This is a genomic window from Chryseobacterium sp. C3 (assembly GCF_014218905.1).
In the GTDB taxonomy this organism is placed as follows: Bacteria; Bacteroidota; Bacteroidia; order Flavobacteriales; family Weeksellaceae; genus Chryseobacterium; species Chryseobacterium mucoviscidosis.
This window is the reverse complement of sequence record NZ_JACLCU010000004.1, coordinates 57,672-115,342: the sequence shown is the minus strand read 5'-3', so window position 1 is coordinate 115,342 and position 57,671 is coordinate 57,672. Positions and strand designations below refer to the sequence as shown.

Sequence of the window (57,671 nt, the reverse complement as noted above, 5' to 3'; positions counted from 1 at the left end):
GTTGTTAATGATTTCGATTAGTTTTTGATACATCGCATTTTGTTTTTAGTGTTTAGCAACATCCCGAATTTGGTGTACAGCAAGCATTATTCAGCTCTGATAATTTTACCTTTTGCTTTTCGGCAGGAATACCGCAAGCATCACTTGCCAGGCAAGCGGTTTGCTTGTTTTTCAGTACAAAATGGTTTCCGTTAAAATTCAAATCGTATTTACCAACCGTTTCGCTTTGGTATTCTACTTCTATTTCGGCATCTTCAATACCCAACTTTTCTTCGGATAGCTTAATGATGTTTAATAGCTTTGTTGGCTTTAATCGGTGTTCAAAATCGTTGGCATTCCATAATTGGAAATTGACAACTTTTTCGTTTCTAATTGTTCCGCCACAATCAATGAAGTGTTTTGTAATAACACCTATCTCGGTAACGTGAAAGTGTTCGGGTACAAATGTTCCGTTCTCTAATTGAAATTCAACATTATCCAATGCTGGTAAGATTTCTTTGATGTTTGATAGTTTCATTATTTTTTTATTTAATTGTTATATTGCTTTATTGCGATTAATGTGCTTAAAAAAAATGCTTAACAGCATTTATCAACCTCTACATTATCTATAAAGAAAGCATTGAGTTCCTTTTTAATCTGCTGCCAAACATTTTCATCAATACAGTAGCACACACTTGTCCCTTCTATATTGCCTTTGATGATACCAATGTTTTTAAGCTCTTTTAAATGTTGTGAAATCGTAGCCTGCGCCAATCCTAATTCTTCCACTAAGTCATTACAAATGCAAGCATTCTGCTTGATGATGTATTGCAGGATAGCTATACGGGCAGGATGAGCCAGTGCCTTTAAAGTGGTTGCCAAGCTGTTTTGCTGTTCTGTAAATATTTCTGTTTTTGTTACGCCCATCTTATTTGTAATAATATATCGCAATATTACGATAAATATTTAAACCACAAAAGTAGTTTGTGAAAAAACATATAGCCAAGCACCAATTCTGTATAAATAATCAGTTCAATTTTCTATTGTAAATCGCCAAATCCTGCCTTTCAAAGCCAAACGCTGCAACATTATCAAAGGCATTTGCTCCTGCTTATAATTTTAGGATTTAAGTAAAATTCTAATCAAAATAAGTATGGATGTACAGCAAAAAGACCTGTCGTATTTCAGATTACGACTGCAAGAATTATTAAACAGCAGCTTTCCCGAAAAGGCACACGACCAAAAATTTATTGACCAACGGTCTTCGTGGGCTGCCAATGCTTATGAGGGTGCTTTCCGTTCGGGAAACGCCGTTGAGCAATGCGACGAAATAGCCAACTACATACTTTTTGAGGGCTTGCACTTCTCCAAGTTCAACACGGTTTTCAAAGTGGTATGCAATGAGTTTGATGCCATAATGGCAGACGAGGAGCTGCGACCGTTCGCCCTTAAAATGTTCCCCGTTTGTGAGCCTGTTTTCGCAGGATATGAATTAACCGATGATTTCGCCAACGGAAATGAGTTTGATGTACTCTATACCGAACTGACCGGAACCATCTCAATATGGATTGAGGAAAATGGGCTTCAGTAAGCGGTTCCATCTCCAACAGAATATTGATGCCCTGCGAATTGTTTTTAAACTGGAAAAGGAGAAACGGCAAGCCACCGTAGGCGAAAGACTGCTAATGATGCGATACAGCGGATTTGGCGGTCTTAAATTCGTTCTGAACCCCGTAGAAAACGAAATAGACATCAATCATTGGAGAAAAACAGAACACGACCTTTTTCCACTCACGCAGGAACTCCACCAACTACTCAAAGAAAATTCCGAAGACGATAAGCAATACCGCAAGTATGTGGATAGTATGAAAAGTTCCGTACTGACGGCTTTTTATACCCCACCAAAAGTTATAGATGCCATTTCATCTGCCTTGCGGGATAATGGTCTGCACATTGATAAATTCCTCGAACCCTCCGCAGGTATCGGTTCATTCATCCAATCCTTTTCGGAAAATCAGAAAGCCAGTGTTACCGCTTATGAAAAGGACTTGCTTACAGGCAAGATTTTAAAGCAGCTTTACCCCGAAAGCAATATCCGTATAAACGGCTTTGAGGAAATCCCCGAAAGGGAACAAAACACCTATGATGTAATCGCCAGTAATATCCCTTTTGGCGATACTTCCGTATTTGACCTTTCTTATTCACGCAGTAGAAACAGCGCAAAGGAACAAGCTGCCCGAAGCATACACAATTACTTTTTTCTGAAAGGTGCTGATATGCTCCGTGAGGGCGGTTTGTTGGCTTACATCACTTCACAGGGCATTCTGAACAGCCCTAAGAACGAACCCATACGCAGGGCGTTGATGCAGGATAATAATTTGGTTTCGGTTGTAAGATTGCCTAACAACCTGTTTACCGAATATGCAGGTACGGAAGTCGGCAGCGACCTGATTATCCTGCAAAAAAATACGGCAAAAGAAAATCTGACCGACAGGGAAGATCTGTTTTGCCAAAGCAAGCCATCTGAATACAATACGCCTGGCAATGCGCTCTTTCAGGACAGTACAAGAATTATCCATACCGACCAAAAATTAGATACCGACCCATACGGGCAACCTGCCTTAATCTATACGCATAAAGACGGTGTTGAGGGCATTGCCAAAGATTTGAAGCAAATGCTTTCCGAAGATTTTGGAAAGCATCTGAATTTGAGTTTATACAAAGGCGAACAGAACGACGAGCCTGTTATACAAATTCCTATTGAACCAAAAGTTACACCTCCGGTCATAGACCCTGTAATCATTCAGCAAAAGCCGCAACCTGTACCTACTTCGGTAGTCCGTCAGGAAAGCCCGCAGGAATTAAAGCAACTAAGCATTTTTGACTTGTTTGAAAGTGCGGGAGAACCTGTAATGGTTCTTGCTCCACCTAAAAGAACTACCCAAGCCAAAAGGCAAAGCACTAAAAAAAGAAGAGGTACAATAGGTCGTCAGCCCGACCTGTTCAGCAGTGCAAGGCAGCAGCCCTATACACCGCTAAAATCCAATGGTGATATTAACGGAACCGACCAGGTTAACGGCAAAAAACAGGAAGCTATCAGCGACCTGTTTTCACAAATAAACGGAAATGGCCAGTCTGATAAGACAGCCATTACCGCTATCAATATTAATGCTATTCCTGAACCTGCCCCGTATAGTGGCGAACTGCAATCATTCCATCGGAATGATTGCCTTGTGGTGGATAACGGTTGGGTCGGCTATTTGCAAGAGGTGGATAAGGAAGACAAAAAAGCTATCTTTCATCCATTGCAATTGCCGTCGGCACAGAAAGCAAGAGCCGAAGCCTACATAGCTGTAAGGGACAGTTATATCAACCTGTACCAAAAAGAAGCTGAAAAGCAGACCGAACACAAGGCAGAACGGGAAACCCTGAACCTCCTGTACGATGGCTTTGTCAAAAAATACGGTAATCTCAATGCTGCCGACAATGCCAAGCTGATAAAGACAGACAGCGCAGGTAAAGAAATTCCTTATCTGGAGCGTATCATTGGCGGCATAATCCATAAAGCGGATATATTCAGCCGTCCTGTTAGTTTCTCTACGACCACGTTAGCAACCGATAATCCCGAAGAGGCATTAGCCGCCTCGCTGAATAAATACGGCAACGTGGATTTGGACTTTATGTCCGAAATCAGCAGCCTGCCTGCCGATACCCTGAAAGAAGCCTTACACGGGCGGTTGTTCTACAATCCGCTACAACAGGAATACGAAATAGCCGAACGGTGGATTGCAGGCAACGTAGTTGAGAAAGCCGATGACGTAAGAGCCTATCTTGAAAACAATCCTGATGATACCGAAGCCAAAGAAAGCCTTACCGCTTTAGAGGAAGCCCGACCAAAACGGATTGAATTTGAGGAGTTGGATTTTAATCTCGGCGAACGGTGGATACCTACCGGAATTTATGCCCGTTTCGCTTCGCACCTGTTCGATGCGGATGTACTGGTTCATTACTCCGAAAGCTCCGACGACTTTTCTGTGAAATGTCATCGGGGCAATATGCACATTTGGGAAAAATATGCTGTCAAAGCGGAAAGCCGAACATTTGACGGTATTGCCCTGCTCAAACACGCCCTTGTCAATACTACGCCTGATATAACCAAAAAAGTGATGGTTGGCGACCAAGAGGTCAAAGTACGGGATATGGAAGCCATACAAATGGCGAACACCAAGATTGATGAAATCCGTACCGCTTTTACCGACTGGCTACACGCACAGAACGATGAGTTTAAAAACAGGCTGACCGACCAGTACAACGACACCTTTAACTGTTTCGTTCGCCCGAACTATGACGGAAGCCATCAGGAATTTCCGGGATTAGACCGCAAGGGTGCAGGCATTGAAGACCTGTATTCAAGCCAAAAGGACACGGTTTGGATGATAAAACTGAACAACGGTGCTATCTGCGACCACGAAGTAGGCGCAGGAAAAACGCTAATAATGTGTACCGCAGCGCAGGAAATGAAGCGTTTGGGATTAGCCCATAAACCGATGATAATCGGACTGAAAGCCAATATACCTGCTATTGCTGAAGACTACCGAAAAGCCTATCCACACGCAAAAATCCTTTATCCAGGTATTGATGATTTTACGCCTAAAAAACGCCTGCGGATTTTCGGGGATATTAAAAACAACGATTGGGATTGTGTGATACTCACGCACGACCAGTTCGGAATGATACCTCAATCGCCCGAAATACAAAAGGAAATCCTCGAAATAGAATTAGACAGCGTAGAGCGCAACCTCGATGCCCTGAAATCGCAAGGCAAGGAAGTGACAAGGGGAATGCTCGCCGGGGTAATCAAACGAAAAGAAAATCTTGAAGTAAAGCTGAAAACGCTGCAACACGATATTGAAAACCGCAAAGATGATATTGTGGACTTTAAGATGATGGGCATAGACCATTTGTTTGTGGACGAAAGCCACCAATTCAAAAACCTGATGTTCAACACCCGTCATACACGGGTTGCCGGATTGGGTAACGTGGACGGCAGCCAAAAGGCACTGAACCTGCTTTTTGCAATCCGCACCATTCAGGAGCGTACCAATGCGGATATGGGCGCAACCTTTCTTTCGGGTACGACCATCAGCAATTCATTAACGGAGCTGTACCTACTGTTCAAATATCTGCGTCCCCGTGCATTGGAAAAACAGGGCATTCATTCTTTTGATGCGTGGGCAGCTATCTATGCAAGGAAAACGACCGATTATGAATTTTCGGTAGCTAACAATATTGTAGCAAAAGAGCGTTTCCGCTACTTTATCAAAGTGCCGGAACTTGCGCAGTTCTATTCTGAAATCACGGATTACAGAACGGCAAAGGATATTGGTATTGACCGACCCAACAAGAACGAGGTATTATACAATATACCGCCAACGCCCGACCAAGAAGCCTTTATCCAAAGCCTGATGGCTTTTGCCAAAACGGGCGATGCTACTTTGCTCGGAAGAGAACCATTATCGCAAAGGGAAGAAAAAGCAAAGATGCTCATTGCGACGGACTATGCCCGTAAGATGTCGCTCGATATGCGTATGGTAAGTGGTATATACGACGACCATCCCGACAACAAGGCTTCGCATTGTGCGGTAAATATCGCCAAGTATTACAACCAGTTCAACGCACAGAAAGGAACGCAGTTCGTTTTCTCCGATTTGGGAACCTACAAGCCCGGCGAATGGAACGTGTACTCCGAAATAAAACGCAAACTCGTGGAGGACCACGGCATACCTGCGCACGAAGTAAGGTTTATTCAGGAAGCGAAAAATGATAAGCAACGTAAGGAACTTATCAACGGAATGAACGAGGGCAAAATCCGTGTACTGTTCGGTTCTACAAGTATGCTCGGAACTGGCGTAAACGCACAGAAAAGAGCTGTTGCCGTTCATCATTTAGATACACCGTGGCGACCGTCTGACCTTGCCCAAAGGGACGGGCGGGCAATCAGAAAAGGCAATGAGATTGCCAAATTCTTTGCCGATAATAAAGTTGCTGTGATTATCTATGCAGTTGAAAAATCGTTGGACAGTTACAAATTCAACCTGCTGTATAATAAGCAGCTTTTCATCGACCAGTTAAAGACTAACAACCTGACCAAAAGAACGATTGACGAGGGAAGTATGGACGAAAAATCGGGAATGAACTTTTCGGAATATGTGGCAATCCTGTCAGGAAATACAGACCTGTTGGATAAAGCCAAACTGGAAAAACAGATTGCCGGACTGGAAAGCGAAAAGCAGGCGTTCAACCGCTCTAAATCCAGTGCCAAATTTAAGGTACAGGATTATATGGAAATGTTGCAAAGCACTCAATCCCGTTTGAGCCGGATGAGTACCGACTGGGAAAACTTACAGCAACGCCTGCAAAAGCGTTCGGACGGTACAATCGAAAACCCTGTGCTGTTAGATGGCTTGCCGCCCAATGCAAATCCGAAACAAATAGGCGCAAAACTGAACGAGATTGCGAACAAAGCCCGCACGGCAGGCGACTATCGTGAAATAGGCAACCTCTACGGGTTTCAATTATTGGTTAAAACAGAACTTCCAAAGGATAATTCAACACTCGAAAGGGTCAATAGATTTTTTATAACTGGCGAGGGCAATATCAAGTACACCTACAATAACGGTCTGATGGCAAAAGACCCCGAAACCGCCGCAATGAATTTTTTAAGGGCTTTGGAAAAACTGCCGGGCTTTGTGAAGCAGGAGCAGGAGAAAATCGCTGAAATACAAAAAGACCTGCCGATACTTCAGGAAGTGGTTAACGGTACTTGGGCTAAGGAAAGTCGATTGAGTGAGCTTAAAACGGAACTGGCTGCCGTAGAAAGAAAGATACAGCTATCTATTACGCCGGAAACCAAACAAGATGCTTCGGAGCAGGCAGAAAAGCAGAATGAAGCCCCAAAGGTGCAGGAAAGCATTATACGGACAAAAGGCGTTCATTCACCTCGTGGCGTATTATAATAGTCGTTACTTTTCGTCCTTTTCGTCCATTTTTTTTATTAGGGCTTCACAGAGGCTGTCAAGGAATTTGGTTCGGTTTATCTTACGGGCTTTCAGTTCCATAAACGTGTGGTAAAAATCGCCTAACTCAATATTAAAGGCTTCTTCAAAAGTTTTAGCTATCAATTTTATGTCTGTATTCCCATTGTTAAATACACCGTGGGAGTACAGTGCATATATGAGTTCCGTCAGTGCCGTTTTACTTGCCGTCCATTTCAATGAATTGCCCGAACCCCTTTTCACATTGATGTTATTGAGCCTGTCTTCCAAATAAACTTGTATCAGGTCATTGGCAATAATCTTGGCAACCTTATAATCGTGTGAAGTAGAAAAACGATGGTCTGCTTCAAAATAAAATGTGTCTAACCACAGCCTTATATCGTGCTTGCCACGCACAAAGAATTTTTCGTCAACGAAAGAATTATTGCTGCGGTAATACTTGTAAAAATCAAGGTTGTTTTCAAAGAACCTTTTTAGCTTTTTCAGTTCTTTGGTAAAATATTTCTTGGTACGCTTGTTCCCGTAGGGTCTTCTTGTTTCGATTTTATAGATGGCATTGTAGTAGATGAGCTTTGAAACAATAACAGGTTTCTGATACTTGAAAAAATGGATTTCTTCTTCCATATTCTTAAAGTCATTTTTCAGTACAAAGTCCTTTAAGTCGGCAAGGCTTTGTATGATATGGTGTATAACGGCTTCAATTCTTTTTATGGGGCAGTCGGTTTCAATCTCCAGTTCCTGGATTGCAGTTTCCAATTTAAGATATGTTTCATTGTAAAATTTATCCATTCGCTTCATTTTGATGTAATATATTATTGGTTAATACAGAAAAGCTAACACTGTTCGTATTAGCTTATGATGCAATTACTGCTTAAAAAAATTCAACCTCTACCGTATTGATGATGGAACGATAGATAGATTTTTGTTGCATACTTTAAAGGGTTGTAGTATGATGCAGGTTAGTCTTTGCGAATTACACCTGCATCACCTCCTTTTTTTTACCGATATTTTTTTACGGTTATGCAGTTTACAACCCTTAGTTATTTAATTTTAATAAGTCAATGCCAGCCCCACACCAAAGCCCATATCGCTATCATAGTGGGTACGTATACCTATATTCTTATTAATGATATACCTAAGTTCTCCCATATACTCTAAGTCGGTATTCACCATAAAACCACCTCTTAGTCTTTTTGAAATTGGTATATCTTCACGCATTAACTGCAATCTCACAATTCCATCATGATATACTTCTGCCTGAAAATTGACCAGCATAGGTAACGTATACATAAACCCTAAACTGAACGCCCTGCGGGTGTCTTTCTTGTTGGTTTGTCCAAATATGTTCTTTTCGTGTTCATCTTCTCCCATTTTACGGTAGCGGTAATCAAAACCTACAAAGGGCATGAACCATTGCATCTTTCCAATGTATCTACCTAAATGGGTTTCTACTTCATAACCGTGCATACTATTATAGCCTAAACGCCATTCTGTTCCTAATTGGTAGCGTGCATTCATTAGCATAGCTTCTCCATCATTACCATTGGTTGCAAAATCGTTTTGTGCCATAAAATGAGGCATATTACTTTCTCTTTGCAATTCTTTATAGGCTTTTGCCTTGTCGGGTAGATAGGGGTTATTGTAGTCTCCAACTTCAAAGACCCTGTTCATTCCCGCCATCATGTGATATAATATATGGCAATGAAAGAACCAATCACCTTCCTCATTTGCTAAAAACTCAATGGTATCTGTTTCCATAGGCATGATATCCAACACATTTTTAAGCGGCGATTTTTCGCCTTTTCCGTTTATCACCCTGAAATCAAATCCGTGAAGATGCATTGGATGCCGCATCATTGAATTATTATAAATGGTAATCCGTAGAATTTCTCCTTTTTTTACAGGTATTTTGTCAGTTTCCGAAAGTATTTTATTATCCATGCTCCATACATAGCGGTTCATGTTGCCAGTAAGTGTGAATTTCAACTCTTTTACAGGCGCATCATTTGGAAGAGAGGTGTTATAAGGTGATTGCAACATAGCATAATTTAATGTTTTGATGTCTCCCAAGGCATTAGCGTTGTAACGGTTAGCGTCGTTATCCATATCCATACCCTCATGCTTACTGTGGTCTGCTTTTTTTGTTGCATCTCCGGTAATTTCGGGATACATCACTACATTCATGTCCATTTGGTTAAGGCTCATCTTCATGCCCATATCGTCCAAATCGCCATTCATTTTCATCATATCGTTCATCATCTTCATCCCCTCGAAATACTTCAATCGTGGGAGTGGAGAAATAAGCTGTTTGACCCCATCACCTATAAAGTAACTCGCAGATTGTGTCCTGTCTTCGGTTGTTGCTAAGAACTCGTAAGCCAAACCATCTTGAGGGATAGTCACTACAATATCGTAAGTTTCAGAAACGGCAATGATTAACCTGTCCACCTCTACAGGCTCAACATCATTCCCATCATTCGCTACTACTGTAATTTTTCCTCCAGCATACCGTAGCCAGAAATATGAAGACGCCCCTCCATTGGAAACACGCAATCTGACTTTGTCGCCTGCTTTTAGCTTTTTACCATCAATTGTTTTCAAATCGGTGCTATGGCTACCATTTATTAGGATTTTATCATAGTAAACGTCACTGACATCCATCGCCAGCATCCGCTTCCACTCGTTTTTTACCTTTACCCCTAATTTTCCCTCCTTAATAGCTTCAACATATGATTGTGTTGCGCCTTTCTTAATGGCCGCCCAATCATTTGCATTGTGTAGCATACGGTTGATATTATCGGGGTTAAGATTTGTCCACTCACTTAATATAATTGGAACGGTCGGCAAATCGTCAATTCCTTTTCTGAATGTCTTATCATCGCTTCTTTTCTTCATGATAAAACTTCCGTACATGCCAATCTGCTCCTGCAATCCTGAGTGGGAATGGTACCAGTGCGTACCATGCTGGATAATCGGAAAACGGTAGGTGTAGGTTGTGCCCGGTGCGATGGGTTTTTGTGTAAGCCAGGGCACACCGTCTTCTTTATTGGGCAGGAACACACCATGCCAGTGAAGTGATGTGCTTTCTTTCAATTGGTTGTGCACCACTATTTCGGCAGTGTCGCCCTCGGTAAAGGTAAGGGTGGGCATGGGGATTTGCCCGTTTACGGCAATTGCCCTTTTTTGCTTACCTGCATAGTTGACAAGCGTATCTTTTACATACAGCTCGTAATGCACCACTCTCTGTGCAAACAGCGTTTGCGTGCAAAGCAGTATCAGCACTGTTTGCAAAATTCTTATAGGTATTTTATTATATCTGTTCATGATTTGAAAAATTTTATTTAATGCTGTCTTCCATTGTGCTAAACCACGCTATCAAAACCTGCTTATCCTCCGGTGACAATACTGCATTGCGATGAATTAGTGTGTATGATGACAACGGCATTTCCCCGTCCTTAACCTGCCCGGCCATAGCCCTGAACTTGTTTCGCTGCCTGCGGACAGAATAGTCGCCAAATTCGCTAAAGTTGAGTTCCTCTTTCCCCTTTTTTATATGCTCTGCCATGTACCATGCGCCGGGCTGGATACGGCTGTACCACGGATAATGGGTATTGTTGCTATGGCAGTCATAACAGGACTGAACAAGGATAGCCTTTACATTTTGGGGTACGGTGTACACCCTTTCGATATGGGTGGCTGGCACTTCAACCGCCTGGTTCCGTAAGGGCTGAAAGAACTGTATGGCAATCAGGACGACAGCCAGCCCCAATATGATTTTCTTCTTTATGGTCATAATTATTTTATTGTGGCTTCATCTTTTTGTGTCTACTGTTTTTTCACATACTTGGCATAATTCCCCTTGTTTTCAAAATAAGAAACTTCACCGTTATTTCCTGTCACAGCAATCACCGCATTAGCTTTGTCTACCTGCTTATGGGAATAGGGGTCTATCGCCATCCGCACGGTCGCATCTTTTGGAATACGTTCCTTACACATTTCGCAACATCCGTAATAGGTTTTACCATCAAATTTTACGTCAAACTGCCTTTTGCCCATATAGGCATCGTTGACCATGCAGACTTCATCCGATGGAACCAATTCACCTATTTGGGTAGTATGTCCGTTGCTTTCCGGAGTTGCCTGCGAATGCTGCTGTTCCGCTTCATCCTTATTTGACCCCGCCTGACCGCAAGCGGTGAATAGCAGGGTTAATAAGGAAATAAAGCCAATTATTATTTTGTTCATGTCCAAACTTGTTTTTTTAAATTTTATTATTTACTTTCTTCAAACTCTTTTAGCTTGCGCTTCATTAGTTCAATTTCTTCCGCTTGGGTTTTAAGTATATTTTTTTGCAGCTCTATCAGTTCCGGGTCGGTCAGGTGTGCCTTTTCGGACATCAATATGGCTGCTGCGTGATGGGGTATCATACCCTTTGCAAACTGCTTGTCCCCGACATTGATTTGTTCCCTGATACCAAACCATAAAAAGATGCCAACAGCAACCGAGATGATGGCTATCGCCCAATTCATCTTCCTGTTGGGGTACATTACTTTCATTATCGCTAATTCGATAAGCAGCATTGCCGAGGTCATCAGCAGGGTCATGTACAAATTGTTGATATTGGGTATCAGGTTCTGCCACCCGTCAATCATGGCGTACATGATAAAATACATCACTGCGAACATGGCTACAGCCATCACCGCAAAGCGTTTGTACATGGCCGAAGCATGTTTTGTATTGTGCGTGCCATGCTCCGAGGAATGACCCGCATGGTGACTGTTTTGCATATTTTCCATAACCCTGAATTTTATTTGCTGTTAATTGTTTTTTCCACCTTACCGCAGGTCAGCATTTTAGAACCGTAGTAAGGGTTTTTGATTTCCTTGTTTTCGCTGAACCAAACAGCACCCTTACCGTCATTGAACATCGGGCAATGGTCCTGATACAATGTTTGCGATGTACCGAACAAATCAATCAGGTCTTTCAAATCTTCGCCAAGCGAGGCCAAATGTTCCCGCTGGTGGTGGATGTTGCCGACATTTTCCCCGATATGTTCTGCGTGTTCTTTAGCATCGTCCGCTATGTCCATGTACTTTTTGTGCTTATCGGCAGGAACGGCTTTCATGTCCACTTTATTCAGGGTAGCTAACAGCTTTTTCCCTGAACTGGCGGCAGCTTTGTCATCGTCCGAAACAAGGGCGTTCTTTAAGGACAGATAATCGGTAACTATGGGCGCAATAGAAAAGTTTTTTGCTTCTTCTTTTCCTGTTGCTTTTGCTTCCTGACCGCTCGGAGTTTCACTCACAACGGGCGCAGCTACCGTATCATCCTCTTTTGGTTGGGAAGCTGGCTGTTCTTGTGATACCACAGCAGTATCACTTGAAGACTGCTCGTTTTTGTTGGATGCCTGATTGCATGATACTGTTACAAATGCCATGATAACAGCAATGATTGATAATGTTAGATTTTTCATTTTTATTTATTTTTTGATTTTTAAAAAACTTGCGTTAATAGCCACTACAATGGTGCTTACACTCATCAGCACAGCACCCATAGCGGGACTTAAAACAAAATTCGGATAGAGTACGCCTGCCGCAAGCGGTATTGCCACCACGTTGTAGCCAACCGCCCATATCAGGTTCTGTACCATCTTTTTGTAGGTAAGTTTGCCGAAGTCAATCAGTTTGACCACATCCCTCGGGTCACTGTCTACCAATATGATATCCGCTGTTTCGGCAGCCACGTCCGTACCGGAACCCACGGCAATTCCAACATCTGCCTGTGCCAGTGCAGGTGCATCATTTACACCATCACCAGTCATTGCTACGATTTCGCCTTTTGCCTGAAACTCCTTTACTTTCTCCTGCTTGTTATGCGGAAGCACATTGGCCAAATACCCGTCCATACCCAATTTTCCGGCTACGGCAGCAGCAATCCTGTCGTTGTCCCCGGTGAGCAGAAAGGACTTGATGCCCATTTTTTTGAGTTCCTCAATCGCCTGTGCCGAACCCTCACGGATGCTGTCTGCCAAAGTAATGAGGCCGATTACCCGGTCATCAATGAGAACAAAGTTTACTGTTTCGGCTTCCTGATTAATTTCGGTTGGAATTTCCGGCAAAGAAAGGTGGTTTTCGGTGAAGTAATTCGGGCCACCAGCTACAACACTCTTTCCGTTTACAACACCTTTTACACCTATACCCTGCATATAGCTAAAGTTTTCAGACTTCCATAACGCAAGCCTCTTTTCTTTCAATGTAGCCATAATGCCTTTTGCGATATGGTGTTCCGAATTTTGCTGTACTGCGGCAGCATACTGGATAACTGCATCGGCATTGTATTCGTCCGTAAAGGGAATAACCTTTTCCACGGCATGGGAACCTTTGGTGAGCGTTCCGGTTTTGTCAAAAATGATGGTAGATAGCTTACGGGTGGTTTCAAATGCTGTGCGGTTGCGGATGAGCAGACCATTGGTCGCCGATAGCGTTGTGGAAATGGCGACCACCAACGGGATAGCCACGCCCAATGCGTGCGGGCAGGCCGTTACCATTACCGTCACCATTCTTTCAAGCGCAAAGGCAATATCTCCACTGCTTGCATACCAATAGGCAAATGTGCCTATGCCCACGGCAATGGCAATAAAGGTGAGCCATTTGGCAACTTTGTCCGCAAGGTTTTGCGTATTGGACTTAGTAGCTTGTGCCTCCTGCACAAGATTGATAACCCTGTTCAGGTAGCTGTCTTTTCCAACGGCTGTTACCTTAACTTTCAGCGCACCATCGCCATTGATAGAGCCTGCGATGACCTTTCCGTCCTTTTCCTTTTTTACGGGAACACTTTCTCCGGTAAGCATACTCTCGTTGATATATGAAAGCCCATCCAGAACCAATCCGTCGGCTGGAATTTTTTCACCCGGTTTTATGATAGCCGTTTCACCGCTTTGCAGGTCTTCGAGCTTTATCTTTACAGCTTCTCCGCCTCGTTCCACGGTAACATCGTTGGGCAGTAACGCTACCAATGACTGTAATGCCCGTGAAGCAGCCATTTGGGAACGCATTTCCAGCCAATGCCCTAACAGCATGATGTCAATTAGGGTTGCCAGTTCCCAAAAGAAATCCATACCCTGCAAGCCAAATACAACGGCTACGGAATAGACATAGGCTACGGATATGGCGATAGCAACAAGTGTCATCATCCCTATGGCTTTGGCTTTCACCTCGCCAATCATTCCCTTTAGGAATGGTAAGCCTCCATAGCAATAAATCACCGTACCCAATGCCAGCAACACATATTTATCGCCATTGAAAGCAAGCGAGAAACCTAACCATTGCTGTATCATGTGCGACAGGAGCAGTATAGGGATTGTAATGACAAGGCTTATCCAAAAACGAGTGAGGAAATCACCTGTATGATGTCCCTCATGTTTATTAAAGTTTTCGTCAGCATGGCCATGTTGAGAATGCCCGGAATGCCCATGTTCTGATGTGTGTTCATGAGAAACTGACGCACCGCCAACGGGAACCAATGCCATGCCACAGAGCGGGCATTTGCCCGGTTCGTCTTTTAGCACCTGTGGGTGCATAGGACAAGTATATTTTTTCATAACAAGGGGTTTTAAAAGTTATGTTGCACTTAATTTTTTTGCCATCTCATGGGTCATTTCTTCGGCATAAGTACCATAGGCATCAACAAGTACGCCTTTATTCTTACTATCATTAGACGATATGGCATAAATTACGGCATTGTTATCAGGACTGCTGTCGAGGCTTTCAAACCTATGAGTTTCCGTAACCGTAAAATCCTCCGGTTTTAGTTTCAGGCTCCTTGACGTACAGTACAGACAGTCCGGCAACAGACTAAAGTCCATACTGTACCCACGTTGTCTTAGGTCTTTAAGCGCCTGCACCATGTCATTGTACTGTACCATAGCTTTCAGACCTGTTATTTAATGGTTTCGACCGTACTTCCGCAGGTGAGCATCTGTGAGCCGTAATATGGATTTTTAACCGCATTCTCTTTACTTAGCCAATTGGCTCCCTTACCTCCGTTGTACATAGGGCAGTGCTGGTAATAAATGGGGGTGTCCTGTTTAGAAACTTTGGCAAGTGTGTAGATGCTTTCCGAAAGTGCCGCAAAAGAACTTCTTTGTTTTGCAACATCTTTTGATTTTGAAATGCTTTCCGCATTGGCCGTCAAATCCTGCATCACTTTCATCCAAGCCGTATGTTCCTCTGCCGATAGCTTGTTCATATCGACTGCTTTAAGGGATGCAGCCAATTCAGCGGCTTTGGCAGATGCGGTCGCCGCATCGGTTTTTATCAAAGCGTCTTTCACTGAAAAGTAGTTGTCAAATACAGCTTTTAGCTGTGATTGGTTTTGAGCTGCATCTTTATTAGCTGCCATTTGGCTATGGTCGTGATTGCCATGTCCGGCATTCATGTCCATGCCAGCCTCTTTGTTTTTGGCAACCGTCTTCACGGGTCTATCATACTGGCAGCAACCAGCCAGTTTAGCATATACGTCATCCGGCGCACGGAACTTCTCACTGTCATAACCAGCCAAAGCAATACGTTTCAGGATTTCATCCTGATTTGTTTTGTCGCCGTCATAGGTGAGCGTAGCCATCTTGGTATCTTTGTTCCAGTCCACGCTGGCTACCTTTTTTACGTTACCTGCTTTTTCGATGGTGGTTTTGCACATACCACAATTGCCGTAAATCTTTACGGTTTCTGTTTTCGCATTCTTGATTTGTGCGAAGCCGTTTATTGATGATAGTAACACGGCGATTACCATCACTATTTTTGATAATGATTTCATAATAATTACATTTTGAGAAACGGGGGATTGATAAACCCGTTTCTGTTTTAAATTTTAAGTAAATGATACAAATAGGGGATTTGCAAAAGCCGGAACAGCTTCTGACAGGACACACCTATGGCTATCAGGCCATAGTTTTAGCTTATTTTAGGCGGTAGCCAAATGGAGAAAAAGCCCGAAGAATAATAGGCTTCTTTGAAACCGAATTTTTGCTTTTTACTTGCTGCAAATTGATTTTTTGCTTTTAATTCGATTATAACTGGTAAACTTAAAGAAGTGATTGAAGCACCGCACCTGCAAGAGCTGTGTGAACAACCGCCCCCGCAATTGTCACTTTTGCATTTTTTACAGGATTTGCCCTTGCAACCTTTTTTATGTTCTGATTTTTTGGATTTTTCTTTTGAGCAGGAAGACTGCTCGGTTTGTGTTGATTTTTTGGAACAAGCATAACTCTGATTGGGCATCAGGAAGAAACCCAAAAAGAAAAGTGTTAAAATGCTTATATGTATTCTCAAATTTTTCAACGCTACAAAGTTACAAATAAGATTGGTTTTTTTTATCGTTTTGCCTTTTTTTTGCTATATAAACAAAAAATACTACATCCGCAATAGCCTTTCAGTCTTTTTTCAGAATTGATAAAATACCCTTTCCTGAAAGCCTACCCTTGTAAAAGTTCGGTCAGAAAAGGGCATTTTAAAAGACTTTGGATTAGACGTTCAAAGGCTCTATTTTGAAGCCTGCCTTTTGCACAGTGGATATTACTTCTTGCTCGGTAATTCCCTCGGACTTCACGGTAAGCACCTTGTCCTTATTGTTGGTGTCCACGTCCCAATGGCAGATGCCCTCTGCCTTGTCCAAGTGTGGTTTTACAGATGCGATACAACCGCCGCAATTAATGTTTGTCTTGAATTGAAATTGTTTATTTTCCATTGCTAATAAATTTAAGAGTTATTGATAATGCAAATTTCAGTGCTATTTGGTTCAGAATTGTTGTGTAATTTCTTATTTGATTTGTGATTTTTACTGTTTTACTTCTTCCACTTCAACCGCAGGCTGTTACTTACCACGCTCACGCTGCTCAACGCCATTGCTGCGCCCGCTATCATCGGGTTTAGCAAGAAGCCGTTAATTGGGTAAAGGATGCCCGCTGCCACCGGAATACCGATTAGGTTGTAAATAAACGCCCAAAACAGGTTTTGCTTAATGGTGGCTACGGTCTGTTTTGACAATCGTATTGCCTGTGGTATCTTGGTAAGGTCTGATGAAATGATGGTCATTTTGGCTACCTCCATTGCGATGTCCGAACCTTTGCCCATTGCGATACTTACATCGGCTGTTGCCAATGCGGTGCTATCGTTGATACCATCACCTACCATTGCCACTATTTTACCTTTGCTTTGTAGCTCTTTCACAAAATCGGCTTTATGCTGTGGTAATACCTCGGCTCTGTAATGTTTAATGCCAGTATGCGCAGCAATGGCTTTGGCGGTTGCTTCATTATCTCCGGTCAGCATATACAGGTCTATACCCATATCCTGCATTTCCCTGATAGCTTGCACCGATGTTTCTTTAATCTTATCGGAAATGGCAATTACAGACAGAGCCTGTTTGCCGTTTGCAAACCAAATAACGGTTTGGGATTGTTTGCCCCATTCTTCGGCTTTGTTTTGTAATTCGTCAGCAATAGCGATGTTGTTTTCTGCCAATAGCTTTTTATTTCCTACATAATAGGTTTCGTTGTTATGGTCTGCTTTTGCGCCTTTACCTGTAATGCTGTCGAACAATGATAAAGTTGCGTTTCCTGCTCCGTTCAAATGTTTTACTACTGCTTCCGCTAATGGATGTTCCGATTGCTTTTCGATGCTTAATAAAATATTTTTGGTCATATCGTCATTGTTCAGCCAGGCAATATCTGTTACTTGTGGTCTTCCCTCGGTAATGGTTCCGGTTTTATCCAATACAATTGCGTTTATCTTTTTAGCCAGTTCAAGGCTTTCCGCATCCTTAATCAAAATACCGTTTTCAGCACCTTTGCCAACGCCTACCATAATGGCGGTCGGGGTCGCTAAGCCTAAAGCACAAGGGCAGGCAATAACCAATACCGTAACGGCTGCCAGCAAGCCTTGCACAACTCCGTTTTCGCCCCCTAACACCAACCATAAGATAAATGTAAGGATAGCAATACCCATTACTACCGGAACAAAGATGCCTGCAATCTTATCTACCAGCTTCTGTACTGGAGCTTTGCTTCCCTGTGCATCCTGTACCATTTTGATGATGTGTGCAAGCATGGTTTCTTTTCCAACTTTCACCGCTTTGAATTGAAAGCTGCCTTTTTGGTTAATCGTTCCGGCAAATACCTTTTCATTTTCCTTTTTCAACACAGGCACAGGCTCACCGCTTAGCATACTTTCGTCCACATAGGAATTACCTGATGTTACCATACCATCCACCGCAATTTTTTCGCCGGGCTTTACGAGTATAATATCACCTGCACTTACATCTTCAATAGCCTTCTGTCTTTCTGTGCCATCAGCTTCTATCACAATAACCGTTTTAGGCTGTAAGCCCATTAGCTTTTTAATGGCTGAAGATGTATTACCTTTGGCTCTTTCCTCTAACAGTTTCCCCAAGAGGATAAATGCGATAATTACGGCAGCGGCTTCAAAATAAACGTGAGAGTGTAGCCCTCTTTGATGCCAAAAGTCTGCAAATAACATATTGAATACACTGAACAGGTAAGCAATACCAGTACTTAATGCAACCAGTGTATCCATATTGGCAGAACGATGTTTTGCCTGCTTCCACGCATTGATAAAAAAGTCTTTTCCTAACCAGACAAGTACCGGAGTTGAGAAAAGCCACATTATCAGGTTTGCATAAGGCATATCCATAAAGAACATACCGATTACCACCACAGGCAAAGAGAGGATGATTGCCCAAATGGTTTTGTTTTTGAGTTTCCTGAATTTCTCGGTGTGAATAGCTTCTAACGTTTCCTGCTGTGTGGTTTCGTCTTCAATCAATAAGTCATAACCAACTCCTTGTACTGCTTTTTGCAGCGTTGAAGCATTGGTCATGTTTGGTAGATATTCTACCGTAAGATTACCCGTTGCAAAATTCACGGAAGCATCAACTACTCCCGATTGGTATTTAACAATGCTTTCGGCACTGCCCGCACAGGATGCGCAGGTCATGCCCAATACCGGAAAAGCACTTTTAACCGTAGGAACTCCGTAACCTAAATCTTTAATTGCCTTAACAGCTTCGCCTACTGTTTCATTGCTATCTACTGTAATAGCTGCCCTGCGGTTATTTAGCTCTACTTTGTGGGTTTCTATGCCTTTTACTTGTGTCAACCCTTTTTCAACGATTAATGCACAATGTTCGCTTTCCACATCCTCCAATGGAATGTATATTGTTTCTTTATTATTAGTTGCCATATTCTGCTTGCTTTAATTAACAATGCAAAATTGGCTATTATATCAACGGGTGCTATTGTGAAATTTTGGAATTGATTTGTAAAATTTATTTACACTTTATCCAATGGCTTTCTTTTATCTTCTTTTATCTGTTTGAAATAGCTCGGTGTCAGTCCTGTTACTTTTTTGAATTGATTGCTTAGGTAGGATACACTCGAATAGTTCAGACGAAAAGCAATTTCACTCAAAGACAACTCATCGTACACCAGCAATTCTTTTACTTTTTCAACCTTTTGGGCAATAAAGTATTTTTCAATAGTAGTACCCTCTACCTCTGAAAACAGATTGGACAGGTAATTATAATCGTGATGCAATTTATCGCTCAATACATCTGAAAGATTGATTTTTACATCATTATCTTGATGGTGTACCAAGTCAATGATAGTGTTCTTTATCTTCTCTATTATCCTACTTTTTTTATCGTCAATTATCTCAAATCCCAATGGCTCTAAAGTTTTTACCAAAGCATCTTTTTTTGTAGGGGTTATCTCTTGTGCTAAGGTTACTTCGCCCAATTTTATATTCTTAATGCCTAAACCGAGTTTTTCCAATTCATTTTGCACCACTATAATGCAGCGGTTACAGACCATATTTTTTATAAAGAGTGTATTCATATTTATTCTCTGCCCACATTTTGTATTTAATATAAAAGCAATAAACAAATTTACGATTTAAGTTTAATTACTTTGACTTCTTGTCACGAGGAATAAAGGCGTTGTACATATATGTTTACTGTTTTTCGTCTTGTTCGTCCATTTTTTTAATCAGTGCTTCACATAGATTGTCAAGGAATTTCGTTCGGTTTATTTTGCGGGCTTTCAGTTCCATAAACGTGTGATAGAAATCACCTAATTCAATATTAAAGGCATCTTCAAATGCTTTAGCAATCAATTTTATGTCTGTATTCCCATTGTTAAATACACTTTGGGAATATAGTGCATAAATAAGTTCCGTCAGTGCTGTTTTGCTTGCCGTCCATTTCAACGAATTTTCTGAAGTCTTTTTTAGATTAAGGTTATTCAACTTGTCTTCCAAATAAACCTGTATCAGATCATTGGCAATTATCTTGGCAACCTTATAATCGTGCGAAGTAGAAAAAGTATGGTCTGCCTCAAAATAAAAGGTATCTAACCATAGCCTTATATCGTGTTTTCCCCGTACAAATATTTTTTCATCCACAAAAGAATTATTGCTTCGGTAATACTTATAAAAATCAAGGTTGTTATCAAAGAACCTTTTTAGCTTTTTCAGTTCTTTGATAAAATATTTCCTGATGCGCTTATTCCCATACGGTCTTCTCGTTTCTATTTTATAAATGGCGTTGTAGTAGATGAGCTTTGAAACAATAACAGGTTTCTGATATTTGAAAAAGCGGATTTCTTCATTAGTATTCTTAAATCCTTTTTTCAAAACGTATTCCTTTAATTCCGAAAGGCATTCGAGAATAAGGTGTATGGCAGCTTCAATACGTTGTAAGGAGCAATCGACTTCAACCTCCAATTCGCTAATTTCTAATTCCAGTTTAGAGAGTGTTTCTTTGTAGAATTTGTCCATTCCTTATCTTAAATCTATTAAAAAAATAATTGAGAAGCCTAAATACTGTAATATTTGAAAAGAATTTACATTTTCAGGCTTCTCTTTTGAAACTTTGGTTTTTGCTTGATAACTTATAATTCCACTTTTAGTGATAGTGATAGATATAATAGTGTCTAATTTTTATGTATATCAAAGCAATAATGCACACAGCTAAAAATATCCCAAAAAGTATCATAAAGAGCGAAGGTTTTTTCGACTTCAACAAATTACCATTTGAGGGTTTAGAAGCTTTGTATCTTTTGTACGGAGGTACTTTTTGATAACTTTTGCCTTTCCTATGCATTGTTAGTTTTATTCATTATTAGAATAAGCTTAATTCTAAAATTTCATCCTCTGTATTCTTACAGCATTCAAAATTGCCAATAATGCTACACCTACATCTGCAAAAACAGCTTCCCACATTGTGGCTAAACCACCTGCTCCTAAAACGAGAACGACAGCTTTTACACCAAATGCTAAAATGATATTCTGCCAAACTATTTTCTTGGTTTGCTTTCCGATATTGATTGCCATTGGGATTTTACTTGGTTTATCATCCTGAATTACAACATCTGCAGTTTCAATAGTGGCATCGCTTCCTAAACCACCCATTGCAATTCCTACATCGCTCAAAGCTACTACAGGCGCATCATTCACGCCATCGCCAACAAATGCTACGGTTTCGTTTTTGGCTTTGATTTCTTTTACTTTATTTACTTTGTCTTCCGGCAATAAATCGCCAAAGGCATTATTAATTCCTAATTTATCGGCAACAAATTTTACCACGGTGCTTTTATCTCCGCTCAACATTGTAGTTTTTACGCCTAATGCTTTTAGTTTGTCAATTGTAATCTGTGCATCTTCTTTAATACTGTCGGCAATGGTAATGTAGCCTGCAAATTTTCCATCGTAAGCAATGGCGATTAAAGTGTAAACAATCGTACTTGGGTCTAAATCATAACTGATATTGAACTTGTCCATCAATTTGAAATTACCTACCAATAATTCTTTTCCGTTTACGTTGGCTTTTAAACCGTGACCTGCTATTTCTTCTGTGTTTTCTAATTTTAGGGAATTGTCAATTTCTCCTACATATTGATGAATGGCTGTGGCAACAGGATGTGTACTTTGACTTTCTAAGGCATTTACCAATTTCAGAATTTCGTCTTTATTTAATTCAGGTTTCAAATTAACTTCCTGTACTTTGAAAACGCCTTCGGTCATTGTTCCGGTTTTATCCATCACAACATTCTGAATACCTGCAATCACATCTAAAAAGTTACTTCCTTTGAATAAAATCCCATTTTTTGAAGCGGCACCAATTCCACCAAAATACCCTAAAGGAATACTGATAACCAAAGCACACGGACAAGAAATAACCAAAAACACTAATGCTCTGTATAACCATTGACTGAACAAATAATTATCAACAAAAAAGTAAGGAACAACAGTAATAAGCACTGCTAATAACACAACAATTGGTGTATAGATTTTTGCGAATTTTCTGATGAATAACTCTGTTGGTGCTTTTTGTGCAGTAGCATTCTGAACCAATTCCAAAATCTTTGAAAGCTTGCTATCGGTATATGCCGTGGTTACTTTTACCTGTGCAACTGTGTTTAAATTTATCATTCCTGCTAAAACAGTTTCGCCTTTGGTTTTGGTGTCGGGTTTGCTTTCGCCAGTTAATGCTGCGGTGTTGAATGCTGCCGTTTCGGATAATAATTCGCCATCTAATCCTAATTTCTCTCCGGGTTTTAATTGAATGATATTGCCGATGCTTACAGTTGCTGCTTTTACAGTTTTAGGTTGGTTATTTTCTAAAATCGTTACTTCATCGGGTCTTTGGTCGAGCAGGGTTTTAATGTTGGCTTTGGCTCTTGTTACGGCTAATGTTTGGAACACTTCGCCAACGGCGTAAAACAGCATAACGGCAACACCTTCGGGATATTCGCCAATGGCGAAAGCTCCGATAGTGGCAATGCTCATCAATAAAAACTCTGAAAATACATCGCTTTTGCGGATGCTCTCAAATGCTTCTTTAATTACAGGAAATCCAACAGGTAAATAGGCTATTGCATACCAAATAATTCTTACCCAACCTGTAAACCAGGATTGCGGTAGCCAATTATCAAAAGCAATAGCAATCATCAGTAAAACAAAACTGATAATGGCAGGTAAAAACATTTGAAAGGTAGATTTGTCGGTACTTCCGTGGTTGTGACCGTCATCATCGCTGTGTTCGTGGTTGTGACCGTCATTGTTGTGATGCTTTTCTAATAATTTTTTAGCATTAGCATCGGTATATATTTTTTCTTCCTGTGGTGTGCAGCAAAGCTGTTTGCCTTGTGCATCGTATTTATGTTTGTGTTCCATTAGAGTAGTCTTTTAGTTGTTTTTTTATAAATTAAATATTGTTCTCCGTGTTGTTTTTCCAAAAACTCTTCTTCCAGTCTTATCTGAATTTGAATAACGATATAGGTAGTAAGCATCAGGAAAAATGTAAGTGTATTGGGTAGTATAAAAAATATTCCTGCAACACTGATTATCATTCCCAAAAAAATCGGGTTCCGGCTGTAAGAGAATAATCCTTTTGTGATTAATTCGGTTTTGTTATTTTCATCAATACCGACACGCCAACTGTTACTCATTTGATATTGCGCTACTGAAATCCATAGTAATGAAAGGTGTATCAGTATTAATGCAATGATTAAAAACACGTCTTTCATTAAATAAGAAATCGGTACTAAATATTGATACATTTTATCGCTGAACGAATAGATGAATACCGCAACGAAAAGCAATGCTATCAATACTTTCATCACAAAACCGATATAGTCGTGTGCAATATCTGTTTTGCCAAAAGTTATGGGATTGATGCCCGTTTGCTTGTAGGTTCGGTATTATGGTAGCACAAAAGCTACCATAATATACAACACCAAATACACCGGCAAATAAAATTTTAACCAAACCATAGCGTTCAATTTTTAATGTTCGTGACCACCTGCATTGCTTAGTTTTGCATTGACGAAAAACGCACCTTTAACTACAATTTTAGCATTGGCAGGAATTTCATTTACAAAAGTTACAGCGGTGTAACCCATATCAGATACGCCTTTCAGCACTTCTACCTTTTCAAAATTCTTAGCAGTTTTATCTTCTTTATGGTCTTTTTCTTCGCCCTCTTTGTGGTCGCCTTCTTTTTCGCCTTCTTCGTGATGGGCTTCTGCTTCTTTATTGGTTTGTACAAAAATGTAGTATTTGCCATCGGCATTTACAATCGCATCAGTTGGTACAGCAGGCGTTGTTACATTATTAAGGCTTACAATTCCTGTGATATTCATTCCATCAATTAAACCACTTTTATTACCATTTACACGACAATGAACGGCGATGGTTTTGCTCTCGTTTTCAAAGGATGAACCAATGCTGAAAACTGTAGCATCATACTCAGCAGTAGGATTATTGGTTAAAGTAAAATGAATAGTTTGTCCAACTTTTACCTGTGGTAAATCTTTTTCAAACACCTGTAAATCTAAATGCAATGAACTGTTATCTACAATTTCGATAACCGGCGAAGAAACATCTACATAACTTCCAATTTTGGCAAAAACGTTGCTAACCGTACCATTCAGCGGACTGGTTACGACCAATGCGGATTTTAAATTTCCGTTTGATACCGAACCTGGATTGATGCCCATTAATTGTATCTGCTGTTGCAAGGAAGCTCTGCGGGTTCTTAAACTGGTTAATTCGGCAGTAGCACTTTGCAGATTTTTCTTTGCACCTGCATTGCCTTCATTCAGTTCTTTTTGCCTTGCTAATTCCTGTTCTGCAAACGTAATTCTGCTTGCTGTACTCAAATATTCTTCCTGCAATTGGATGAACTGCGGATTGGCAATGGTTGCAATAACCTGACCTTTTCTTACATAATCTCCAATTTGAACTTTCAGTGTTCTTATCACACCGCCATACAAAGAAGTGGCGTTGGCTTTATTGTTATTGGGAACTTTCAGATTTCCGTTTGCTTTGATGGTTGCTGTTAATTCCTTGTGTTCAATGGTGCCTAATTGTATGCCTACCGTTTTTATTTGTTCTTCGGTAAGTGTGGCAATGGTTGGCGTTTCTTCCTCGTGTGGTGCTTCTTCTTTTCCTGCAGTTTTGGTTTCGGCAGATTTATCTTCTGCTTTCTTATCATTTTTACAGGCAGAAAAAGCAAATAGTAAAACAGCTATGGCTGTCATCAACGTGATTTTTTTTATATTGAATTTCATTTGTACTTATTGATTGATGAATGAATAAATATTGATTACAGATTGGTTGACCTGCTGAATACTTTTGAGGTAATTCAACTGAATATCGGTTGCGGTTTGCAAGGCAAAAAGATATTCTACATAACCGATGTCGCCTGTTTTGTAACCTAATTGTGCTGCTGAAACAATTTCTTTAGCATTAGGCAAAGCTTCTTGCTGAAAATAATTGAACTGCTTCATATCCTGCTGGTATTGCAACAAAGCATTTTGCATTTGCGTTGCCAACGTTCTCTGTTGCTGTTGTGCATTGGCTTCGGCTGCTTGCTTTCTATAATCCAAAGATTTTATTCTGGCTTTGGTAGCACCGTAAGTAATGGGAATTGCAATGCCGATGTTTACAGAATTAAACCGGTTTCCGCCATTGAAAAACTTCTCAGCTCCATTCACATTTTGAAAACCAATTAAAGACTGATTGACATACCCAATCGTAAAATCGGGTAAACCTTGTGCCCGTTCTACTTTTTTGGCTTTTTCCGCAATAACTGCTTCCTGATACAAAGATTGAATAGCAGGATGATTGGCTACTGCATCATTATCCAACAAATTTGAAATTTGTAAAGGCTGAAAATTTCCATTTCCTGATATGGTAAAATCTTCTTTCGTATTCATCAATGTTTTCAGATTGGCAACGGCATTATTTAAGAAAACTTCATTTTGTTTTAATAACAAATTGATTTCGCCTTTCTTGGCTTCTGCCGTACTGATGTCCACTTTTTTGGTATCGCCGGTTTTGTAACGAAGCTTTGCAATGCCTATGAAATTGTTGTACAAACTGTCTAATTCCTGTAGTTGTTTTTGATTGTGTTGCAAGTACAAAATTTGATAATAATAAGTACGTACTTGGTTTTTTAATTCTAAAACACTCAAGTTCTTCTGCAATTCTTTACCTTTAATTTCAGCATTAATCAACTCCTTTTTTGCTCCGAATAATGACGGAAAAGGAATGGTTTGTGACACCTGAAAAGACTGGTCGAATTTGGTGCTGTTGTACTGTCCCAACTGTGCATTAATATCCAACTTAGGTAATTCTCCGGCTGTTTTTTTCAACGCTTTGCTGGCATCAATTTCTAAATCTGAAGCTTTAATGGCTTGATTATTTTGAAGCGCAATATTTATCGCATCATCAACACTTGATAAATGCTGTGTTTGTGCATTTGCTGTAAAGCCTGTTAATGACAGAAGCAATACAATGATAGTTGCAATAGGTTTCACTTTGGGTTTTCTTTTTAAATTAATTTTTGAATTGAAAATGATGTAGAGTAAAGGCAGAACGAACAGCGTAAGGAAAGTTGCCGTAACCAAACCACCGATTACTACGGTTGCTAAAGGTTTTTGAACTTCTGCACCTGCACTGCTACTTAGTGCCATCGGTAAAAATCCTAAGCTCGCAACGGTTGCCGTCATCAATACAGGTCGAAGTCTTATTTTTGTTCCTTCGATTACTCGTTTGAAAACATCTTTTATTCCTTCTTTTTCCAATTGGTTGAAAGTGCCTATCAATACAATTCCGTTAAGAACGGCTACACCAAACAAGGCGATAAAACCAATTCCTGCACTGATGCTGAAAGGCATTCCACGAAGCATTAAAGCCAATACGCCACCAATGGCGCTCATCGGAATTGCGGTAAATATTAAACCTGCTTGCTTAAAGGAACGGAACGTGAAATAGAGCAACACAAAAATTAATAACAAGGAAATAGGAACGGCTATCATTAATCTATTGCTGGCTTCTTTCAGATTTTCAAACTGACCGCCGTAAGTGAAATAATAACCTGGTGGTAATTTTACCTGTGCATTTAATTTTTGTTGAATTTCTTCAACCACACTTTGCACATCTCTGCCTGCAACGTTGAACCCGATTACAATTCTTCTTTTTCCTGCTTCACGACTTATTTGCGCCGGACCTAATTTATAATCAATCGTAGCAACTTGTGATAACGGAATTTGATTGCCTGTGGAAGTTGGTATCATTAAATTATTTACATCTTCAATACTGCTTCTGTGAATACTATCTAACCGAACCACCAAATCAAATCTTCTTTCATTTTCGAAAACCACACCTGCACTTTTCCCTGCAAAGGCGGTACTTACAACGTTGTTTACGTCTTCTACATTAATGCCGTAATTGGCTAAACGAGTTCGGTCATATTCTACATTAATTTGTGGTAATCCGCTTACACGTTCTACTTGTGGAGCTGTAGCACCTTCTACGGTTTGAATAACTTTGCTTACTTTATCGGCATTCAACGCCAATGTATCTAAATTTTCTCCGAATATTTTTACTGCCACATCTTGTCGAATGCCTGTCATCAATTCATTGAAACGCATTTGTATCGGTTGGTTTTTTTCAAAAAATACTCCAGGTATTGCTTCTAATTTTTCATTAATGGCATCTGCTAATTCATCGTAAGTTCTGCCACTTTTCCATTCGCTTTGAGGTTTCAGCAAAATCATCATATCGGTTGCCTCGGGTGGCATTGGGTCGGTGGGTACTTCTGCTGCTCCTGTTTTACCGACCACCATTTTTACTTCATCAAATTCTTTAATAATTCTTGAAGCTTGCATTGATGTTTCGATACTTTGGCTTAATGAACTTCCTTGTGGTAAAATGCAGTGAAAGGCAAAATCGCCTTCCTGCAATTGTGGTATAAATTCGCCACCCATTCTGCCAAATAGAAATAGTGTAAAAGCAAATACAGCAACGGTTATGCCCACTAACCAATATTTTATTTTGATGGCTTTTTCTAATAAAGGCTGATACATTTTTTGCAACCAATTCATCATTTTATCTGAAATGGTTTCTTTGTGCATCGGCTTTTTAGATAAAAACAAAGCACACATCATCGGAATATAAGTAAGGGATAAAATCAATGCGCCAAATATTGCAAAACCTACTGTTTGCGCCATAGGACGGAACATTTTTCCTTCAACACCTACCAACGTCAAGATAGGAATGTAAACGATTAAGATAATGATTTCGCCAAAAGCTGCACTGCTACGGATTTTAGAAGCGGATGTAAAAACTTCGTTATCCATTTCCAATTGTGTAAGTTTTTGCTTAGATTTTCTTAAACCCAAATGATGCAAAGTGGCTTCTACAATAATTACCGCACCATCTACAATTAAACCAAAATCTATCGCACCCAAACTCATTAAATTGGCACTCACGCCAAAGACATTCATCAAGGCTAAAGCAAATAGCATCGCTAAAGGAATAGCGGAAGCGACAATCAATCCCGCTCTGAAATTTCCCAAGAAAATAACCAATACAAAGATGACAATCAATGCACCCTCTATCAGGTTTTTTTCTACGGTACTCATTGCTCTGCCTACTAAATCGGTGCGGTCTAAATAAGGTTCAATGATAATATCATCGGGTAAAGATTTTTGAATAACGGGTAGTTTTTCTTTGATACGATTGACAACCTCGTTACTGTTTTCGCCTTTCAGCATCATTACCACACCGCCCACTGCATCTACTTCGCCGTTATAAGTCATTGCGCCATATCTTACCGCACTTCCAAATCTTACATCGGCTACATCTTTAATAAAAATAGGAATACTGCCACCGTCATTTTTTACACTGATATTTTTTACATCATCTAAAGAAGTAACCAAGCCAATTCCACGAATGAAATAAGCATTTGGTTTTTTATCAATGTAGGCACCGCCTGTATTTTGATTGTTTTTTTCTAATGCCGTAAAAATATCAGTAACACTTACACCCATTGCTCTAAGGCGGTTCGGGTTCACGGCTACTTCATATTGTTTCAGCTCGCCACCGAAGCTATTGACTTCGGCAATTCCTGGTGTTCCGTACAATTGTCGGGCTACAATCCAATCCTGCATTGTGCGCAATTCTTTGGCATCGTATTTTTTCTCGCTTCCTTTTTTGGGATGGATGATGTATTGATACACTTCGCCCAAACCTGTACTTACGGGAGCCAGTTCCGGCGTACCAATTCCTTTCGGGATTTTCTCTTCGGCTTCTTTTAATTTTTCATTGATTAATTGCCGGGCAAAATAAATATCTACATTGTCTTTAAATACAACCGTAATTACCGACAAACCAAACCTCGAAATGCTCCGTGTTTCTTCTAAATCTGGAATATTGGCAATACTTTGTTCAATAGGAAAAGTTACTAATTGTTCTACTTCTTGCCCCGCCAATGTGGGACAAACCGTAATTATTTGTACCTGATTATTAGTAATATCGGGTACGGCATCAATGGGTAATTTTGTGGCGCTCCACACTCCCCAAATAATGAGCAACAAGGTCATTATACCAACGACAAGCTTGTTCTTGATACTGAATTTTATAATGTTATCTAACACGTATTTCTGTTTAATATTTTACAAAAAATATACTTGCCACTTGTGGTAAGCAGCCAACAGATTTATGAATGTCTATGGAATGGAAAACGTACTATTTGCCTATTATCACAAAAGCAAAAGCTTTATGGATTTATCTGAAACAAACAGGAAAACTTAAATGGATTGCACATATCATTATAAAATGAATGACAGGAGCATCATCAGTTAAGGCTAAACATCAGCCATCAACAGCATTTGGAAAATCTGTAAAAATTAAACATTAAACTTGGGTGGGTTCCAGATATTTCCTTGGTAGCGGGAAATTAAGGTGTAATCACGGATTGTGATTTTTTTAGTAACGAAAGCAAGTTTAGGTTGCTTGATTTCAAAAGGCTTGAAATTAAAAGACCCGATGCTTACACTGCAACAACTGCAATAGCAAAAAGGACTACAATTGTCGTCGCTATCCTGGTTATGGTCGTGAGATTGGGCGGTTTCAAATTTAGGAACGGTATCTTCACACTGATTGCTTGCATCGCTGCAAGGCAACGCTGCGAGTACCATCAGGTAAAAAGTCCATATTGTGAGAAACCATTTCATTAGGGTACAAATATAGAAAAATAATTTGTGCAATCGGATTGCAAAGTTTCAGATTATTTTAATTGCATCTGTCACACCTTCCTTTAAGCACCAAATTGATACCTTCTAATTTGAAGTTTAGAGGAATATTGATGTTGGGAATTTCTGCATCTGTAAGGCAAAAAGTTCGTTTGCATTGTGAGCAATGGAAATGCGTGTGCTGCTCCGAAGGATTACAACTGCAGCCGGATTGGCAAAGTGCATATTTTACAACACCCGTTCCATCATCGATTGTATGGATAAGTTTGTGCTCTAAAAATGTTTTTAAAGTTCTAAACAAAGTGACATTATCTGCATTTTCGAACTGTTCTGCCAATTCTTTATGACTGATGGCGTATTGTTGCTGCATCAATTTTTCTGCCACCAACAAGCGCATTGCGGTAGGTTTTATATTTCTTTGTTGTAAAACATTTTCTAATTCAGTCATTCTAATTCAAATTTCTATTGTCCAATCATCCTTGTCATCTTCGTTAACTGCTATTTGCTCTATGATGCTGTTCGATACACTGTCGGAGTACGTGCCATAGCCATTTACGAAAATCCCTTTTGCTCCGTCTTTTTGGTTTCTCATCGCATACAAGATAGCTTCATCTTCCAAGTCATTCAGTCCTGTAAAACGATAAATTTTATCAATAACTATGTCACTTAAATTGACCTTTTCGCCTCCTATTTTGTATGAGATATTTTCTTCCAATAGGTTAAAATCTTCGGTATAACCTCTTAGTCTTAATATTTCAATTACCTCTGATAATGTTTTTTCTGTTGATAGCATAAGTTATTTTTATAAGTGTTTACAAATAATTAGTAAAACCTACCGATTTTTTATGTGATTTCTATAAAATGCGTTCTATTTAGCAACATTTTTTATCCTGTTGTATTGGTGGACAAGGAACACTGGCATAGCTACAATACACACAGCAGTCGCCTTGTAGTGGTTTTAACCTTGTTTTGCAATTTTCACATTCATAAAAATACTGACAAGCATCAACTGGCATTGTTTCCTCTTTTTTGTGCCCACATTTTGGGCAAGTTATTATTGATTGTAATTTAATTTCCATTATGATATAACTTTACTTTCTAGTGATTTATAACCTGTCGAATTGATAGCTTTTTCGATTTCAGCAATACGGGTTTGCTTATTATCAAACTTGACAATAGCGTTGCCTTTCTCATAGGAAACGACAACTTCGATAATTCCTTTTAGTTTGCTAACCTCTGTTTTAATATGATGTTCACAACCTGAACAAGTCATTCCTTTAATTGTAAACTCAACTTTCTGAATTTTGGAACTTTGGGTAATAATTGTTTTGTTTTCGGGCTTTGGAAAAAAGATGTGAGCGTAAATTGGAAATGATAAAAGTAAAGCCACCACAAGGGTAATAATTCCTAAAAATGATTTTGTTTGCATAAAATTTATTTTTTCAGTTGTTTCACATTTACAGTCAATTTTCTTTTGCGGTTTCAACTTTTGATACCAAGCAAAACCAATTACTAAAATTGTTAAACCGATAAAATATGGTCGGAAAGGTTCGAGCCAGGAAAAGTTTGAAGCAAGTCCGCTCGTCCCTGCTATGAGAGCTAAAATAGGTGTAATGCAACACAATGAAGCTACAATTGCTGTCAAAAGTCCAGTCCCGATTAGTTTGTTGTCCGTTTTCATATTGTTTCTAAAATTTTGTTGTCGTCAAGTATTTTAAAAAATGGTTCCAACATTTTTTCATACTCTTTCGTCAACGAGTAAAAAATGGTTTGCGCTTCTCTTTCGGTTTCAATAAGCTTTCGGTCTTTGAGTTTTCTCAAGTGCTGAGAAATTGCTGAAATTGTCATACCAAGAATATCGCTTAAATCACAAACACAAAGTCGTTTTTCTTCAAAAAGAAGAAACAGAATTTTCAGTCTTACATTGTTTCCCGTCAACTCAAGTCCGTTCGACAAATAGTCAAACGAGCCGTGGAGTTCTGAAACTCGTTCTTTACAGCGATTGATTTGTTTAATGTCAGCCTGTTGTCTTATGCAAGAAGTATTATCCATAATGCAAATATAGCTAATTTTCTTATTTAAGCAAATGCTAAAATATAAGTATTAAAATTTGGTATTTTATATGTTGATGTAATGGTGCCGTTTCTTTCAATTCTTCTAACAATATATTAACAGAGACATCACAAAAATATTTAGTATAATCATTCTTTCTGTACCAAATGCTGTAAGTTCGGGTCATTCTTGATGCGCTCCATTTCACTTGAAACAATATTCAGGATGTCTGCTTTTATTTGTTTATAATTACTTTCAATTTCCTGCTTCATCTTATCCTCGCTCTGCTCATTCACAAAAGATAAGATTTGCGGTATTTGCTGATAGGCTTTGCTTTCTGCTGCTACCTTTTCATTATCCACCACAATTTCGGCGTGAAATATCTTTTGCTCGATACGTTCATCAAAGTTATCCGATACAGAACCCACGAACATACCCTGTGTAAGCGTTGAAATTTTGGAAGCTGGAATAAGGCTGTCTAACTGTGTGGAAATAGAAGTTGATTTATCATTGCGGTTAATCGTCATACTTTGGCGTTTCTGCAATACCTTACCGAAGCGTTCCGATAGGCTCTTTGCTGTTTCGCCAACCACTTGACCACTGAATATATTACCGACTGTATTTTGTATTACCTTACTCTCTTTGTCGCCGTAATCCCTTGTTAATTGCGAAAAATCCTGAAATCCTAGGCATACCGCCACCTTATTACTTCTCGCCGTTGCTATAAGATTATCCAGCCCCCTGAAATAAATCGTAGGCAACTCATCTATGATAACGGAACTTTTAAGCTGTCCCTTTTTATTAATCAGCTTTACAATCCTTGAATTGTACAAGCCCAAAGCTGCGGAGTAGATATTTTGACGGTCGGGATTATTACCCACGCACAAAATTTTTGGTTCTTTAGGATTGTTGATGTCCAATGAAAAATCATCGCCAGTCATTACCCAATATAACTGTGGACTAATCATTCTTGACAAAGGAATTTTTGCCGATGCAATCTGTCCCTGTAATTGGTCTTGCGCTCCACCTTGCCAAGCATCCATAAAGGGCGATAAATAATTTTCCAAATCAGGGTACGAGGTTAAAATCGTGAATACGTCCGAATACTTTTTGTTCAGTAATTCAATGGCGTGTGGGAACGTACAATACTTACCATCTTCGTAGATTTTCAGATACCAAATAATGGCAGCTAAAAGAATGATTGGGCTTTCCACGAAAAAATCCCCTTGCTTCTGTATCCACGACCTGTTGAGGTTCAGCATTATGGTGTAAGCCGCTTCGTAGGCATCAGAAATGTCCGTCATAAAATCGGGATTGAGTGGATTGCAACGGTGGCTCTTGCGTGGGTCGTCGAAATTTATCACGTAAAATTTCGGCTGAACTTTGTACTTGTCCCTGTGCTTCAGTAGATGATTGTAGGCAATGGTTGAAAGGTCATCAAACTTGAAATCGTAAATGTACATACTAAAGCCTTTCTCTATCTGCTGCTTGATGTAGTTATTTACGATTGCATAAGATTTACCTGAACCCGGAGTACCCAACACGATTGATGCCCTGAAAGGATTTACAATGTTTATCCAACCGTTGTTCCATTTGCCTTTGTAGTAAAATTTGGTGGGCAGGTTGACGGAATACTCGTTTTCCATCAGCTTGGTTTCCTGTTGAAAGCTCTCGTTCTCGTTATTGAAAACATCGTCCATCAGATTAGTGCGGAGCAAGCGGCTCATCCATACACCTGCCATCAGCAAAGCGATATAGCCTAATGAGATAGTAAGGATATATAGGATTGTGCCTGTTGCCGGAAATAACTTTAGCAACGGTGTGTTTAGAAAGAACAGCACAAAGCCAACGCCCAACGCCACGTAAATTTTAGACCAGGTTATTTTCTCATTTTTTACGCCCTTTGTTCCTAAGCAACTTAAAGCCAGTAAAACCAAAGCGAATGCTTTGGTGTAAAGGGTATGTGAAAACAAACCCGCCGTCCGGTCGAAATTGACTAATATCTTGTTGATTACTTCCAACGTCCAACCACGTTCTAAAAAGAAACCGTAGCAGAACCAATAAAGGTGCATCAGCACCAAAAGAATACTGACTGCCCGCATAAAAGCCATTATCTTGGCAAGCCCTCTTAAATCGTCTTCTCCCTGCATTATTTTAAGTTTTAATGTTCGGGCGTGAATTTAAAGGCTCTACGGAGTGGCTCTAAGAATGTGGCAGCCAGTGGCGTTGTGTGGCAGTGTTTGGCTAAATATTATTTCTGACCTCTTTGGCGTTTGCGCTTCTTCTTCATTTTATTGACAAAGTCTTGTTCTTCGTAATCATCGCCCTGGGCTTCGGGCAGTAAACCGCCCAATGCTTCAATCAAACCGTCTTCGTGCTTGTCAGTAGTTAAAAAGTCGAACAAATGGTGTGGTTCTTCCGCAGGAAGATCCGCATCATTTGATGTGGATAGTTTGGGGTGTAAAGCGACAGGTTCTATAATATCCGGTTTAATGTTATTGTTCCAATAATCATTAAAAGTGTTGGCAGAAAGTTCTGTTGCCAAGCGTGAACCGTTCCAAACTGCTTTGGAATTATGGTCTATAAATGTGATACCATAAATACGCCCTGTGTCATTCCGGCGCACGACTACGTTAATGCCCTGCTCCGCTAATTGCTTCTTAAAGCCCAATTCATCAGTTGTTGATTTCAGGGCAATGGTAACGGCTGATTGTAAGGTCTGTTTGGTTGGACTATCTTTTAAATCCGTTTTGCATTTCGCAAAATGCAGTTCCAAAGCCGGAAGACCAGCATCTTTACCAAACAACGAAGCCTTGAAAGGATGCCCGGCTCTTTCGCCTTTCCCGTTTAAAGGAATGTACAATAAACCCTGCCGTAGCTGCCCCTGCAATTCGTCCTCTACCTTTTCGGTGGTAATATTGAACAGGGAAAGCAGGGCATTGTATTCGCCCAAAGTCTGAAATTTATAGTAATTTGGTAAGTGGCGAACTACTGAAGCGATTTGACTTTTCACATCTCCAGCTTTGTAATTTACCGGACGGAAAACCTTGTCGTTCTGCCGATGCTCCTTATCTGTTGCGGGTATCAATCCGTGTTTTTTTTCCAACTCACGGCATACATTCATAGAACGCATTTTCTCGAACTTGTCCGAAATCTTTTTGCCCTGCTCGTCCACGCAAACCGATACAATGTGTATATGGCTGCGGTCAATATCGGTATGTTTGAAGACTACAAAAGGCTGTTCGCCGTAACCCATTTCCCGCATATACTGTTCTGCCATTTCCCTAAACTTATCATCGCTTACCTTATCGTTCGGGTCAGGATTTAGCGAAATATGCAGCGTGTGTTTCTCGGTATTGCGGTTGGCTATCAGGTAAGGTGCAAAAGACTGGGCTAATTGTGCCACGGAATAATGACCGCTTGCGGTTTCAATCATCTTATTGGCAAACAAAATCTGCCCGTTTTCATTCTCCACTTTAAGCTGATTGTACGCCAACGCTCCGTATAAATTTGCACTTCTTCCAATTTTTGCTATCACTTCTACATTATTTTTTTAGGTATTCTTCCTCAAATTTTTCAGTAAGCTGAATGATTTTCTGACACAGCATTGCCATTTCAGCCGTCTGTTTCTCCAGTTTATACAGGAACGCTGCGGCTTTTTTCTCGGAAAAATTCTTGTACAGCAGCTTTACAATTTGGTTATAGTTCACACCTATGGAACGGAACTGGCTGTGAAAAGAGGTCAGCCGCATATAAAAATCAACCGTTCCCTTGTCAATCTGAATGGTTTTTATGGTCTTGTCAAAGATTCAGGACGTTATGAAATGAGCCTTTACCTGCATACCTGATTTATCAAACAGGGCAAGAAAATGGGCGTGTTCCTGCTCGTTAAAGGAAATCGTATAGCGGATGGTCGCCGGGTCTTCTTTGGGGCGACGTCCGGTCTTTTTCAATTGCTTTTTGTTGTTATCGTTCATCACTAATCCATTTTAAAATCCATACAAAACCCTGACTTTGGAAGGTGTTTTCTGCCCCCTGCAAAGGGCAAGTTGTTTTGAGCATCGGAAATCATTCCGAGATGCTCAAAACACAACTTGCCGTGTTCCGGTGAACACAAAAATCCGCCCTGCGGGACGGATTGAATGTAACAGGGAAAAACGGCTCGTTGCCGTTCCCGTTACCCCCTGATATGTCAAAAGACTTTTGCATAAATCCGTTAATAAAAATCACAATACAAAGTAAAGCCCTGTTTACGATAGCGTTGCACTGTGACACAGTGCCAAATGCTGCCTCTGAACGCCAAACACTGCCACCGCTATACAGCCGATTGAATTTGATGAGTTCTTTGCCTCTGAATGTTGACAGGCAGGCAGGCAGGCAGGCAGCCCGTGCTTCAGGACGAGCAGACGGCATACATTCAAGATGGCAGGTTATCCTGCCTGCAAGATTGCAGGAATGCAAGAAACCAAGAGCGCAGGAATGACGGAAAGCGTGACAGCCTGCTATCAGACAATCAAGCCTGCGTGATGGATAGAATGACGGACGGAACGAATGCAAGAACGCAATCACGCCTGATAGGATGCCTGAATGAAAGCATTGCTGCTGTACAGCAGGAAAGCAGGCAATCAGCAATTCCCGCAGGCAAGCCTGATAGCTATCCTGCAAGAAAGACAGCACGAAATCAGGACTGCACGGCTGAAAGCCTGCAAGACTGAAAACAGTAAGATGTAAACTTTAAATTTTAAAAATATGGACACAAGAAAGAAACCTCTGTTTGTCGCTTTTTCTTCTCAAAAAGGCGGTGTTGGCAAAAGCACATTTACCACGCTTGTCGCCAGTACGATGCACTATCGGTTGGGCTACAACGTAGCCGTTTTTGATGCGGATTTTCCGCAGCACAGCCTGATGAAAATGAAAACCCGTGATTTGGCAATGGTAATGGAAAATGAGGCGTTGAAAAAACTGGCATATAAGCAGTTTACCACCATCAATAAAAAAGCCTATCCCATTATGCAGCACAAAGCGGATAGCGTACTCGATGCGGCGCACGAATTTGTAAACACTTCCCCTGTTCCGCTTGATGTGCTGTTCTTCGACCTGCCCGGAACCGTGAACACGCCCGGAATTCTGAAAGCATTGGCAGGTATGCACCACATTTTCACGCCCATCACGGCAGACCGTGTGGTAATGGAAAGTACGCTCATCTTCACACAGCTTTTACAGGATGTAATTATGAAAAAAGGCGAAACTTCCATACAAAGCATTAACCTGTTTTGGAACCAGGTGGACGGCAGGGAAAGCACGCCCTTATATGACGTGTATAATCAGCTTATCGGGCAACTGGGGTTAAGCCTGATGCAAAGCCAAATCAAGAACAGCACCCGTTTTCGCAAGGAAAGTGAAGTGGACAGCAAAACAGTTTTCCGTTCTACGATAATGCCACCCGATGAGCGTTTGATGAAAGCCTGCCAGTTAGACTTGTTCATCAGCGAATTTTTAAACATCATTCAATCGTAGTGCTATGGAAAAAGATAATAAACGTAAAGTTACGCCGGACATTAACGAAGAGCTGATGATGAACCTGATGGTAGACGGCGTTAAAAAGGACGGTTTGCAGCTACCGCCTGAACCTGCCGAAGAGCAGGAAAAGGAAGAAATACAAAACGAGGTAAGGCAGGATGAATTACCACAAAGCAAACCTGTACAAAGGGAAAGAAACCGTACCAAGAAGAGCCTTGACGGAAGCTACGGCGAACACTTTTTGAAAACCCATTCGATGACAAAGCGGGGCGATAAAAGTATCTATATCCGGCAGGAATACCACGAACGGCTATCCCGTATTGTACAGGTAATCGGTAAAGATGCTATACCCCTGTATGCCTATCTCGATAACATACTGGAACATCATTTTGAAATGTTTGAAAAAGCCATTACCGATGATTTCAACGAAAAGTTTAAACCCATTTTTTAAAGCATCTGATTATGGAAATAGTAATTGTGATTTGCCTGCTGATAGTCATTGCCCTGCTTTTGCAGGATAAGATTGTCATTCATAAAAGGTCGGAGCAAAAGTCCAAACAGGAAAAAGTTAACCCGAACCTGCCCGATATTATGGGGCAACCCAAGCCAGTAAGAAGCCTTTCAGTGCCAAACACTGCCAATGAAAGCCAAATAACGGAACAGGAGATAAACCCTGATAATTTAGACATTGAATACGACGAAAACGAAAACGTCAGCATTCAAATTCCGCAGGAAGAACTGGACGAAGTTTTCAGCAATATGCCTGATTTGGAAGAAGAGGAAGAAGAGTGGAACAGGTACGGAATATCCGGTGGCGATAACGGTTTTGCCCAAGGGGTTACCTACGACGAACTAAGCTCCGTAGGGGCATTGCTCCAAAAAGAAAATTTGGAACAGGCTCAAAAGGAAACAGCGGTAGCCATAGTTCAGAAATTACAGGGAACCGAATTATTCAGCCTACTGGAAAATTCCATTGAGGGTGCTTCCCGAAAAATTGCCGAGCTTTTGGATAGCACACTCTCCACTGAAACGGACGACAGTTCTTCCACTTTGCGGAAAAATGATTTGGGGAATTTTGACATTGGGGAGTTTGTTTAGACTTCCCTTTGTCTTTTTATATTTCAGTTTCCGAGAACTCTTCAAACACAGAATAGTTTTTTATTCCTTTAGACTTGTTCACTTTTCCCATTATTGTACCATCAATCCTGCTTTTTAGATATGATGCCAAATCATCAAAGTGTCGAACATCAATATAATTCATACCTGATGCTTTATATCTTTTGGATAATGAAATGGTGAAAGCAGCCCAATTAAATTTTTCTCCTTTTTTATTTAATTCAATCTGTTTCCAATCGCCATAGCGTTTTTTTAAATAGTCAATATAGTTTTTCTTGGGAAGCTCTTTTCCCAATGCTCCGTCCGGTAATTCAATTTTTGGCTTTACAGGCTTAGACTTTTTTACAAACTTTGGAAAATATTTATGCAGTAAAGCCTCTGATTGCTCAATATATTTTGTTATGGTATCCCATCCCCAATAATACAAATGAAATGGCAGTCCTTGTTCTCTTTTAATTTGATTTAGGTATTCCTGTATTTGAGCATCGTCGCGAAATGTAGAAGCAAAAACAAATTTGTCAAAATCAATTGCTAAATCCCTTGCTTTTTCTAAGTCTGCATTTATATCCTGAATTAGATTTTTCCTGATAGTTTCGTCTTTTCTGCCAATGCTTTTCAATTTGCACTGAATTACCGTTTTGCTTTTAGAAGAAAAGATGTCAATACCTTTCTGATTTTGTCCTTTCACGCCAAAAGTCTGAAAGTCTGTATTCATATATGAAGAGGTATTCTCTACAAAATTGAATAAATCACAAGTGAGTTCCTCAAATAACCTTTCATCTTTTAAAGGGGGTAATTGATAATTCGCCATCTAAAAAAAACGTTTAAAAATTGTTTTCTGTTCGGTATCTGAAAATTCAGCAATTACTTGTTTAGACCAGTCAAAATCAAACTTGCCAAACTTATTTTCATCCCCGTTTAAATCAATTTCATCTTCATTGAAAGTAAGGATATATTGAAAGTTATGCAGTTCGTTTGATTTGTGATACATATAGTTCAAGACATTGGATATTGTTTTGTAAGATATAGCGTGAAATACACCATCGTGTACAAGAAAATCCGGAATATTCCGTTTGTCAATCCTGCTTTTTAAGAATACCATTAAATCATACGATACAATTTTTAAACGCTCTTGTCCTAAAGCATCTGCTTTGGGAATTTCCAAACTGATTTTAAAAGGCAACTGGTTTCTTGGCGAAGTAGAGTTTAACGTGATATTGAAGTAAGAATTATCAAATTCTTCATCCAAATAAATAGCATTTTCAAGAATTTGCTGAAATAATAATCTCAACTCATCAAGATAGGTTTGATGCTTATTTAACTCACTAACAATATCTCTTTTTAATTCAGCAATAACAATATTAGAGTTCCCTAATATTTCTTCGATTTCATCAATTTCTCTAACAATGGAAGTGTTTCGTTCTAAAAGTGTTTTTTCATTCACTAATCTTTCATAGGTACTTTCAATTCTATCCAATGCTCCTCTTTCTTTTAACAAGGAAAATAATTGGCTTCTGTTCTTCTCTAATTTTTCAAGTTGTTTTAGACTTAGGTCTATTGATGATTGTAACTTCTTTTCTTCTTCCAATAGATATTTATTCCTATTAGCTAAAAGTTGTTTCTTAAAATCAATAACTTCATCCAAACTTCTTTTTACAAAGTTTCCAAAAGTCGCAACAGTTTCATTGTAGAGTTTACGAATTTTGTCCAGGTCGATGGAGGCTACATCATTGTACGAGGATTTAAGTTTTTCTAATTTACGGTTTGTACCGTGATAGATTATAGATTGCTCATTAATTTCAGATATAACCTGATTTAGTTTTTGCTCTATCTCTTTGTGATTGGCAAGAAAATTATACTCCTTCAGACTATTTTCGAGTGCTATAATATCTTTTTCAATTTTTAAACGCTCGGTTCTAAACTCCTGAATGTCTTTACCTGTATCTGCTTTGACTTTTTCAGACAATGATTTCACAGTGTTATTATACCTTTCGTATTCAGAAGAAACCTCGTTATATTTTAAAAGTGTTTTTGTCGGGAGATTTAACAAATAAAAATTATACAATGCCTTTTCTCTTGCATTAGCGTTATATGAAACAAAATTTAAAGGGTCAGCTCTTTGCTGGCTTTGCAAATCATCCTTAACAAAAAACTCCATTAATGTTCCATATCTCTTTCCCTCAAAGAACACTTCGTTATTTTCAATTGGGAAAAATATCCCTTCCATAACCTTGGGCATTTCTGATTTTTCATATTCATCAAGCGCATCAGCTCGTTTACCGAAAAAGATTTTCTTGGTATCAGCAAAGCTTCTTTTAATGAAATACTTTTGTCCCTGTATTTCAAATTCTAAAGTAATCGTATGTTCTTCATCTCTTAGAAAGTCATATTTTTTTTGACTAAATCTTTTTTCTGCCTTACCGCTTAATAAAGTAAAATCAACAAGCCTTACTAACGTAGACTTACCAATACCATTAATTCCTCTGGCTTCTTTATCTTCTGAATATTTACCTAATATGATGTTTATTCCATTGTGAAATGGAACAGCATCTATTAAGTTGGTTTCTGAATATATTCTAATTAACATTGTCAAATAAACTTGTTTGATTTTCTTCTTGGTTTTCTTTCTTTACCAATTTAATTTTATAGCCTTTTTTCTCAATACTGCCAATCGTATGCAAAAAGGTTAAAGCATACAGGAAAAGGTCGGGTGTTCTGTCTTTGTCCCTGTTTAAAAACTTATTCATTATATCATCTACGATGACGTATTTGTTTTTAAAAGGGGAACTATCCATAATACTTATAATATCTGCTCCCAATACCATAAGGTTGGTTTTAAGATTGCTTTCGGGCTGCGGTAATATCATAGTTCATTTTCTGTTTTTCTGCCTATTAAACACTGTTCAAACATATACAGCAATATAGATTTTACGCATTTTACATATTCATCATCTTTAATGTTTCCATATGCCGTTGTATATTGGTCGGTCAGATTATATAATCTCTCCTTGAAATTTCCTGAAAGTTTATTGTAATCATTTATAACCCTTCTTTTTAGGGTATTAATCTCATCATCATTATAACCCGAAAGTATATTAGTAATCGTATTAAACTCCGCCATAACCAATACCATTTCCGAGTTCATCCCGTCCCAATCTTCCTGCTCAAAGTTGAGTTCGATTTTCCTTTGGGGAGGAACCAATGTTTTCCTGTCGAAATGCAGAGCCTTATCTTCTTCGTTTGAAGCGTTCAATAAATCATTGATGATTTCCTGAATATAGTCCTGTATAAAAAAGTTTTCAATCCCCAAATAGGCGGCGAGTTTTCTTTTTTTACTTGATACAAGTTCATCAACAATAGAAAGGATTTGGTCTATGCCCCTTATCGAAGTATTGCCATCCAAAGACTGAATTAAGGTAAATTGCTCTGGTGATACCTCGTGATTTACATACATTTCCCAATTTGCAAATTTGTCTTTCCAGTTTTTCTGATATTTTTCAAAATCTCCTTCTTTTTTTGCTCCTCCTAAAACTTTTGTTTCAAAATCAGTTTTGTTATATTTTCTTGGTGCGTAACAAGCCAATATTTTTTGTTCGGGTAAAATAGTACCGTCATTGCCTTTATCCTTATTCCTTCTGATTGGCGTATAGTTATCAACGCCATATTTCAAAAGAAACAGTTCATCAATAAATTCTTCGAACTCAAATCCTTCTTTGGATTGAATTTGCATTTTAAAAGCGTTCTTCAATAATTTATCCATATACAAATCAGAGTTCCAAGTTAATTTTAACCGTACCGTCAAATCCCTTTTCTACTATCTCTTTAAGGGTTTGAAGTTTGATATTATTGCCATAATCAGTTTCAACCTTAGAAATGTAACTCCTTTTCTTACCCACTTTTTGGGCTAATTGTTCTTGAGTTAGCTGTCTTTTTTCTCTGGCTTCCTTCAGCATTTCTCCAATATGTCTGCCTGATATTTTCATCTCAAAAAGGATTAAAATTGACTTTATTATGAATATGCAAATGTAATTTAAAAGTTGCATTGAACCAACTGTAAATTGTAATAAAAGCATCCCATCATTTGTACTTCCGTTCTGGAAGTCCGCATCAACAAAGCCACTCACAGCCAAACACTTCCTCTGACTGCCACTTTACGGTAACGCCTCTTTTTCCATAAGACATTTGTCCCGAAAGCTCGCAAGGTGCGGGATAAACAGTAACAAATTAATGTGTTTCAATTATGGAAAAACAAAGAAAAAAAGTTTTGCTGGCAGCCGTGGCGATGCTGTCAGGAATTGGTGCGTTCGCACAGGGAAACGGCTCGGCGGGTATCAACGAGGCTACCCAAATGGTAACCTCTTATTTCGACCCCGCAACGCAATTAATCTACGCCATCGGTGCGGTAGTCGGGTTAATCGGGGGCGTTAAAGTGTACAACAAGTTCAGTTCCGGCGACCCCGACACGAGCAAGACCGCAGCTTCGTGGTTTGGTGCGTGTATCTTCTTGATTGTAGCTGCAACTATCCTGCGTTCATTCTTCCTTTAATACTTTGCCTTATGAATTACAACATCAACAAAGGGATCGGCAGAACGGTGGAATTTAAAGGACTGAAAGCACAGTACCTCTTCATTTTCGCAGGCGGGCTGCTCGGTACACTTATCCTCGTGATGATACTGTATATGGCAGGCATAAACTCTTACTTCTGCCTGTTTCTCGGAGCAGGCGGAGCTTCGCTCATTGTATGGCAAACCTTTTCGCTGAACCGAAAATACGGCGAACACGGATTGATGAAAATCGCAGCCAATAAAAGGCATCCCCGCTACATCATCTGCCGCAAGCCTGTACACCGCTATTTAAAATTCACGCCTAAACAGAATGCCGTATGAGAAATGTAGCAAAGACCACCACACTGGAAATTAAATTTCCGTTGTTGGCAGTAGAGTACAACTGCATCCTTTCCAAAGATGCGGACATTACCGCCTGCTTTGAAGTGCGTTTGCCGGAACTGTTCACAGTAGCTTCTGCGGAATACGAAGCCATTCACTCCGCCTGGCACAAGGCTATCAAAACTCTGCCTGATTTTACGGTCATTCACAAACAGGATTGGTACATCAAGGAAAGCTATGCGCCCGATTTGGCAATCGAAGACCAAAGTTTTTTATCGAAGTCTTATCAACGCCATTTCAACGAGCGACCGTTCCTGAACCACTATTGTTACCTATTCTTAACGAAGACTACTAAGGAAAGAATGCGGATGCAAAGCAACTTCAGTTCGCTTTGCAAAGGCACACTGATACCAAAGGAAATCAGGAATAAAGAAACGATACAACGCTTTATGGAGGCGGTCGCCCAGTTTGAGCGTATCGTGAACGATAGCGGTTTTGTAACCCTGAAACGACTGACCGAAGATGAAATCATCGGCACAGAAGATACACAGGGATTACTGGAACAGTACCTCACGTTATCGAGGGGAGCCGGAACACCAATGCAGGACATCGCACTCGGAAACGAAGAGGTACGCATCGGCAACAAAAGGTTAAGCCTGCATACCCTTTCAGATACGGACGACCTGCCCGGAACGGTATCGGCTGATACCCGTTTTGAAAAGCTATCTACCGACCGTAGTGACTGCCGCCTGTCATTCGCCGCACCTGTGGGCTTGTTGTTAAGCTGCAACCACATTTACAATCAGTACATTTTCTTAGATAACAGCGAAGACAACCTGCAAAAGTTTGAGAAGTCCGCAAGGAATATGCACTCACTCGCAAGGTACAGCCGTGCCAATCAAATCAACAAAGAGTGGATAGAAAAGTACCTGAACGAAGCCCACAGCTTCGGGCTGTCTTCTGTACGTGCGCACTTCAACATTATGGCTTGGTCGGAAGACCCTGCGGAACTGAAGCAGCTAAAGAACGATTGCGGTAGTGCGTTGGCACTGATGGAATGCAAGCCTCGCCACAACACAACAGACGTAGCCACATTGTATTGGGCGGGAATGCCGGGCAATGCGGGCGACTTTCCGAGTGAGGAAAGTTTTTACACTTTTATTGAACCTGCGTTGTGTTTCTTCACGGAAGAAACCAACTACCACAATTCGCCCTCGCCGTTCGGTATCAAGATGGCTGACAGGCTTACAGGAAAGCCTATCCATTTGGATATTTCCGACCTGCCTATGAAGCGTGGTATCATTACGAACCGGAACAAGTTTATACTTGGTCCATCGGGTTCGGGCAAGTCGTTCTTCACGAACCATATGGTACGGCAGTATTACGAACAGGGCGCACACGTACTGTTGGTAGATACGGGTAATTCCTATCAGGGCTTATGCGAACTCATCAAAGGAAAGACCAAAGGCGAAGACGGTGTTTACTTCACTTATACCGAAGATAACCCGATTGCCTTTAACCCTTTCTATACCGATGATGGCGTGTTCGACATTGAGAAGCGGGAAAGTATCAAAACCCTGATACTGACCTTATGGAAACGTGACGATGAGCCGCCAACCCGTTCAGAAGAAGTTGCCCTTTCCAATGCGGTAAGCGGTTATATCGAACGTATCAAAACGGAAGATGTTTATCCGTCATTCAACGGTTTCTATGAGTATGTAAAAGGCGACTACCGCAAGGTACTGGAAGAAAAGCAGGTCAGGGAAAAGGACTTTGACATTGCCAACTTCCTGAACGTACTCGAACCCTATTACAAGGGTGGCGAATATGATTACCTGCTGAACTCCAACAAGCAGTTAGACCTGCTTTCCAAACGCTTTATCGTGTTTGAGATTGATGCGATTAAAGACCACAAAATCCTCTTTCCCATTGTGACCATCATCATTATGGAGGTGTTCATCAACAAGATGCGCCGATTGAAAGGTATTCGCAAGCTCATCCTGATAGAAGAGGCTTGGAAAGCAATAGCCAAAGAAGGGATGGCAGAATACATCAAGTACTTGTTTAAGACCGTCCGCAAATTCTTCGGAGAAGCGATTGTCGTAACACAGGAGGTTGACGACATCATCCAGTCGCCCATTGTGAAGGAAAGTATCATCAACAACTCCGACTGTAAAATCCTGCTTGACCAACGCAAGTATATGAACAAGTTTGATGATATACAGGCGATGTTGGGGCTTACTGACAAAGAAAAAGGGCAGGTACTTTCCATCAATATGAACAACGATGCAAGCCGACTTTACAAAGAGGTTTGGATTGGCTTAGGTGGTACGCACTCGGCAGTCTATGCCACCGAAGTTAGTTTGGAGGAATACCTCGCCTACACGACCGAAGAAACCGAAAAAATGGAAGTGATGCAGCTTGCTGCTGAACTGGACGGCAATGTAGAACTCGCCATTAAGCATATCGCAATGCAAAGGCGGGACAATTCAAATCAATAGTCATTAACAATTTAAAAATTCAGAAACAATGAAAAAAGTATTGTATCTGGTGTGTACGGCACTGATGCTCGCCGTAGCACCGTCAGCAAAAGCCCAGTGGGTTGTAACCGACCCGGCTAATTTGGCTTCGGGCATTATCAACTCTGCAAACGAAATCGTGCAGACTTCTTCCACCGTAAGCAACGTGATAAAGAACTTCAACGAAGTGAAGAAAGTGTACGAGCAGGGCAAGGAATACTACGACAAGCTGAAAGCCATCAACAACCTTGTAAAAGATGCCCGTAAGGTGCAGCAAACGGTATTGTTGGTCGGGGATGTGTCCGAAATGTACGTGCAGAATTTTGGCAAGATGATGAACGACCCAAATTTCACACCGCAGGAATTGGTCGCTATCGGCAACGGTTATTCTGCACTGCTTAATGAAAGTACCGAACTGCTAAAAGAGTTGAAGCAGATTATAACCGCCACAGACCTTTCACTCAATGACAAAGAGCGTATGGATGTTATTGACCGTGTGTACAAAGAGGTAAAGGATTACCACAGCCTTGTACGTTACTACACCAACAAAAACATTTCTGTAAGCTACCTAAGAGCGAAAAAGAAAAACGATGCCCAAAGAGTGCTTGAACTCTACGGAACTGCTAACCAAAAATACTGGTAAACTATGGAATGGGATAATCTTCACGAACTCCTGCGGTCGCTTTATGATGATATGATGCCACTTGCAGGCGATATGGCGGCAGTTGCTAAGGGTTTGGCGGGATTGGGAGCATTGTTCTATGTGGCATTAAAGGTTTGGCAGGCTTTAAGCCGTGCCGAACCTATTGATATGTTCCCTTTGCTGCGCCCGTTTGCTTTGGGGCTTTGTATTATGTTCTTCCCAACCATTGTACTGGGAACCATAAATGCGGTATTAAGCCCGGTGGTGGTAGGAACCCACCAAATACTCGAAGACCAGGTGCTTGACCTCAACAAGCTGCAACAGCAGAAAGACCAGTTGGAATACGAGGCAATGGTCAGGAACCCCGAAACCGCCTATATGGTATCAGACGAAGAGTTTGATAAAAAACTGGACGAACTGGGATGGTCGCCCTCCGACATTGGTACGATGGCGGGTATGTATATGGACAGGCAAGCCTACAAGATAGAGAAAGCCTTAAAAGATTGGTTTCGCAATCTATTGGAAATACTCTTTCAGGCGGCGGCTTTGGTCATTGATACCATACGAACGTTTTTCCTGATAGTCCTGTCCATACTCGGACCAATAGCCTTTGCTATTTCCGTATGGGATGGCTTTCAGTCCACGCTCACGCAATGGCTCACGAGGTACGTCAGCGTTTACCTGTGGCTTCCCGTTTCGGATTTGTTCAGCTCAATGTTGGCAAGAATACAATCCCTCATTTTAGAAAGGGATATAGCAATGCTTGCCGACCCCACCTATATACCTGATACAAGCAATACCGTGTACATCATCTTTATGATTATCGGCATCATCGGGTACTTCACTATCCCGACCGTAACAGGTTGGGTAATCCAAGCCGGAGGCGCAGGAAACTTTACCCGCAATGTAAACTCCACAGCAATGAAAGCCGGAAACATCGCCGGAGCAGGCGCAGGCTCAACAGTTGGAAACATCGGCGGTAAACTGATGAATAAATAAACATTAATCATTCTAAAAAATGGAATTTAAAACGCTAAGAAATATCGAAAACAGCTTTAGGCAGATAAGATTATATGCCATTGTGTTTGCGGTTCTCTGCATTAGCGTGGTAGGTTACGCCGTATGGCGTTCCTACCGCTTTGCAGAAGAACAACGCCAAAAAATCTATGTACTGGATAATGGCAAATCCCTGATGCTTGCTTTATCGCAGGATGCGAGCATCAACCGCCCCGTAGAAGCAAGGGAACACGTCAGGAGATTTCACGAACTGTTCTTTACGCTTGCTCCCGACAAGAACGCTATTGAAAGCAATATGAAACGTGCGTTCAACCTTGCCGATAAAAGTGCTTTCGATTACTACAAAGACTTGTCGGAAAAGGGCTATTACAGCCGTATCATTTCAGGGAATGTGCAGCAACGCATAGAGGTGGATAGTGTCGTGTGCAACTTCGACAATTACCCGTATGCAGTGCGCACCTATGCCAAACAGTTCATTATCCGGTCAAGCAATGTAACCAGGCGAAACCTGATTACTTCCTGCTATCTCGTCAACTCCGTTCGTTCCGACAATAATCCGCAGGGCTTCAATATTGAAAAATTTGCAGTCGTGGAAAATAAGGATATAGAGGTTATCGAACGCTAAAAAAACAATCTTATGGAAGCATTATCAGATTTAAGCACGTTCGCAAAAATCCTTACTGATAAAGGATATAACGGGTATTTCCATACGCAGGGAGCGTATGCCGGAAAGCTGAAAGACAGCATCAGCGAATACCTCGAAAACTGCCAAAAAGGTGCAGATACTTTGCCTAAGCAGGACTTACTGCTGACAGGCTACCTGCAATGGTCGGGCGATGACAATCCCCGTGTAGAATGCAGTATGTGGGTAAAGTACCTGAATGGCAAATTCTCATTGAGCCGTATGGAGGTAGCGAAGAAAGACGGCTTTGGGCAACTGCTCAAAAAATCGGAACTAGCAAACTTGTCCGTAATGTCCGCACCCAAATTAACGGAAGCGGTCGCAATGGTAAATGATGCACCGAAGCAACAGGCGGGTAAAAGTCCTAAGCGTTTCAAGCTATAACACAAAATAGTAAGGCTATGAAAAAATTAAGAGCAAATATGGACAGGTACTTTGACAAGTTGGACGACCGTTGGCGGGCATTGCCCTTACGCAAGCAGCACCAATATACGCTGTACTTCTTTGTGGGTTATCTGCTGCTTACCGTAGCAGTCATTGGCAAAGTGATGTACGATACCTCAAAGTCCGGTAACGGTATGGTCATAGAGCATATCGAAAACCCTGTTCTCAAAAGTAAAAATCCTGCAAGGTTGCAGGATAGTGTATCAACAATTTTAAAAAATCAGATTTATGAAAGAAAATGAAAAAAGGGTCAGCTTTATCGTTGAGGGAGAAGACCAAAACGGAGCATCAAATCTGCCGGATAATAAAAAGAGTAATAAAGAAAAGCTCAAAAAGCCAATCATATTCCTTTTGATGGGTGTGGTATTTCTTGGCTGTATGTACCTCATATTTAAACCGTCCGAAGATAAAAAGGCGGTAGAGAACATCGGACTGAACGATGCCGTGCCGCAGGCTACCGGAGCAGGAATGCCCGACGATAAAAGCAAGGCGTATGAGCAGGAAATGCTCGAACGCAAAGAGCAGGAAAAGCGCAATGCGCTGACCACGCTTTCTGATTATTGGAATACTGAAGACAGTGCATCTGCTGACAATGAAGATAGTTTACCTGAAGAAAACGAAAGCAACGGTTTAGGCGGTAGTGGCAGAACTTCAGGGCGACAAGGCAATCCTGCATTGAACAGTTACCGGAATGCACAAAGCACACTGGGTTCATTCTATCAGGACAATAATTCTGAAACAATGGAATTGCGTAAGCAAGTGGACGAACTTAAAGCAAAGTTGTCGGAAAAAGATGTGCCACCTGTGGCCACCGTTGACGACCAACTCAAATTAATGGAGAAATCCTATGAAATGGCAGCAAAGTATCTTCCGCAAAACAACAATGCCGGAAATGCTGCTCCTGCCAATGGTGCTGCTCCGGGTGCTGCGGGTGCAAATCAAAAAGAGCAATTTGTATCGTTCATACCAACAAGAAAGAATATTGTTTCAGCCCTATACCGTGAACCGTCAGACAGTGCCTTTGCAGCCGATTGGAGCCAAACCAAAAACCGTGGGTTCTATACCGCAGGTTCTATTGAACAGGCAGTACAGCCTAAAAACAGTATCAAAGCCTGTGTACACGAAGCCCAAACGGTAGTTGGCGAAACGGGTGTGCGCTTACGACTGTTAGAGCCTGCCAAAACTCCGCAACGTACCATCACCAAAGGGACGATTGTAACGGCTAATGCCAAATTTCAGAACGGCAGGCTGCAATTAAAAGTTACCTCCGTAGAACTGGAGGGCAATATCATCCCGGTAGATATAACCATTTACGATTTGGACGGGCAGCAAGGCTTATACGTTCCGTATTCGCCGGAAATGAACGCCCTTACCGAAATGGCGGGTAATATGAGCCAAACAGGTGGAACCAGTGTAATGCTTACGCAGAATGCCGGACAGCAGGTTGCCGCAGACCTAAGCCGTGGCGTAGTACAGGGTATTTCGGGCTATTTCGCCAAGAAAGTACGAACGCCAAAGGTTACGCTGAAAGCGGGCTATCAGGTCTTCCTCGTATCGAAAAAATAATGTTGAACTCAAATAATTAAAACAATGAAAAATTATTTAAAAACCTTTTGGGCTATTACCCTGATACTCGGCTTTGCCGTTACAACTTATGCACAGGACAGTGCAACTGCAAAAACACCGCTTGCATTGGGCAAGATAGAACCGTACCGTATGGAAGTTACCTACGATAAAACGTCGCACCTGATTTTCCCGACCGCCATTCGTTACGTGGATTTGGGCAGCGAATACCTGATTGCAGGTAAGGCTGAAGATGCGGAAAACGTGTTACGTGTAAAAGCATCGGTAAGGGACTTTGAGCCGGAAACCAATTTTTCAGTTATTACTAATGACGGGCGTTTTTACAGCTTCAACGTGTATTACAGTTCCTATCCGGAGGCATTGAGCTATGACCTGCTCACGATGCAAAAGGCAGTGGACAAAGCCAAAGGAAACGATGTGCTTTTTGAGGAACTGGGCAACAATTCGCCCTCACTGGCGGGCTTGTTACTGGAAACCATTTACAACAAAGATAAGCGCATAGTAAAGCATATCGGGGCTAAGAGTTTCGGCATTCAGTTTATTCTGAAAGGCATTTACATACACAACGGCAAATACTATTTCCATACGGAATTAAGGAACCGTACCAATGTGCCTTTCGAGATTGATTTTATCAATTTCAAAGTAGTGGATAAAAAGGTAGCGAAACGCACCGTAGTACAGGAACGTCCTTTAACGCCGTTGAGAACTTATAAGCCATTGGACGGCATTGCCGGAAAATCGACTGAACAAAACGTGTTCCTGTTAGACCAGTTTACCATTGCTGATGACAAGGTGCTATTGATTGAGATTTTTGAGAAGAACGGCGGCAGGCATCAAACATTGCAGGTCGAAAATTCCGATTTAATCAAAGCCCGTTTGATTGACGATATGCACCTGAAATTTTAATAACCCTTTAAAGCAATAACAAGAAAATGAAAAAGTATATCTATACCGTGCTGCTTGTCCTGATAGGCATTACGGCTGCACAGGCGCAAAGGATGCTGCCGAAGCAGAAAGGATTGGAAATAAGTGCAGGTGTAATGTCAAATGATAAGATTGGCAATGATTACTACATCAGCGCAGCAATGACGGTAAACGGTAAGAACGGCAACTATCAGCTTTGGGCGTTGGAATATACCCACCAGTACCACGAGTATAAAGACCTCCGCATACCGCAGGAAACCTATTCCGCAGAGGGTGGTTACAGCTTCTTCCTGTTGAGCGATGCCCGAAAGAACATCACGCTGAATTTCGCTGTAACAGGTGTGGTCGGTTACGAAGCCATCAACCGGGGCGAAGCGATGCTGTACGACGGTGCGAAAATATTGAGCGAAGATAATTTTATCTACGGAGCAGGCGGTCGCCTCATTTTTGAAACCTACCTGTCCGACCGTTTTGTATTAGTCCTACAAGGGCGTACAAAAGTTTTGTGGGGGACGGATCTGGAACAGTTCCGTCCATCCGCAGGTGTGGGATTAAAGTTTAACTTTTAAAACGTAAAACAATGATAGCAATATTCAATAAATTCAGAACAGGGCTACTGCCGTTGTATGTATTCCTGACAATCCTAACAGCTTCGGTTACGTTGGTATCTTGCAACAAAGATGATGAACTCGAAATACAGAACAATTTTCCTTTTGAGGTCAATGTAATGCCAGTGCCTAAAGATGTTGCCAACGGGCAGACCGTAGAAATACGCATTACCATACAGCGTACAGGCAATTACAGCAATACGCAGTATTTCCTTCGCTATTTCCAGTTTGATGGGCAGGGAACGTTGCAATACTACAATGAACCGCCGTATCAGCCCAATGACCTATATCAATTGCCAACGGAGCAGTTCCGGTTGTATTACACTTCAACATCTACCGTATCACAATCTTTTGATGTTTGGATTTCGGATGGTTTTGGAAATGAAAAACAGATAACTTTCCAGTTTAATAGTAGTGATTAAAAATTACAGGTCATTTCATAAAAAAAACGGCTTATCTGACAGGTAAGCCGTTTTCGTATTTAATACACATCGTTACAGATTGAAACAAATATTTTTGTAAATTCAAACAGTAGAAATAAAGTGTTTTTGTTATGGTTGCATCATTGGTTAGCGGAATAATATTTTTGGTTGCAGGCTTGGGACTTCGTTACTGGATTAACCGGAGAAAGTTTTACAGACGCAACCCTATGGGAGCAGAGGGTTTCTCATCTTATGAGAGTTCGGTTTTTATCAAATTGATTGAAAAGATTGGTAAATGGATATCTTATGCACTAATGATATTCGGGTTATTGTCGCTTTGGGTTTATTCCCGTGAGAAGAAAGAAGATAAAGAACAACAAAATGTGGAGATACAAAAGCCTATATAGGTAGTTTTAAAAGAGAAAAATTATAAAATGACAAAATCCTTCGATGACATAACACTACGAAATATATCAGATATTATTTCAAATATGCTAACACATACAAAAATTACAGAACATTTATCTGGTGCTGGCATTTCCCAATCTCAAAATGGTACAAACAAAACAGACAGATTGTTCTATGCTTTAAAAGAAAGGCAAATACAAGACAGATGTGGAAATAATGTATTGGCATTTGTTGTTAGATTATTAAATCCCAAAAGGTATAATTCCGAAGATGAATTTGAAAAAGACAGAACAACTCTCAATGAAAAACTCGTTTATGAAGGTATAGAAATAGATAAAAGTGGACAGCCCCGACAAGTTGATAGGGCTAAAACCATTTCCGAAGCTAAAAGCAGGTCACTTAAAATCAAAGAAAAAGTACACGGTATTGGAGTTCATTCAGAAATTTTGCCTTACTGTGAAGCTGAATGGCTGAAGGAAAACTATTTTCACGCTATACTTGAAATTACAAAAAGTGTCGCAGAAAGGCTTAGGCAAAAAAGTGGCTATACTTCAGACGGAGCAGATTTAGTTGATGATTGTTTTGCATTGGGAAAAGACAAAAGACCTATGCTTGCTTTTAATACTCTGAATAATCCAAGTGAGGAAAGTGAACATAAAGGCTTTGGAAATTTCTGTAAAGGATTTTTTTCTATGTACAGAAATCCAAAAGCGCATAATCCAAAAATATTGGAGGATACCCAACTTTCACAAATGACAGAAGTTTTGGTTGTAGCAACAATAATCCACAACAAACTTGATAACACTTATAAAACAGGACTTAAATAATTAAGAAAATCGGATAGTTCAAAAAGCTATCCGATTTTTTATTTGCACAGGGCGGTAAACCGTCAAACACTTCCTTTCAAAGCCAAACACTACAACATTTTTCAACACAGCGACAAGCTTATTTAAATTCGACTTCCACAGCAAAATTGAGCAAAAAATGGAAGTAATCGCAATACAAAAGTCCGTACTGGAGGGAATGAAAAATGAGCTAAAAGCACTTTTGGAATTAACCGAAAATGCTACGAAAAAATACACGCCAATTTTCAAAAAAGAAAAATGGCTCGATAATCAAGAAGTGTGCCTAATGATGAATATTACCAAGCGGACTTTGCAGACTTATAAAGATAAAGGGTTATTGCCTTCTTCCAGACTGAACCGCAAGAATTATTATAAACGCTCGGATGTACAGGTTTTACTCGAAGCCGGACATCCATACAATACTGTTGAAAATGGATTTATTCACGAATGATAATGAAGAAATCGTTGCTAATCAAGAGATGATAACGCAGCTAAGAAACCGTATCGAAAGTATATTGAAAAACTATCGTCCTGTAATGAATGGAGAAATTTATCTTTCTGGCGAAGATATATGCAAACTGCTCCATATCAGCAAACGGACTTTACAGCAATACCGTGATGATAATATCCTGCCTTATATACAGATAGGGGGCAAAATAATTTATAAGGAGAGTGATATTCTGACAATCCTGGAACGGAACTATATCTCCAATAATACAAATAACAAATAGCCAATTTTAGTACAGATTAATACTTTCGTATCAGAACGAGTTTAGTATCTTTGCTTTTGAAAATATAGAAATACTTAAAGTGTTTTTGCTTTAAGTCCCACATTGAAAACTGGTAATTTTTAAGACAACGGGACAGATAAGTAGGAACGCTCACGTTATAGGCGTGGGCGCTCGCTTATTCGTTGTCGGGTATACCAGTGCCTCAATGTCGGTAAGTGTGGTTGCCTGCGCTTTCTTTTTTGTGCAGGGCTACACTAACATTAAAACTGGTAGTATGGAAACTGTAAATACCCCTAAAGCAATCGGCATTGCATTTATCAACGATAAACGCCTAATAGTTGATTTAGCCTATAACGACCTTGTCACTTCAGGAATTGACGTATTGTTCCGTTCGGAAGACATTAAAGACGGAATATCTCAACTGTCTGCATTAAAGGAACTTCCCCAAATTTGTATTATTGACCTTGATTTTTACGATAAGAATGTGCTGGCACAGCTTCAAGAACTAAGGACACTATACCCAATCATTAAACTGATTGGGCATAGTGATATTGATGCTGAAAAAGTCGTAAAATCTCTTTTGGAAATGGGTTTTATGGGCTATTTGCTTATTGGTAGCGATGTGTATGATTTTAAGAAAGCCATTGAGGTTGTTACTAATGGTGGTAAATATTTTAGTGTGGGAATAGCAAAATTTGCACAGGAATACTTTACTAATAACTAAGATTGCTTTTTTAAATCTGTAATTTTTATTTGGACAATATTGTTGTTATTTATTCCAAGTTGCAATAGTGTTTCTTTATGTGCTTGCTTCTCAAGCTCACTGTAATACGAAACATTCCAAATTACATTTTCATTTAGTTTGGCTTTTAATACCTCAAAATATTTTAAATCTACTTCTGAAATAGAATGCCCTAAGACAATAACTTTTTCAACTTCAGTAAGATTGGTAAAAAAAACAATATTGTTTTCGATAATTGAAGCCGTATTTTTAAATGCCTTTGTATAATAAGATAGTATTTCTTGTTTGGCACTTTCATAAGAATAGTCATATTCATCAGCCTTTTGCTCACGCCATTCGTATAATTCTTCTTCGCTTAATCCTTGTGGCGGTTCTTCTTCTTTCTCATCAAAATTTGCAGGGTCAGTTCCGTGTCCTAAAATAAGAGTACAATTGTCTATATCTGCTCTGTTATGAATATAGGTTATTCGTTCTTCGGGAATGCCGTAGCTTTCCTGTAGTGTTTTAGTATAATTGAAATTTAAAAAATGGCTATCGTCTTCTAAGTCAATTAGCACATCATCAGAAATACTTTCGTATTTGACTTCAAGAATAAACTTATTAAAGTCGCTAATTAGAGTGGTCGTTAAATCCTTAATGATTTCTTCCATCTCTATCTGATAACTATGCCAATCTCTATCTCGAAAATCTTCAGCACCAGGGCGAGCAATTAAGTCGGAATTATCGTCCAATACCGATAAATAATCCAAGTCAGCTAAGGCTTGCTCAAATCTTGACCATAACGCATACTCTTCATCTGTCAATTCAGGATTTGTAATATCAGGAAGTCCATAATAATTTAATAAGAGTTCATAAACCTCACTATCATTTTCAGCCAAGTAGTTTGCAAAACTTTGATACCTTGTGTCTAATTTATGATGGATGTCAAATCCATTACCAATAACGTATAATGTTTTCATTAATTCAGTTGTTTAATCTATTTTTTGGGTTATAAACCACTTCGTTTTCCAAATATCGGGCTTAACTTATCCCAAAATTGCTGTTCAAGAATTTCGACAATGAAACGTTCAATAATTTCATTGCTTTCTGAAATGACTTCGTATGCAAAAATATTCAAATCGTATTCTAAACAATTGTCCCACTTGCATAAATGCAAACTATAAACCCGATTTCCTTCTGTGCCAAGATGGTTCTTAATTCTTGTCTTGAAATCAGTCGTTGAGCTTCCAACATATAATATATCTGATGAAGTCTTGTTGTACCGGGAAAGGTTAACACGGTCTTTATTCTTTACTTTTAGCTTATTTGCTGATTGAAAATCTTCAAAATAATCAATCAGCGTGCTTAAAATTTTCGGGGATTTAATCTGAATAATATAAATGAGTGGATTGTCGCTTTTAGGAATTTTATGCAAATAATTTGAGAGCGTTTTCCTATCTCTATATTCCGATGAATGAAAGGAAATTTCACAGAACGGTCTAACTGTTATTTTTGAAATTTGCTTGGCTATATTCAATGCAAACTCTTCAGATTGCTTTACAATATGTTCACTGTCAATTTTCATTAAATAATTTTCTTTCTTTTTAAGGTGTTCAATTTTACTTTTTCTCTACTTAATTCGTCATCCCAAAAAAACACTGCCGATTGATGATTTCTATTTTGCGATGAGGGATAAATAATCCCCGATATTTTATTCTTCCTATTTTTATTGAATGGATACCTTAAAAATTCAGTCACAACTTGAGTTGGAACGTATTCGGTATGTTCTTTACCATCCTTAATAATTTGTTGCGTTATATCCCTTACAAATGAGTATAGAAATAAAATAAGGTAATATCGTTTCTTGTCCTTAATGCCGAAAATACTTGGAATTTTTGGGAGCTTATTAAAATCAACAACAACCTGATTTTCTAAGGTTTCAAATTCCGCAATCGTTACATACCTTTTGTATTTATCTGTCCTGCTTATTGTTTCTAAAATTGCTGTATCATCATCAAAAGCGGAATAAAACATTGATATTCCTGAAGGACTAAACCTATTTGGATAAATTGCTTTTTTGTTAGGGGGAGCAGTGATTTCGTTAAAATCTATAATTTTTGTTTTGAAGTCGTGTTGTCTACAACGATAAAGTTTTGTTCCTGCCGGGATAATCCTGATTATATTTAATTTTGATATAAGTTTACCAACCTCTTGTAGTATTTGCAAGGCTTTAGGAAGGCTGCTGTCTGCTGATGAAAAAAGGTAGCGGGATTTATGTTTGATGATTTCTTTAAAGTAATTCCACTGAAATTCTAAATCATCTTTAATATTGTCGTAATACAGGTCAGGTTGAGCCCAAGCAATATCTTCAATTGAATTAACAATATCTTCAATAACC

General features: G+C 40.0%; 61 protein-coding genes and 1 pseudogene (2 of these 62 cut by a window edge). 24 read left to right on the top strand and 38 right to left on the bottom strand.

What is annotated here, in order from left to right:
* The 3 genes in view from H6W53_RS10275 to H6W53_RS10265 are tightly spaced (at most 59 nt apart) and all read right to left on the bottom strand, a layout consistent with a single transcriptional unit that may run on beyond the window.
* On the bottom strand, positions 1-33 hold the beginning of the coding sequence (locus H6W53_RS10275; protein WP_072885949.1) for a protein-tyrosine-phosphatase. It extends 582 nt beyond the left edge of the window; the window shows 33 of its 615 coding nt (coding positions 1-33); it begins with the start codon at positions 31-33; its stop codon lies beyond the left edge, outside the window.
* A gap of 19 nt (positions 34-52) precedes the next feature.
* Positions 53-517 (bottom strand): DUF6428 family protein, encoded by a 465-nt coding sequence (locus tag H6W53_RS10270; protein ID WP_003002385.1) that lies wholly within the window; start codon positions 515-517, stop codon positions 53-55.
* 59 nt (positions 518-576) lie between these two features.
* A complete protein-coding gene (locus H6W53_RS10265) occupies positions 577-906 on the bottom strand; it encodes an ArsR/SmtB family transcription factor (RefSeq protein ID WP_047094742.1) in 330 nt (109 codons plus the stop codon).
* A gap of 226 nt (positions 907-1,132) precedes the next feature.
* On the opposite strand from H6W53_RS10265, the gene H6W53_RS10260 reads away from it, so the two are divergent.
* Both H6W53_RS10260 and H6W53_RS10255 read left to right on the top strand, forming a co-directional pair.
* Positions 1,133-1,570 carry a DUF1896 domain-containing protein gene (locus tag H6W53_RS10260; RefSeq protein ID WP_091098871.1) on the top strand — a complete coding sequence of 146 codons (438 nt, stop codon included), beginning with the start codon at positions 1,133-1,135 and terminating at the stop codon, positions 1,568-1,570.
* A complete protein-coding gene (locus H6W53_RS10255) occupies positions 1,557-6,995 on the top strand; it encodes an N-6 DNA methylase (protein WP_113636558.1) in 5,439 nt (1,812 codons plus the stop codon). The genes H6W53_RS10260 and H6W53_RS10255 overlap by 14 nt, the downstream gene beginning before the upstream one ends.
* 6 nt (positions 6,996-7,001) lie before the next feature.
* Here the strand turns inward: H6W53_RS10255 and H6W53_RS10250 are convergent, their stop codons facing one another.
* From H6W53_RS10250 to mobA, 27 genes and pseudogenes are all read right to left on the bottom strand, one after another.
* A complete protein-coding gene (locus H6W53_RS10250) occupies positions 7,002-7,823 on the bottom strand; it encodes an RteC domain-containing protein (RefSeq protein ID WP_185206585.1) in 822 nt (273 codons plus the stop codon).
* Positions 7,824-8,084: 261 nt separating this feature from the next.
* Complete coding sequence (locus H6W53_RS10245) at positions 8,085-10,358, bottom strand: multicopper oxidase family protein (RefSeq protein ID WP_028069432.1); 2,274 nt, start codon at positions 10,356-10,358, stop codon at positions 8,085-8,087.
* Positions 10,359-10,371: 13 nt separating this feature from the next.
* Positions 10,372-10,827, bottom strand: a complete 456-nt coding sequence (locus tag H6W53_RS10240) for a heme-binding domain-containing protein (RefSeq protein ID WP_072885944.1) — start codon at positions 10,825-10,827, stop codon at positions 10,372-10,374.
* 32 nt (positions 10,828-10,859) lie between these two features.
* Positions 10,860-11,279 (bottom strand): hypothetical protein, encoded by a 420-nt coding sequence (locus H6W53_RS10235; protein ID WP_113636560.1) that lies wholly within the window; start codon positions 11,277-11,279, stop codon positions 10,860-10,862.
* A 26-nt stretch (positions 11,280-11,305) separates the two neighbouring features.
* Complete coding sequence (locus tag H6W53_RS10230; RefSeq protein WP_185206583.1) at positions 11,306-11,830, bottom strand: DUF305 domain-containing protein; 525 nt, start codon at positions 11,828-11,830, stop codon at positions 11,306-11,308.
* A gap of 11 nt (positions 11,831-11,841) precedes the next feature.
* A complete protein-coding gene (locus tag H6W53_RS10225; protein ID WP_113636562.1) occupies positions 11,842-12,507 on the bottom strand; it encodes a DUF3347 domain-containing protein in 666 nt (221 codons plus the stop codon).
* 6 nt (positions 12,508-12,513) lie between these two features.
* On the bottom strand, positions 12,514-14,613 hold the full coding sequence (locus tag H6W53_RS10220; protein ID WP_198418304.1) for a heavy metal translocating P-type ATPase: 2,100 nt from the start codon (positions 14,611-14,613) through the stop codon (positions 12,514-12,516).
* Between the two features lie 39 nt (positions 14,614-14,652).
* Positions 14,653-14,898, bottom strand: a complete 246-nt coding sequence (locus tag H6W53_RS10215) for a phosphoribosylpyrophosphate synthetase (RefSeq protein WP_228423053.1) — start codon at positions 14,896-14,898, stop codon at positions 14,653-14,655.
* 74 nt (positions 14,899-14,972) lie between these two features.
* The gene (locus H6W53_RS10210) at positions 14,973-15,848 is read right to left on the bottom strand and encodes a DUF3347 domain-containing protein (RefSeq protein WP_084018991.1); all 876 of its coding nucleotides are present in this window, start codon (positions 15,846-15,848) and stop codon (positions 14,973-14,975) included.
* A 268-nt stretch (positions 15,849-16,116) separates the two neighbouring features.
* Positions 16,117-16,296 carry a hypothetical protein gene (locus tag H6W53_RS10205; RefSeq protein ID WP_084018992.1) on the bottom strand — a complete coding sequence of 60 codons (180 nt, stop codon included), beginning with the start codon at positions 16,294-16,296 and terminating at the stop codon, positions 16,117-16,119.
* A gap of 260 nt (positions 16,297-16,556) precedes the next feature.
* Positions 16,557-16,778, bottom strand: a complete 222-nt coding sequence (locus tag H6W53_RS10200) for a heavy-metal-associated domain-containing protein (protein ID WP_084018993.1) — start codon at positions 16,776-16,778, stop codon at positions 16,557-16,559.
* Between the two features lie 98 nt (positions 16,779-16,876).
* On the bottom strand, positions 16,877-19,291 hold the full coding sequence (locus H6W53_RS10195) for a heavy metal translocating P-type ATPase (protein ID WP_084018994.1): 2,415 nt from the start codon (positions 19,289-19,291) through the stop codon (positions 16,877-16,879).
* Positions 19,292-19,380: 89 nt separating this feature from the next.
* Entirely contained in the window at positions 19,381-19,944 is a 564-nt protein-coding gene (locus H6W53_RS10190) for a helix-turn-helix domain-containing protein (protein ID WP_070566701.1), read from the bottom strand.
* A 115-nt stretch (positions 19,945-20,059) separates the two neighbouring features.
* Positions 20,060-20,884: an RteC domain-containing protein gene (locus tag H6W53_RS10185; protein WP_084018995.1), complete on the bottom strand. Its 825-nt coding sequence runs from the start codon at positions 20,882-20,884 to the stop codon at positions 20,060-20,062.
* Positions 20,885-21,244: 360 nt separating this feature from the next.
* Positions 21,245-23,281: a heavy metal translocating P-type ATPase gene (locus H6W53_RS10180; protein ID WP_084018996.1), complete on the bottom strand. Its 2,037-nt coding sequence runs from the start codon at positions 23,279-23,281 to the stop codon at positions 21,245-21,247.
* Positions 23,281-23,727, bottom strand: coding sequence for a methyltransferase family protein (locus tag H6W53_RS10175; protein WP_198418292.1), 447 nt, complete (start codon positions 23,725-23,727; stop codon positions 23,281-23,283). The genes H6W53_RS10180 and H6W53_RS10175 overlap by 1 nt, the downstream gene beginning before the upstream one ends.
* 165 nt (positions 23,728-23,892) lie before the next feature.
* Positions 23,893-25,179 carry an efflux RND transporter periplasmic adaptor subunit gene (locus tag H6W53_RS10170; protein ID WP_113636571.1) on the bottom strand — a complete coding sequence of 429 codons (1,287 nt, stop codon included), beginning with the start codon at positions 25,177-25,179 and terminating at the stop codon, positions 23,893-23,895.
* Between the two features lie 6 nt (positions 25,180-25,185).
* A complete protein-coding gene (locus H6W53_RS10165) occupies positions 25,186-29,553 on the bottom strand; it encodes a CusA/CzcA family heavy metal efflux RND transporter (protein ID WP_113636573.1) in 4,368 nt (1,455 codons plus the stop codon).
* Positions 29,554-29,805: 252 nt separating this feature from the next.
* Positions 29,806-30,132: a DUF6660 family protein gene (locus H6W53_RS21720; protein WP_084018999.1), complete on the bottom strand. Its 327-nt coding sequence runs from the start codon at positions 30,130-30,132 to the stop codon at positions 29,806-29,808.
* A 58-nt stretch (positions 30,133-30,190) separates the two neighbouring features.
* Positions 30,191-30,598, bottom strand: coding sequence for a Fur family transcriptional regulator (locus H6W53_RS10160; protein ID WP_084019000.1), 408 nt, complete (start codon positions 30,596-30,598; stop codon positions 30,191-30,193).
* Positions 30,599-30,604: 6 nt separating this feature from the next.
* Positions 30,605-30,943, bottom strand: a complete 339-nt coding sequence (locus H6W53_RS10155; protein ID WP_072885930.1) for a hypothetical protein — start codon at positions 30,941-30,943, stop codon at positions 30,605-30,607.
* 79 nt (positions 30,944-31,022) lie between these two features.
* Complete coding sequence (locus H6W53_RS21510) at positions 31,023-31,229, bottom strand: GDCCVxC domain-containing (seleno)protein (RefSeq protein ID WP_084019001.1); 207 nt, start codon at positions 31,227-31,229, stop codon at positions 31,023-31,025.
* Entirely contained in the window at positions 31,229-31,831 is a 603-nt protein-coding gene (gene merTP, locus H6W53_RS10150) for a mercuric transport protein MerTP (protein WP_084019002.1), read from the bottom strand. Before merTP ends, H6W53_RS21510 begins: the two co-directional genes overlap by 1 nt.
* A complete protein-coding gene (locus H6W53_RS10145) occupies positions 31,828-32,202 on the bottom strand; it encodes an ArsR/SmtB family transcription factor (RefSeq protein ID WP_084019003.1) in 375 nt (124 codons plus the stop codon). The genes merTP and H6W53_RS10145 overlap by 4 nt, the downstream gene beginning before the upstream one ends.
* 149 nt (positions 32,203-32,351) lie before the next feature.
* The gene (gene mobC / locus H6W53_RS10140; RefSeq protein ID WP_113636577.1) at positions 32,352-34,352 is read right to left on the bottom strand and encodes a conjugal transfer protein MobC; all 2,001 of its coding nucleotides are present in this window, start codon (positions 34,350-34,352) and stop codon (positions 32,352-32,354) included.
* A 101-nt stretch (positions 34,353-34,453) separates the two neighbouring features.
* Entirely contained in the window at positions 34,454-35,740 is a 1,287-nt protein-coding gene (mobB, locus tag H6W53_RS10135) for a conjugal transfer protein MobB (RefSeq protein WP_113636579.1), read from the bottom strand.
* A 7-nt stretch (positions 35,741-35,747) separates the two neighbouring features.
* Positions 35,748-36,179 (bottom strand): annotated as a pseudogene (mobA, locus tag H6W53_RS10130) (conjugal transfer protein MobA).
* A 359-nt stretch (positions 36,180-36,538) separates the two neighbouring features.
* Between mobA and H6W53_RS10125 the strand changes: the two are divergent.
* The 5 genes from H6W53_RS10125 to H6W53_RS10105 are packed head-to-tail and all read left to right on the top strand — an operon-like array spanning position 36,539 to position 38,820.
* Complete coding sequence (locus H6W53_RS10125; RefSeq protein ID WP_167459729.1) at positions 36,539-36,685, top strand: hypothetical protein; 147 nt, start codon at positions 36,539-36,541, stop codon at positions 36,683-36,685.
* A 43-nt stretch (positions 36,686-36,728) separates the two neighbouring features.
* Positions 36,729-36,917, top strand: coding sequence for a hypothetical protein (locus tag H6W53_RS10120; RefSeq protein WP_123842502.1), 189 nt, complete (start codon positions 36,729-36,731; stop codon positions 36,915-36,917).
* A gap of 34 nt (positions 36,918-36,951) precedes the next feature.
* Positions 36,952-37,719, top strand: a complete 768-nt coding sequence (locus tag H6W53_RS10115; protein ID WP_013632629.1) for a ParA family protein — start codon at positions 36,952-36,954, stop codon at positions 37,717-37,719.
* Between the two features lie 4 nt (positions 37,720-37,723).
* Complete coding sequence (locus H6W53_RS10110) at positions 37,724-38,173, top strand: DUF3408 domain-containing protein (protein ID WP_013632628.1); 450 nt, start codon at positions 37,724-37,726, stop codon at positions 38,171-38,173.
* Positions 38,174-38,184: 11 nt separating this feature from the next.
* Positions 38,185-38,820: a conjugal transfer protein TraD gene (locus H6W53_RS10105; protein ID WP_113636585.1), complete on the top strand. Its 636-nt coding sequence runs from the start codon at positions 38,185-38,187 to the stop codon at positions 38,818-38,820.
* 16 nt (positions 38,821-38,836) lie between these two features.
* Here H6W53_RS10105 and H6W53_RS10100 read toward each other — a convergent pair whose 3' ends face one another.
* Genes H6W53_RS10100 through H6W53_RS21505 form a run of 5 tightly spaced genes read right to left on the bottom strand, consistent with a single transcriptional unit; the run spans position 38,837 to position 42,821 of the window.
* Positions 38,837-39,649, bottom strand: coding sequence for a hypothetical protein (locus H6W53_RS10100; RefSeq protein WP_047098917.1), 813 nt, complete (start codon positions 39,647-39,649; stop codon positions 38,837-38,839).
* Complete coding sequence (locus H6W53_RS10095; protein ID WP_113636587.1) at positions 39,650-41,425, bottom strand: DUF2326 domain-containing protein; 1,776 nt, start codon at positions 41,423-41,425, stop codon at positions 39,650-39,652. It abuts the gene before it with no gap.
* Positions 41,415-41,705, bottom strand: coding sequence for a hypothetical protein (locus tag H6W53_RS10090; protein ID WP_047098915.1), 291 nt, complete (start codon positions 41,703-41,705; stop codon positions 41,415-41,417). Before H6W53_RS10090 ends, H6W53_RS10095 begins: the two co-directional genes overlap by 11 nt.
* Positions 41,702-42,568: a hypothetical protein gene (locus H6W53_RS10085; protein ID WP_228457784.1), complete on the bottom strand. Its 867-nt coding sequence runs from the start codon at positions 42,566-42,568 to the stop codon at positions 41,702-41,704. The genes H6W53_RS10090 and H6W53_RS10085 overlap by 4 nt, the downstream gene beginning before the upstream one ends.
* Positions 42,569-42,605: 37 nt before the next feature.
* Entirely contained in the window at positions 42,606-42,821 is a 216-nt protein-coding gene (locus H6W53_RS21505) for a helix-turn-helix domain-containing protein (protein WP_228457783.1), read from the bottom strand.
* Positions 42,822-43,078: 257 nt separating this feature from the next.
* On the opposite strand from H6W53_RS21505, the gene H6W53_RS10075 reads away from it, so the two are divergent.
* The 17 genes from H6W53_RS10075 (at position 43,079) to H6W53_RS09995 (ending at position 55,276) form a co-directional block, all read left to right on the top strand.
* Positions 43,079-43,384 (top strand): DUF4134 domain-containing protein, encoded by a 306-nt coding sequence (locus H6W53_RS10075; protein ID WP_002979435.1) that lies wholly within the window; start codon positions 43,079-43,081, stop codon positions 43,382-43,384.
* A gap of 11 nt (positions 43,385-43,395) precedes the next feature.
* A complete protein-coding gene (locus tag H6W53_RS10070; RefSeq protein WP_047098912.1) occupies positions 43,396-43,725 on the top strand; it encodes a DUF4133 domain-containing protein in 330 nt (109 codons plus the stop codon).
* The gene (locus tag H6W53_RS10065) at positions 43,722-46,226 is read left to right on the top strand and encodes a TraG family conjugative transposon ATPase (protein WP_113636591.1); all 2,505 of its coding nucleotides are present in this window, start codon (positions 43,722-43,724) and stop codon (positions 46,224-46,226) included. The genes H6W53_RS10070 and H6W53_RS10065 overlap by 4 nt, the downstream gene beginning before the upstream one ends.
* A 28-nt stretch (positions 46,227-46,254) precedes the next feature.
* The gene (locus H6W53_RS10060; protein WP_047098910.1) at positions 46,255-46,887 is read left to right on the top strand and encodes a DUF4141 domain-containing protein; all 633 of its coding nucleotides are present in this window, start codon (positions 46,255-46,257) and stop codon (positions 46,885-46,887) included.
* A gap of 3 nt (positions 46,888-46,890) precedes the next feature.
* Positions 46,891-47,886 (top strand): conjugative transposon protein TraJ, encoded by a 996-nt coding sequence (gene traJ, locus H6W53_RS10055; protein ID WP_100075699.1) that lies wholly within the window; start codon positions 46,891-46,893, stop codon positions 47,884-47,886.
* A 19-nt stretch (positions 47,887-47,905) separates the two neighbouring features.
* Positions 47,906-48,529: a conjugative transposon protein TraK gene (gene traK / locus H6W53_RS10050; RefSeq protein WP_024566594.1), complete on the top strand. Its 624-nt coding sequence runs from the start codon at positions 47,906-47,908 to the stop codon at positions 48,527-48,529.
* Between the two features lie 12 nt (positions 48,530-48,541).
* Positions 48,542-48,970 carry a hypothetical protein gene (locus tag H6W53_RS10045; protein WP_113636593.1) on the top strand — a complete coding sequence of 143 codons (429 nt, stop codon included), beginning with the start codon at positions 48,542-48,544 and terminating at the stop codon, positions 48,968-48,970.
* 17 nt (positions 48,971-48,987) lie between these two features.
* A complete protein-coding gene (locus H6W53_RS10040) occupies positions 48,988-49,272 on the top strand; it encodes a nitrogen regulatory IIA protein (protein ID WP_113636595.1) in 285 nt (94 codons plus the stop codon).
* Entirely contained in the window at positions 49,259-50,596 is a 1,338-nt protein-coding gene (gene traM / locus H6W53_RS10035) for a conjugative transposon protein TraM (protein WP_113636597.1), read from the top strand. Before H6W53_RS10040 ends, traM begins: the two co-directional genes overlap by 14 nt.
* A 24-nt stretch (positions 50,597-50,620) precedes the next feature.
* Entirely contained in the window at positions 50,621-51,520 is a 900-nt protein-coding gene (traN, locus tag H6W53_RS10030; protein ID WP_113636599.1) for a conjugative transposon protein TraN, read from the top strand.
* A 26-nt stretch (positions 51,521-51,546) separates the two neighbouring features.
* Entirely contained in the window at positions 51,547-52,107 is a 561-nt protein-coding gene (locus H6W53_RS10025) for a conjugal transfer protein TraO (RefSeq protein ID WP_113636601.1), read from the top strand.
* Between the two features lie 11 nt (positions 52,108-52,118).
* Positions 52,119-52,568: a DUF3872 domain-containing protein gene (locus tag H6W53_RS10020; protein ID WP_047095549.1), complete on the top strand. Its 450-nt coding sequence runs from the start codon at positions 52,119-52,121 to the stop codon at positions 52,566-52,568.
* Positions 52,569-52,699: 131 nt separating this feature from the next.
* Positions 52,700-52,975, top strand: coding sequence for a hypothetical protein (locus H6W53_RS10015; RefSeq protein ID WP_047095548.1), 276 nt, complete (start codon positions 52,700-52,702; stop codon positions 52,973-52,975).
* Positions 52,976-53,002: 27 nt separating this feature from the next.
* Positions 53,003-53,803 carry a TIGR02391 family protein gene (locus tag H6W53_RS10010; protein ID WP_047095547.1) on the top strand — a complete coding sequence of 267 codons (801 nt, stop codon included), beginning with the start codon at positions 53,003-53,005 and terminating at the stop codon, positions 53,801-53,803.
* 157 nt (positions 53,804-53,960) lie between these two features.
* Positions 53,961-54,272 carry a helix-turn-helix domain-containing protein gene (locus H6W53_RS10005; RefSeq protein ID WP_113636603.1) on the top strand — a complete coding sequence of 104 codons (312 nt, stop codon included), beginning with the start codon at positions 53,961-53,963 and terminating at the stop codon, positions 54,270-54,272.
* Positions 54,253-54,552: a helix-turn-helix domain-containing protein gene (locus tag H6W53_RS10000; RefSeq protein ID WP_113636605.1), complete on the top strand. Its 300-nt coding sequence runs from the start codon at positions 54,253-54,255 to the stop codon at positions 54,550-54,552. Before H6W53_RS10005 ends, H6W53_RS10000 begins: the two co-directional genes overlap by 20 nt.
* A gap of 274 nt (positions 54,553-54,826) precedes the next feature.
* The gene (locus H6W53_RS09995) at positions 54,827-55,276 is read left to right on the top strand and encodes a response regulator transcription factor (RefSeq protein ID WP_034722103.1); all 450 of its coding nucleotides are present in this window, start codon (positions 54,827-54,829) and stop codon (positions 55,274-55,276) included.
* Here the strand turns inward: H6W53_RS09995 and H6W53_RS09990 are convergent.
* The 3 genes in view from H6W53_RS09990 to H6W53_RS09980 are tightly spaced (at most 29 nt apart) and all read right to left on the bottom strand, a layout consistent with a single transcriptional unit that may run on beyond the window.
* On the bottom strand, positions 55,273-56,253 hold the full coding sequence (locus H6W53_RS09990; protein ID WP_002978529.1) for a bacteriophage abortive infection AbiH family protein: 981 nt from the start codon (positions 56,251-56,253) through the stop codon (positions 55,273-55,275). The genes H6W53_RS09995 and H6W53_RS09990 overlap by 4 nt on opposite strands.
* A gap of 29 nt (positions 56,254-56,282) precedes the next feature.
* Positions 56,283-56,858, bottom strand: a complete 576-nt coding sequence (locus tag H6W53_RS09985) for a hypothetical protein (RefSeq protein ID WP_185206580.1) — start codon at positions 56,856-56,858, stop codon at positions 56,283-56,285.
* Positions 56,858-57,671: the 3' portion of a HEPN-associated N-terminal domain-containing protein gene (locus H6W53_RS09980; RefSeq protein WP_002978533.1), read on the bottom strand. It continues 338 nt past the right edge of the window; the window shows 814 of its 1,152 coding nt (coding positions 339-1,152); the start codon falls outside the window, past its right edge; it ends in the stop codon at positions 56,858-56,860. Before H6W53_RS09980 ends, H6W53_RS09985 begins: the two co-directional genes overlap by 1 nt.

Coding starts and splice junctions, on each gene's coding strand:
- H6W53_RS10020 (WP_047095549.1), top strand. CDS start 52,119: ATGATAGCAATATTCAATAAATTCAGAACAGGGCTACTGCCGTTGTAT.
- H6W53_RS10005 (WP_113636603.1), top strand. CDS start 53,961: ATGGAAGTAATCGCAATACAAAAGTCCGTACTGGAGGGAATGAAAAAT.
- H6W53_RS10040 (WP_113636595.1), top strand. CDS start 48,988: ATGAAAAAATTAAGAGCAAATATGGACAGGTACTTTGACAAGTTGGAC.
- H6W53_RS10180 (WP_084018996.1), bottom strand. CDS start 23,281: ATGGAACACAAACATAAATACGATGCACAAGGCAAACAGCTTTGCTGC.
- H6W53_RS21505 (WP_228457783.1), bottom strand. CDS start 42,821: ATGAAAATATCAGGCAGACATATTGGAGAAATGCTGAAGGAAGCCAGA.
- H6W53_RS10245 (WP_028069432.1), bottom strand. CDS start 10,358: ATGAACAGATATAATAAAATACCTATAAGAATTTTGCAAACAGTGCTG.
- H6W53_RS10090 (WP_047098915.1), bottom strand. CDS start 41,705: ATGATATTACCGCAGCCCGAAAGCAATCTTAAAACCAACCTTATGGTA.
- H6W53_RS10185 (WP_084018995.1), bottom strand. CDS start 20,884: ATGGACAAATTCTACAAAGAAACACTCTCTAAACTGGAATTAGAAATT.
- H6W53_RS10225 (WP_113636562.1), bottom strand. CDS start 12,507: ATGAAAAATCTAACATTATCAATCATTGCTGTTATCATGGCATTTGTA.
- H6W53_RS10270 (WP_003002385.1), bottom strand. CDS start 517: ATGAAACTATCAAACATCAAAGAAATCTTACCAGCATTGGATAATGTT.
- H6W53_RS21720 (WP_084018999.1), bottom strand. CDS start 30,132: ATGAAATGGTTTCTCACAATATGGACTTTTTACCTGATGGTACTCGCA.
- mobC (WP_113636577.1), bottom strand. CDS start 34,352: ATGCAGGGAGAAGACGATTTAAGAGGGCTTGCCAAGATAATGGCTTTT.
- H6W53_RS10010 (WP_047095547.1), top strand. CDS start 53,003: ATGACAAAATCCTTCGATGACATAACACTACGAAATATATCAGATATT.
- H6W53_RS10265 (WP_047094742.1), bottom strand. CDS start 906: ATGGGCGTAACAAAAACAGAAATATTTACAGAACAGCAAAACAGCTTG.
- H6W53_RS10070 (WP_047098912.1), top strand. CDS start 43,396: ATGAATTACAACATCAACAAAGGGATCGGCAGAACGGTGGAATTTAAA.
- H6W53_RS09990 (WP_002978529.1), bottom strand. CDS start 56,253: ATGAAAACATTATACGTTATTGGTAATGGATTTGACATCCATCATAAA.
- H6W53_RS10220 (WP_198418304.1), bottom strand. CDS start 14,613: ATGCACCCACAGGTGCTAAAAGACGAACCGGGCAAATGCCCGCTCTGT.
- H6W53_RS10125 (WP_167459729.1), top strand. CDS start 36,539: ATGAGTTCTTTGCCTCTGAATGTTGACAGGCAGGCAGGCAGGCAGGCA.
- H6W53_RS21510 (WP_084019001.1), bottom strand. CDS start 31,229: ATGGAAATTAAATTACAATCAATAATAACTTGCCCAAAATGTGGGCAC.
- H6W53_RS09985 (WP_185206580.1), bottom strand. CDS start 56,858: ATGAAAATTGACAGTGAACATATTGTAAAGCAATCTGAAGAGTTTGCA.
- H6W53_RS10160 (WP_084019000.1), bottom strand. CDS start 30,598: ATGACTGAATTAGAAAATGTTTTACAACAAAGAAATATAAAACCTACC.
- H6W53_RS10230 (WP_185206583.1), bottom strand. CDS start 11,830: ATGGAAAATATGCAAAACAGTCACCATGCGGGTCATTCCTCGGAGCAT.
- H6W53_RS10195 (WP_084018994.1), bottom strand. CDS start 19,291: ATGGCAACTAATAATAAAGAAACAATATACATTCCATTGGAGGATGTG.
- H6W53_RS10255 (WP_113636558.1), top strand. CDS start 1,557: ATGGGCTTCAGTAAGCGGTTCCATCTCCAACAGAATATTGATGCCCTG.
- H6W53_RS10260 (WP_091098871.1), top strand. CDS start 1,133: ATGGATGTACAGCAAAAAGACCTGTCGTATTTCAGATTACGACTGCAA.
- H6W53_RS10100 (WP_047098917.1), bottom strand. CDS start 39,649: ATGGCGAATTATCAATTACCCCCTTTAAAAGATGAAAGGTTATTTGAG.
- H6W53_RS10105 (WP_113636585.1), top strand. CDS start 38,185: ATGGAAATAGTAATTGTGATTTGCCTGCTGATAGTCATTGCCCTGCTT.
- H6W53_RS10210 (WP_084018991.1), bottom strand. CDS start 15,848: ATGAAATCATTATCAAAAATAGTGATGGTAATCGCCGTGTTACTATCA.
- traK (WP_024566594.1), top strand. CDS start 47,906: ATGGAATTTAAAACGCTAAGAAATATCGAAAACAGCTTTAGGCAGATA.
- H6W53_RS10095 (WP_113636587.1), bottom strand. CDS start 41,425: ATGTTAATTAGAATATATTCAGAAACCAACTTAATAGATGCTGTTCCA.
- H6W53_RS10110 (WP_013632628.1), top strand. CDS start 37,724: ATGGAAAAAGATAATAAACGTAAAGTTACGCCGGACATTAACGAAGAG.
- H6W53_RS10060 (WP_047098910.1), top strand. CDS start 46,255: ATGAAAAAAGTATTGTATCTGGTGTGTACGGCACTGATGCTCGCCGTA.
- H6W53_RS10240 (WP_072885944.1), bottom strand. CDS start 10,827: ATGACCATAAAGAAGAAAATCATATTGGGGCTGGCTGTCGTCCTGATT.
- H6W53_RS10235 (WP_113636560.1), bottom strand. CDS start 11,279: ATGAACAAAATAATAATTGGCTTTATTTCCTTATTAACCCTGCTATTC.
- H6W53_RS10025 (WP_113636601.1), top strand. CDS start 51,547: ATGAAAAAGTATATCTATACCGTGCTGCTTGTCCTGATAGGCATTACG.
- H6W53_RS10000 (WP_113636605.1), top strand. CDS start 54,253: ATGGATTTATTCACGAATGATAATGAAGAAATCGTTGCTAATCAAGAG.
- merTP (WP_084019002.1), bottom strand. CDS start 31,831: ATGAAAACGGACAACAAACTAATCGGGACTGGACTTTTGACAGCAATT.
- H6W53_RS10205 (WP_084018992.1), bottom strand. CDS start 16,296: ATGCTTGTTCCAAAAAATCAACACAAACCGAGCAGTCTTCCTGCTCAA.
- H6W53_RS10200 (WP_084018993.1), bottom strand. CDS start 16,778: ATGGAAAATAAACAATTTCAATTCAAGACAAACATTAATTGCGGCGGT.
- H6W53_RS10085 (WP_228457784.1), bottom strand. CDS start 42,568: ATGCAAATTCAATCCAAAGAAGGATTTGAGTTCGAAGAATTTATTGAT.
- H6W53_RS10120 (WP_123842502.1), top strand. CDS start 36,729: ATGGATAGAATGACGGACGGAACGAATGCAAGAACGCAATCACGCCTG.
- H6W53_RS10190 (WP_070566701.1), bottom strand. CDS start 19,944: ATGAATACACTCTTTATAAAAAATATGGTCTGTAACCGCTGCATTATA.
- H6W53_RS10075 (WP_002979435.1), top strand. CDS start 43,079: ATGGAAAAACAAAGAAAAAAAGTTTTGCTGGCAGCCGTGGCGATGCTG.
- H6W53_RS10215 (WP_228423053.1), bottom strand. CDS start 14,898: ATGGACTTTAGTCTGTTGCCGGACTGTCTGTACTGTACGTCAAGGAGC.
- H6W53_RS10170 (WP_113636571.1), bottom strand. CDS start 25,179: ATGAAATTCAATATAAAAAAAATCACGTTGATGACAGCCATAGCTGTT.
- H6W53_RS09995 (WP_034722103.1), top strand. CDS start 54,827: ATGGAAACTGTAAATACCCCTAAAGCAATCGGCATTGCATTTATCAAC.
- traJ (WP_100075699.1), top strand. CDS start 46,891: ATGGAATGGGATAATCTTCACGAACTCCTGCGGTCGCTTTATGATGAT.
- H6W53_RS10015 (WP_047095548.1), top strand. CDS start 52,700: ATGGTTGCATCATTGGTTAGCGGAATAATATTTTTGGTTGCAGGCTTG.
- H6W53_RS10145 (WP_084019003.1), bottom strand. CDS start 32,202: ATGGATAATACTTCTTGCATAAGACAACAGGCTGACATTAAACAAATC.
- H6W53_RS10045 (WP_113636593.1), top strand. CDS start 48,542: ATGGAAGCATTATCAGATTTAAGCACGTTCGCAAAAATCCTTACTGAT.
- traM (WP_113636597.1), top strand. CDS start 49,259: ATGAAAGAAAATGAAAAAAGGGTCAGCTTTATCGTTGAGGGAGAAGAC.
- H6W53_RS10250 (WP_185206585.1), bottom strand. CDS start 7,823: ATGGATAAATTTTACAATGAAACATATCTTAAATTGGAAACTGCAATC.
- H6W53_RS10115 (WP_013632629.1), top strand. CDS start 36,952: ATGGACACAAGAAAGAAACCTCTGTTTGTCGCTTTTTCTTCTCAAAAA.
- H6W53_RS10155 (WP_072885930.1), bottom strand. CDS start 30,943: ATGCTATCAACAGAAAAAACATTATCAGAGGTAATTGAAATATTAAGA.
- traN (WP_113636599.1), top strand. CDS start 50,621: ATGAAAAATTATTTAAAAACCTTTTGGGCTATTACCCTGATACTCGGC.
- H6W53_RS10175 (WP_198418292.1), bottom strand. CDS start 23,727: ATGAAAGTATTGATAGCATTGCTTTTCGTTGCGGTATTCATCTATTCG.
- H6W53_RS10065 (WP_113636591.1), top strand. CDS start 43,722: ATGAGAAATGTAGCAAAGACCACCACACTGGAAATTAAATTTCCGTTG.